Origin of the sequence: Rhizobium sp. RAF56 (genome assembly GCF_052113965.1) — a bacterium.
Lineage (GTDB): Bacteria > Pseudomonadota > Alphaproteobacteria > Rhizobiales > Rhizobiaceae > Rhizobium.
Map to the genome: position 1 here is coordinate 55,505 of NZ_JBFRDU010000018.1, position 56,647 is coordinate 112,151.

The following is a 56,647-nucleotide window of genomic DNA, read 5'->3' on the forward strand; positions in this document are numbered from 1 at the left end:
TCGGCCCGCTGTCGCTCAACGACGAGGTGGCCGTCGATCTCAGCCAGAGGGTCATCAGGGCCTCGCTTGCCGACCTCGGCGAAGGCTCCGTCGATCCGAAGCACGTGGCGCTGATCGACAAGATGGTCGACGAACTCGACCGCCGCGGCCGCAAGAACGGCAGGGGCTTCTACGACTATCCGGCAAAGCCGGCGAAAAAGTCGCTCTGGCCGGGGCTGAAGGACTTCTATCCGCAGAAGCGCGCCGAAGACGTCGACGTCACGGTCATCAAGCAGCGCCTGCTCGCGACCATCGCGCTGGAAGCCGCCCGCACCGTCGAAGAGGGCATCGTCACCGATCCGCGCGAGGCCGATGTCGGCTCCATCCTCGGTTTCGGTTTCGCACCCTACACCGGCGGCACGCTCTCCTACATCGACGGCATGGGCGTGAAGACCTTCGTGGCGCTCTGTGAAAAGTTAGCGGCAGCTTACGGAGAACGCTTCAAGCCGACCGCGCTGCTTCTCGACATGGCCGCGAAGGGCGACACCTTCTATACGCGCTTCAACCCGTACAAGGAAAGCAAGGCGGCCTAGGCGCCGCCTTCAGCGGACCGAGAGCCTCGCCTCAACGGGCGAGGATCCACTAAGACTGCTAACAAACTCTAACGGCTTGCCAGGACTGCGCCGCCATCCGCCGTCTCCCCGGACCAGATCCGGGGTCCAGCGCGCGCAAGTCCTTGCGCGCAAAAGACTCTTTCTCGCCGCCGACGCGGCGCGGCTGGATCCCGGCTCAAGGCCGGGAAGACGGAGAGAACGGACAGCGCTCGTAAAAAAGACTGTTTTGCTAGCAACCTGAATCGATCCTCGCCTTTAACGGCGAGGTTCCAATGTGTAGAGCGACAGGCCCCGCCTGCACCGTCATCAGTGCCCCGAAACGCCCTGGATCGCCGACACGCGCCAGTCGCCGCCGCGCTCGCGCAGGAAGGTCCAGAGTTCCACTGCCTCGGTCGGCTTATCGGGATTGCCCCTGACGACGGCACCTGAGGTTCGGTCGCGCATCACGTCGATGCTTTCGTAGCGCATCGCGACCGTCGCATAATCCTTGCCGTCTTCGCGCCAGGCCTCGGCCACATCGCCCTGCAACAGGCGCACGTCGCGCACGTCGTTCTTGACGCCCTGGGTGGCGTTGTCGCCGAGTTCCTCGGCGAGATAGGACATCGCCTCGGGCGTCGTCAGCCGGCGCAGCGCCGGAAAATCCTCGGCGCCATAGGCAGCCTGAACATCCGCCAGCATGGTTTGGAAGTGATCGAGATCATTCTTTTGAACGCCGATTTCATCCGCCGGGCGCGACGCGGCCGTGCCGGCCGCCTCGCCGATGCGCGGAATGGTGAAGGAGGGCATGCCGGATGCGCGCGGCGCGTTCTGGGCTGAAGCGCCCACCTGTGCCGATTGCCCGCGGCGGCCGAAGAAACGCATGGCCATCGACACGGCGCCGAACACGAGCGCGATCTGCAGCAGCATGCCGAGGAAGCCCATGCCGCCGCCAAGGCCATTGCCAAGCAGCATGCCGATGAGGCCGCCCATCATAAGGCCGCCCAACATCGAACCGCCGAAACCGCCGAACAGGCCGGGGCGCCGGGGCGTTGGAGCCGTTGGCAACGTCTGCGCGGGGTTCACGGTGTTCGGTGTCATCGTGCGCTCGATCGGCGCGGCGGTGGTCGGCGCCGTCCGCGTCGTCGGCGCTGTGGAGAACGTCCGCGTCCCGCGGCTACCGAAGCCAGCGCCCCCGCGGCGAGCCTCTGCGAAATCGACCGCCGTCAGCATGACCATGAGGCCAATTCCGACCATCGCAAGAATTCGTCCAAAACGCTGCATTCTCTTCCAATCCCGTTTTTTCGCCGCGCCGGAGCGCATACACGCCGTGATATGGAGATTGCAGGCGCTCCGTTTAAGGGCGAGCCCCAAATTTGGTTGAGGCTTTTTTCCGCCGTCGCCGCCCAAGCCATGCTTGCGCCGTCAGTCTGAAACGGCGGACCGAATAAAATTGCCGCTTGGGTGTTTATTGCGCATGTCCACGCGATGGAGGCGGATATGCTTCGCAAGACAGGCAGGATGACCACCCTTCGCCATATGGCCGTTGCCACCGGCATCGGCCTTGCCGCGCTGATGCCGATGACGTCAGCATTGGCCGCCGGCGGTGGCGGCGGCAGCAGCGGCGGTGGAAGCAGCGGCGGCGGTGGAAGTAGCGGCGGGAACGGTGGCAGCGGCGGCAGCACGCAGATGAAGACCTGCGCCAAGGGTCAGCTCTGGGATCGCTACCAGCGCAAATGCGTGAAGGCGCGCACGGAAGCTTTTCCCGATGAAGACTTGACCGACTACGCCTACGCGCTCGCCAAGTCCGATCGCTATGACGAAGCGCTCGACGTGCTCGACATGGTCAAGGACCCGAATACGCCAAAGGCGCTCAACTATCGCGGCTATGCCACGCGCCATCTCGGGCGGCTGGACGAGGGTATTTCCTACTATCTGAAGTCCGTCGATCTCGATCCGAAATATGCGCAGGTGCGCGAATATCTGGGCGAGGCCTATGTGATCAAGGGGCGGCTGGATCTCGCCAACGAGCAGCTGACCGTCATCAAGGGCCTTTGCGGCATGCAATGCGAGGAATACGAGGACCTTGCCAAGGCGATTGCCAATCCCTCCAGCCTTTAGAGCAGGGCAGCTCCAGGTTCATTCGTCTCGTTCCCTCTTCCAACCTTCACCCCCCCAAGGGAGGAAGGGGTAGCGAGCGACGGCCGCCATGTCGCCTTGACGCTTGGGCAGGGTGGCATGGCGGGCGGCAAGTACCTTTGCCGCGTCGTATCGTGTAAAATGCCAACAGAGCATCGTGCCGCGCACGGCATCATGCGCCAACAACAGGAGCCCATGATGGACCGGCTTCAGCCGATTGCAGCGTTCGTGGCGAGACTTGCCCTCGCCTGGATCTTTCTCCTTGAAGGCGTCACCAAGCTCGGCAGCTATTCGGCGACCGCCGCCTATATGCAGTCGAGCGGCGTCAGCAGCAGCCTTCTGCCGTTAGTCATCCTGACCGAACTCGGCTGTGGTCTGCTCGTGGTGCTCGGTCTCTTCACCCGCTTCGCGGCCTTCGCGCTGATGGGCTTCTGCCTGCTCACGGCATTGTTCTTCCACACCAACTTCGCCGACCTCGACCAGACGATCCATTTCAACAAGAACATCGCCATGGCCGGCGGCTTTCTGGCTCTGGTCGCCTTCGGCGGCGGTGCCTGGTCGTTGGATACGATGCACGCCGCACGGCGCCGCGAGCGGCGGCAAGCATAACATAACTTCGGAAGAGGGGCATAGGAATATTTTCTTATATAACGATTTCAATGGCTTATGAAAAATTTCATGCACTTTCGTCCCCCTCGTGAAATCCCGGCGCATAATAAGCCCGCTTCCGCCGCCGGAGTGTTTCGCGAGACGTTCGCGGGCAGGCGGGAGCCGGCGCCCTGTCTCAAACCCTAACGTGCGGCAAGGGGCAGGGAGGCGCGAGCCACGGTGCCGCCCGCAAGGGATGGCGCCGGTCAAGTCCTCCCCGGGTCCCAAGCCCGGTTTGGGTCAACCATGCAAGCAGGCGTGAATGCCTGTGCAGCGGGACGAGGCATGCGTCTCAAGGGGCCGGAAGCCCCGAAGAACGCCGAAGGCCACGCAAATGCGGAGCCACCCTAAAAAAATAAAAGTGAGGTTCCGCATTTGCGTGGGCTCTCCGCATAAACCAAAGCACGGGCGCAATTCTCGCCGCGTGAAGGGAGAAAGCTGTCCAATCATCGAAAAGCGGGAAAAATCATGAAAACCAAGACGGAATACATCGTTGTCGAAGGCAAGCGGCTGACCGAAGACGAATATTACAATCTGCCGGTCAGCGTGCGCGCCCGGAACTGGCTGAGAGCCACGCGCCCGATGGCCGACAAGCTCGGCTACTGGCGGGATTGCCGCCTGCCTGTCTGCCGCCGGGCGAAAGCCTGCCGCGGCGAAGTCCGCCCGGAGGACGACGTCGAGGAGCGCGACACCGCTTATCCGCCCTGCGCCCACGGCGACGAAGAAAGACGGCATGAGATCATTCGCACGGGGATGGAGGAGCAGCGCCGGCGCGAGGCCGCGAAAGGCAGGTGAGGCGCGCTGTTTTCACAAGAGCAAGTCCAGGAAAAGTGTGAAGCGGTTTCCCGTCCGGAATTGCGTCAAAACAGACGGACAGAGCGGGTCTGCGATTCGGGAGAAAAGCAGAAACGCGCTACTGCGCCGCGGCCCGCTTCATGATCGAGACCTGGGCGAGATAGGCGCGCAGCGCGGCCGGCCGCACCGGCTTTTGCTGCACGCCGATGCCATAGCGCTCGGCTTCGGCGCGCAGTTCCGGCGAGCGGTCGGCGGTAATCAGAAGCGCCGGCAGATCGCCACCGAAGGCCTGCCGCAGCATGCGGATGGCGTCGATGCCCGTGCCGTCGCCGAGGTGATAGTCGGCAATGACGAGATCCGGCGTCTTTGCTGTCGCGGGAACGGCCGCAAGGGCGGCGAGCGAGCCCGCCACCTCGACGTCGCAGCCCCATCCCGAAACCAGGAGCCGCATGCCTTCGAGGATCTTCGGCTCGTTGTCGATGCACAGAACGTTGAGCCCGTTGAGCGTCGGCACGGCGCGGGCCGGGCGCGCTGCCGCGGCGATCGGCGCGGTTGCCGGTTGCGAAAGATCGATCGGCATGCCGATGCGGAAATCCGAGCCGCGACCGGGCGTGGAGCGCAGTTCGACCGGATGGTCGAGCACGCGGCCGATGCGGTCGACGATCGAAAGACCGAGCCCGAGGCCGGAGGCCGTCCGCGCTCCCTCGTCGAGGCGGGCGAATTCCTTAAATACGGTGCGGAATTTCGAGGCGGGAATGCCGATGCCGGAATCCATCACCTGGATGATGACCTTGTCGCCGCGGCGGCGGGCGCCGACCAGGACCTTGCCGGTCAAGGTGTATTTGATGGCGTTGGAAACGAGGTTCTGCACCAGGCGCCTGAGAAGGTTGGCGTCGGATCTGACCTTGAGCGTCGTCGGCATGACCACGAGTTTCAGGTGTTTTTCGCGTGCAATCGGCGCGAAGTCCGTCTCGATGCGCTGCAGGAGGGCGGAAAGCGAAACGGTGGCGATATGCGGCTTCATCGCCCCGGTATCCAGCCGCGAAATGTCGAGCACGGCGCCGAGGATCGCCTCGACCGATTCGAGCGCGGAATCGATGTTGTGGACGATGGAGCTGGTGTCGCCATCGCCGAGCCGCTCCACCAGCGCCGAGGAATAGAGCCTTGCCGCATTCAGCGGCTGCAGGATGTCGTGGCCGGCGGCGGCGAAGAAGCGCGTCTTGCCGATATTGGCCTCGTCGGCGCTCGCGCGGGCCTCCGCGAGTTCGCGGTTGACGCGCGTCAGTTCGGCCGTGCGCTCGACGACGCGCTGTTCCAGGGTTTCGTTCGCCTGCTTCAGCGCCCGGTCGGCGGCAACGCGGTGCGTGATGTCGGTGAAGGTGGCGACGATGCCATTGTCCGGCATGGCGTTGGAGCGGACTTCGATAATGCGCTCGCCGCCCTCGAGCACCAGCGGGAAGGGTCTGTCGAGCGTCAGCACGTGCCGCACCGTCTGCTCCTGGTCGGCGCTAGCGACGTCGCCGCGGGCGACGAGGACCGCGACGATATCGGCAAGCGGGTAGCCGACCTGGCCCACCGTCTCGGGAAGATCGAGAATTTGCCGGAAGCGGCGGTTCCAGATCGTCAGCCGACGCTGGGAATCGAAGACTGCGATACCCTGATCCATCTGCGACAACGCCGTCTGCAGCATATCCTGATTGTATTGCAGCGCTTCGCTGGCCTGGTCGAGCAGCCAGGCGGTGTCGGAGGAGGCATCCTCCATCTTCTGCAGGATGAGCGACAGCACGAGGCGCGCGGAAGACGAGCCGATGGCGCTGCCGAGCAGCTGTTCGGAGAAGTGGATCAGCGCCATGTCGGCCGGCTGATCGTCCTCGAGCCTTCGCCCGGCGGTGCGCTCATAGGTGTTGAAGGAGCGCAGCATGCGCTCTTCGCCGAGGTAGCTCGCGATCGTCGTCTTCAGATCTCCGATGCTGACGCGGGTCTTCCAGCCTCGCGTCTTGAACTGCGACCGCGAATGCCGCTTGACGAAGATGCCGGCCTGGATGCGTTCCAGCGGCCGCGCGTTGCGCGTCAGCGAGCCGAGGACGAAGGCGGCGGTGTTGACGAGCAGGCTCAGCACCGTCGCATTGACGAGCGGGTCGGAGCGCTCGGCAAACACCTGTGCGCCAGGGAAGACGAAAGAGAGGATGGCGGAGGCGACATAGGAATAGTCGGGACCGCCGAGGCTCGGCAGGAAGAGAAGATAGGCCCAGATGACGAAGCCGGAGACGAGGCCGAGGATCGCGCCGCGCGCATTCGCCCTTCGCCAGATCAAGCCGCCGAAAAGGGCGGGGGCCATCTGGGCGATCGCGACGAAGGAAAGGAGCCCGATGGAGGCAAGGCCCGCATCGCTGTCCGTCGAGCGATAATAGGCATAGCCGAGCAGCAGCACGCCAAAGATGGCCGTGCGCCTGATAAGCAGCAGCCGCTTGGCGAAATCGTCGCGCTGGCTGCCGCTGCCCATCAGCTTCTGCCTGAGGAAGATCGGCATGACGATATCGTTGGAGACCATGATCGACAGCGCCACCGACGCGACGATCACCATGGCGGTTGCGGCCGAGAAGCCGCCGATGAAGGCGATCAGCGAGACAACCGGCATCTGGCCGCCAAGCGGCAGCGACAGCACGTAGAGGTCGGCATTGCCGTTGCCGCCGAAACTGATGAGGCCGGCGATCGCGATCGGGATGACGAACAGGTTGATCGCGATCAGATAGAGCGGGAAGAGCATGCCCGCGAGCCTGAGCTCCTTGGCCGTACGGTTCTCGACGACCGTCACGTGAAATTGCCTGGGCAGCATGATGATGGCGCAGGCCGACAGCAGCGTCAGCGTGATCCAGCGGCTCAGCGGCGTCTTGTACTGCAGCGCGGCCATCGAGGGCGCGTCCTTGACCGCTCTCGCAAAGAGGTCGGCCGGGCCGTCGAACAGGAACCAGATGACGCAGACGCCGACCGTCAGGATCGCGATCAGCTTCACCACGGATTCCATGGCGATCGCGAGAATGAGCCCGTCCTGATGCTCCGTCGCGTCGGTGTGGCGCGTGCCGAACATGGTGGCGAAGAAGGCAAGCACGACGGTGACGATCAGGGGCAGGTCGAGGAAGTAGAGATTGCCGTTGCCGATACCGTAGTCGGAAGGGTTGAGCATCGCCGAGACGCTGCCGGAGATCGACTTCAGCTGCAGCGCGATATACGGGATGGCGCCGACCAGCGAGATCAAAGCGACGATTGCCGCAACGGTCGCGTTCTTGCCGTAGCGGGCCGCCACGAAGTCGGCGACCGAGGTCAGCTTCTCGGCCTTGGCAAGCTCGATGATGCGCCGCAGAACCGGCATGCCGAGGGTGAAGACGAGGATTGGGCCGATATAGATCCCGGTGAATTCGAGACCGCGCTGGGCGGCAAGCCCGACGCCGCCGAAATAGGTCCAGGACGTGCAATAGATGGCAAGGCTGAAAGCGTAGACGACCGGACGTCCGCGATCCGGCGAGGCCCTTGCATGGCTGCGGCGGTCGCCGTAGCTTGCAACCGCAAACAGCGTCAGCAGATAGCCGAACGCGGCCGCGAATATCACCCAACCTGGCAGCATGCCTCCTCCGTCGCCGCTTCCCATCCCACTCTAGGTCAAATGACAGGCGTTGAACATCGGTGGCCGTCTTAGCCTTAAGTCAAAACCCGTATAAGCGATCACTAAGGTTGACTTTTCAGCCGTATGCAAAAAATGTAGCGAATGAAATCAAAGGCATGTTTCAATTGCAACGCAAAGGGGACTATCGATGCTCAACGAATTCAAGGCCTTTATCGCCCGCGGCAACGTGATGGACCTGGCGGTGGGCGTCATCATCGGCGGTGCCTTCGGCGGCATTGTCCAATCCATCGTCAACGATCTCATCATGCCGATCGTCGGCGCCATCACCGGTGGCGGCTTCGATTTTTCGAACTATTTCATTCCGCTGTCGTCCAAGGTGACGGCCCAGACGCTCACCGCCGCCCGCCAGCAGGGCGCCGTTCTCGCCTACGGCAATTTTATCACCGTCGTCATCAGCTTCCTGATCCTTGCCTGGATCATCTTCCTGATGGTCAAGGGCGTGAATACGCTGCGCGAGCAGCTCGAAAGGAAGGAAGAGGCGCTCGCCGACGCGGCTCCGCCCCCGGAAGATGTGAAGCTGCTCACCGAGATCCGCGACCTCCTGGCGCAGCGGCCGGCAGTTTGAGGGTGCGGCGATCGCGGCTTGGTCTTTCGTCTAATGCCCATGTCCGGAGCGGCGCTTGTTGTCGATCCACAACGACTTAACGCTTTATATCGACACGGAAAATCGGCCGGCAGGCGAACGGAATTCAGGCATGGGCGCGAACCGTATCGCTCCGGATGCGTTAGAGATGGGGCCTTGCTTACCCAAACCAATTCCGGGATCGTAGGCAAGGCAACCGCTTTGAGGGGAGCGGCGAACCGGATCGAAAGAGCTGTATTCTGAACAATCTCGGGAGGAGAGAGATATGCGAAGGAATCTGATTGCGTCATTGGCGTTTCTGCTTGCGGGTACGACCGCTGCCTTCGCCGCCGACGCGGTATCTGACGGCAAGGTCAAGATCGGCATCCTGAACGACCAGTCCGGCGTCTACGCCGATTTCGGCGGCAAATCGTCGGTCGAAGCCGCCAAGATGGCGGTCGAGGATTTCGGCGGCAAGGTGCTCGGCGTTCCCGTTGAGATTGTCGACGCCGACCACCAGAACAAGCCGGATATCGCCTCCAATATCGCACGCCAATGGTACGATACCGAGCAGGTCGACGCGATCATGGAGCTGACCACCTCGTCGGTGGCGCTCGCGGTGCAGGCAATCGCCAAGGAAAAGAAGAAGATCGACATCGTCACCGGTGCGGCGACCACGGAACTGACCGGCAAGCAATGCTCGCCCTATGGCTTCCATTGGGCCTACGACACCCATGCCCTCGCCGTCGGCACCGGCGGCGCGCTGGTCAAGCAGGGCGGCGACACCTGGTTCTTCCTCACCGCAGACTATGCCTTCGGCTATTCGCTGGAGCAGCAGACCAGCGACTTCGTCACCGCCAATGGCGGCAAGGTCGTGGGCTCGGTTCGCCATCCGCTGTCGACCAGCGATTTCTCGTCCTTCCTGCTGCAGGCGCAGTCCTCCGGCGCCAAGGTCATCGGCCTTGCCAATGCCGGCCTCGACACCGCCAACGCCATCAAGCAGGCGGCCGAATTCGGCATCAGCCAGGGCGGACAGCACCTGGCGGCATTGCTCTTCACGCTGGCCGAAGTGCACGGCCTCGGCCTCCAGGCAGCACAAGGCCTGACGCTGACCGAAGGCTACTACTGGAACCGCGACGACGAGAGCCGCAAGTTCGGCAAGCGTTTCTTCGAGCGCACCGGCAAGATGCCGAACATGATCCATGCCGGCACCTATTCCGCCGTCACGCAATATCTGAAGGCCGTGCAGAAGGCCGGAACCGACGAAACCGAGGCGGTCGCCAAGGCGTTGCACGAAATGCCAGTCGAAGACGTCTTCGCCGGCAAGGGCACGGTCGGACCGAACGGCCGCATGTTCCACGACATGTACCTCTTGCAGGTCAAGAAGCCGGAAGAGAGCAAGCAGCCGTGGGATTATTTCAACGTGCTCGCAACCATCCCCGGCAAGGAGGCCTATATCGATCCCGCCAAGAGCGGTTGCCCGCTGGTGACGCAGTAAGCCGCGGGCCGGGGCCGTGTCGGTCTCCGCTCCCCATGTCCCAAGCGAGCCGCGGGTGGTTTTGTCCGCCCGCGGTCTTCGCCGCGATTTCGGTGGCTTCACGGCCGTCAAGAACGTCGACCTCGATGTCCATCACGCCCGCGTTCACGCGCTGATCGGCCCGAACGGCGCCGGCAAGACCACCGTATTCAACCTCTTGACCAAGTTCCTGCAGCCGACGCACGGCACCATCACCCTGCTCGGAACCGACATCACCCGCACGTCGCCCGACAAGGTGGCGCGCATGGGGCTGGCGCGGTCGTTCCAGATCTCGGCGGTGTTTCCGCATATGACCGTCCTCGACAACGTGCGCGTCGCGCTGCAGCGGCCGAACGCACTTGCCCACCAGTTCTGGCTTCCCCTCAAGGCGCTCGATCGGCTCGACGCGCGGGCGGATCAGCTCCTCAGCGCGGTGGGGCTCGACAACGAGCGGCATGCGACCGCCGCGGACCTCTCCTATGGCCGCAAGCGCGTGCTGGAGATCGCAACGACGCTGGCCCTCGATCCGCAGGTGCTCCTGCTCGACGAGCCGATGGCGGGCATGGGGTTGGAGGACGTCGCCATCATATCGTCGCTGATCCGCGACCTCGCCCGCGAACGGGCCGTACTGATGGTCGAGCACAATCTCTCGGTGGTTGCCGATATCTGCCACCATGTCACCGTGCTCCAGCGCGGCGAGATTCTCGCCGCTGGCGATTATGCAACGGTCAGCCGCGATCCCCGCGTCCGTGAGGCCTACATGGGAACGGAGGAGGCGTGAGATGGCAGCCTTGCTCGACATTCAGGGCCTCAACGCCTGGTACGGCGAAAGCCACGTCCTGCACGGCGTCGACATGACGGTCGCCGAGGGAGAGACGGTCACCATCCTCGGTCGCAACGGGGTCGGCAAGACGACGACCTTGCGCACGATCGTCGGCATCATCCGCGCGAGAAAGGGTCGCATCGCCTTCGCCGGCGGCGACATGATGGCGGTACCGCTGCACAAGACGGCGCACAAGGGCATCGGCTTCGTGCCGGAAGAGCGCGGCATCTTTTCGAGCCTGAGCGTATGGGAGAACCTGATGCTGCCGCCGGTCGTTGCCGCTGGCGGCATGACGCTCGACGAGATCTTCGAGCTGTTTCCCAATCTTCACGAGCGTCGCAACAGCCCCGGTACCAAGCTTTCCGGCGGTGAGCAGCAGATGCTTGCCATGGCGCGCATCCTGCGCACCGGGGTGCGCATGCTTCTGCTCGACGAGCCGACCGAGGGGCTGGCCCCCGTAATCGTGCAGCGCATCGGCGAGGTGCTGAAGAAGCTGAAGGCGCGCGGCATGACCATTCTTCTGGTCGAGCAGAATTTCCGCTTCGCAAGCCGCATCGCCGACCGCTTCTATCTGATGGATCACGGGAAGATGGTCGCTGAATTTCCGGTCGCGGCCCTGCCGGAGCGCATGGATACGCTGCACAAGGTGCTGGGGGTATAGGACATGGCGACGATCTTCGGCATTCCCCTGCAGGCGCTTTACGGGCAGCTTTTGATCGGCCTCATCAACGGCTCCTTCTACGCGCTCCTCAGTCTCGGCCTTGCGGTGATCTTCGGTTTGCTGAGGATCATCAATTTCGCCCATGGCGCCCAGTATATGCTCGGCGCCTTCGCGGCCTATCTGCTGCTCGCCTATGGTGGCGTCGGCTATTGGCTGGCGCTCATCCTCGCTCCGCTCATCGTCGGGCTGCTCGGCGTCGTCATCGAGCGGCTGTTCCTGCGCCGGCTCTATGGCATCGATCCGCTCTATGGCCTGCTTTTCACCTTCGGCCTGGCGCTGACCATCGAAGGCACGTTCCGCTACCTCTACGGCGCGGCCGGCCAGCCCTACGCGCCGCCGGCGGCGCTGACGGGAGCGGTCAACCTCGGCTTCATGTTCTTGCCCGTCTATCGCGGATGGGTGGTGGTCATGTCGCTCATCGTCTGCATTGGCACCTGGCTGCTGATCGAGAAGACGAAACTCGGGGCCTATCTGCGCGCCGCGACGGAAAACACCGTTCTCGTCCAGGCCTTCGGCGTCAACGTGCCCGTGCTCCTGACGTTCACCTACGGCCTTGGCGTCGCACTTGCCGCCTTTGCTGGCGTGCTCGCCGCGCCGATCTACCAGGTCTCGCCGCTGATGGGCTCGAACATCATCATCGTCGTCTTCGCGGTCGTCGTCGTCGGCGGCATGGGTTCGATCATGGGGGCAATTGTCACCGGCTACCTGCTCGGCGTCGCCGAAGGCCTGACCAAGGTATTTTATCCGGAGGCCTCCAACACGGTTATCTTCGTCATCATGGCGATCGTACTGCTCATCAGGCCCGCGGGCCTCTTCGGCCGGGATGCGTGAAATGTCAGAGGTCACCGACACGATGAAATCGAAACAGAGCCACGCGTCGGTCCCCATTCAGGGAGCGTTTCTGGCGGTCGGGCTTGTGCTGCTGGTGCTCGCCCCCTTCTTCTTCTACCCGATCTTTCTGATGAAGCTGCTCTGCTTCGCGCTCTTTGCCTGCGCCTTCAATCTGCTGCTCGGCTATACCGGGCTGCTTTCTTTCGGCCACGCGACGTTCTTCGGCGGTGCCGCCTATTTCACTGCCTTCACGGTCAAGGAGTGGGGCTTCCCCCCCGAACTCGGCATCCTCTCGGGCGTTGTGGGCGCGGCTCTCCTGGGACTGGTGATGGGCTTCTTCGCGATCCGCCGCCAGGGCATCTATTTCGCGATGATCACGCTGGCGCTGGCGCAGATGTTCTACTTCTTCTGCCTGCAGGCGAAATTCACCGAAGGCGAGGACGGCATCCAGTCGGTGCCGCGCGGAAAGCTTTTTGGGCTGATCAATCTCGAAAGCTCGACAGCCATGTACTACGTGACGCTCGCCGTCTTCATCATCGGCGTTCTGGTGATCTGGCGCTTCGTCAACTCTCCCTTCGGCATGATCCTGAAATCGATCCGCGAGAACGAGGCGCGCGCAGTCTCGCTCGGCTATTCGGTCGCGCGCTACAAGCTCGGCGCATTCGTGATGTCGGCGGCGCTCGCGGGGCTTGCGGGCGGCGTAAAGGCGCTCGTCTTCCAGTTCGCGACGCTCACCGACGTCGCCTGGCAAATGTCCGGCGAAGTCATCCTGATGACCCTGCTCGGCGGCATCGGCACCCTCATCGGCCCGCTCTTCGGCGCAGGCTTCGTGGTGGCGCTCGAAAACTATCTCGCGACGTCCGAATTTCCGGTCACCATCATCACCGGCATCGTCTTCATGGTCTGCGTCCTCATCTTCCGCCGCGGCGTCGTCGGCGAATTCTATGCCTCGAAGCTCGGCCGGCTGCTGGGCTTCGAGTACCGGCGCTAGAGCAGATGAATCGCAGATCCGCTCTATCTTTTTGTTTTCACGCAGTTCCGGACGGAAACCCGTTTCACGCTTTTCCTGGGACTGCTCAAAGGCCCTGCGGCGAATTCTGAGGTAGTATGGGCCATGGATCGTTTCGACTACATCATCATCGGCGCCGGCAGTGCCGGCTGCGTGCTCGCAAACCGCCTATCCGCAGATAGAACGAACCGGGTTTTGCTGCTCGAGGCCGGCGGCAGCGACAATTATCACTGGATCCACATCCCGGTCGGCTACCTCTACTGCATCAACAACCCGCGCACGGACTGGTGCTTCACGACGGCCGCCATCCCCGGGCTCAACGGCCGGGCGCTGATCTACCCGCGCGGCAAGGTGCTGGGCGGCTGCTCCTCGATCAACGGCATGATCTATATGCGTGGCCAGGCGCGCGACTACGACCTGTGGCGCCAACTCGGCTGCGAAGGTTGGGCCTGGGACGACGTGCTGCCCGCCTTCATGCGATCGGAAGATTATTACCGCGGCGGGGACGACGCGCACGGGGCCGGCGGCGAGTGGCGGGTCGAAAAGGCGCGGGTGCGCTGGGCCGTGCTCGACGCGTTCCAGCAGGCAGCCAAGGAGGCCGGCATTCCCGAAACGCCCGACTTCAACCGTGGCGACAACGAGGGCTCCGGATATTTCGACGTCAACCAGCGCTCCGGCATCCGCTGGAACACGTCAAAAGCCTTCCTGCGCCCGGCGACGAAGCGGCCAAATCTGACGGTGCTGACCAAGGCTCAGGTCCGCCGGCTGCTGATCGAGGGGGATGCCGTGGTCGGGGTCGAGTACCAGCATGACGGCGTCGCCAAGCGCGCCGATGCCACGAAGGAAACCGTTCTGTCGGCCGGCGCGATCGGCTCGCCGCACATCCTTGAGCTTTCCGGTATCGGCCGGGGCGATGTGCTTCGCCGGGCCGGCGTCGACGTGCTGCACGAGGTGAAGGGGGTCGGGGAAAACCTGCAGGACCATCTGCAGCTGCGCATGGCTTACAAGGTCAGCGGCGTGCCGACCCTCAACGAAAAGGCGAGCAGCCTGTTCGGCAAGGCGGCGATCGGGCTTGAATATCTCGTCCGCCGTTCCGGCCCGATGGCGATGGCGCCGAGTCAGCTTGGCATATTCACCCGCTCCGGACCGGACAAGGAGACCCCGGACCTGCAATATCATGTCCAGCCGGTCTCGTTGGACAGGTTCGGCGATCCCGTTCATACCTTTCCGGCGATCACCGCAAGTGTATGCAACCTCAGGCCGGAAAGTCGCGGCACGGTGCATGTGACGAGCCCGGATTTCGCCGCGCAGCCCGCGATCGACCCAAACTATCTGTCGACGCCGCGCGACCGCGAGATTGCCGCCCGTTCGATCCGCCTGACGCGGAAGATCGTCGCGCAGCCCGCCTTCGCCCGCTTCAAGCCCGAAGAGTTCAAGCCTGGCCGCGCCTTCGAGAGCGAGGCGGACCTGGAAAAGGCGGCCGGCGATATCGGCACGACGATCTTCCATCCCGTCGGCACCTGCCGCATGGGCGGAGATCGGGAAAGCGTCGTCGACCCGCGCCTGAGGCTGAGGGCACTGAAGCGGCTCAGGATCGCCGACGCGTCGGTGATGCCGTCGATCACGTCGGGCAACACCAATTCGCCGACGATCATGATTGCCGAAAAAGCGGCGGAGATGATCCTCGCCGACAACCGTTGAAGCAATTCCGCGAAAAGTGTGAAACGGTTTTCCGTCCGGAATTGCGAGGTTCTGTGGCAAATGCCGCCCGGTTCGGGTCCAAAAAATGGATGCTCCCCTGGCGTTTCGGGTTGCGTGTTCGACGAGAGATAGTTGGCCGTGGTTCAGCTATCATGTCGGCAGGAGAAGCAGTCTAAAAGCCCGAAAAGAGCTCGGTCACTTTCTGCCTCAGTTCGTCGGGCAACCGCCCGATCACGGGGCCGATATTGTCCTTCTGCCGCTTGTCGAAAAACGAGGGAGACCACGGAAGCCCGGTCATCTTATTCGTTACTACAAGGGTTTCCAGAAACAGCCCGCATTGCTTCAAATGAACTGGATCGTCAATGATAAAACCATGTTCATCGAGCAGATCGATCTGCTTGGTGCAATACACGACTTTCACCCAGGGCATCTCCCCACCGTTTTGCACAGCAACAAAACCTGCGGCCCTTACAATGCAAGGACGGGGGTACGGACCAGGCCGGGCAGGCTTTTCGGCATGAGGATACGCACACCAAACAAAATCCCACTTCTGAGGAAGTGGGACGTTTTCAACCCGATAGGGCGGCTTGAGCTTCACGCTTTATTCGAAGCTTGATCAACCATTCACAACTCTGAATTCGCCAAGCGGGCCGTAATTTTCCTCGATAAGCGTCTGGAGTTTCTCGAAATAGTTGGGGTCGTAGTCTGGACCAACTTGATGCTTGCGCTGATACTCCAAGGAAAAGAGATCTTCATCCGGGCCACGCTCGCTCCGAACCTTGGCCACGCCGAATGCTTCGGTCGCATCACGGTACGAGCCGTACGATAGGTACGTAGCAATCTTGCGCTGGGCCATTTTGTCTCCAAAAGCCGCATCACCTAGAAGCGGAACGTTCAGTTACCAAGACGAGTTCGACACGTCCAAGCAGTACCGACATAGCAGAAAATCGCGAGATTTCGCCTCCAGTTTCGTCCTTTACCTTCCAAGAAGATGCCGATCTTGTCAATGTCTTGCTAGGATACTGCGCCCAAGCACACCTTAGCGAATTCTCGCCGGGGAAAAGATAAGTGGCGATATCCCGTTCCTGAATACCTCGACGTCCGAACCACTTTCGCGGAAGGAAATTATTGCTGCGAGGAGGCTGCGATCTACGCGGATTAAGGCTTGTGGCGCCATGGCTGAAACCCACTCCGCGCTGCATCCGTTTTTCTTATGTTATTTGCTACATAGTTCCCTCCGGGTTTGCGCAGCAACGAAATAAACAGCGAGGATGCCGATGGATGCGAAGAGAGCGATCAGCGAAACGGACGACGTCATCGTCGAACGCCGAGGTTCGGCCGGCATCGTTCGCCTCAACAGGCAAAAGGCGCTGAACAGCCTGACCTTGCAGATGGTACGGGTGATTGCGGCAGCGCTGGAAGCCTTCGCGGCGGATAGCGGCGTTGCGAGCATCGTCGTTCTCGGGGAGGGAGAGCGCGGATTTTGCGCTGGCGGCGACATCAGGGCGATCTATCGCAGCGGAAAGGAAGGGACCGACGAGGCCGCCGCCTTCTGGCGAGAGGAATTTCGCCTGAATTATGCCATCGCCACCTATCCGAAACCCTATGTCGCGCTGATGGACGGCATCACCATGGGCGGCGGCGTCGGGCTTTCGGCCCATGGCAGCCACCGTGTCGTCACCGAGCGCACGCGGCTTGCGATGCCTGAAACCGGTATCGGCTATTTTCCGGATGTCGGCGCCACCTGGCTTTTGTCGCACGCGCCGGGCGAGGCCGGAACCTATATGGGCCTCACCGCGCTGGATATCGGCGCTGCGGATGCGATCCACGCAGGCTTCGCCGACCATTGCGTGCCGTCCGAGAGACTGCCGGCGCTGGTCGATGCGGTTGCAGCGCTTCCCCCCTCGGCCACGGCACTCGACGTGCATCGGGCGATCGCGGAGATGGCGAGCGACGCCGTCGGAGGTCGCCTGGAAGCCCATCGCCCCGCCATCGATCGCGCCTTCGCGCACGATACCGTCGAGGGGATCGTCGAAGCGCTTGCCGCGGCGACGGACACCTTCTCAAGCGAGGCGCAACGCGTCATCGCCACCCGCTCGCCGACGAGCCTCAAACTGACGCTGCGGCTGCTGCGCGCCGGCGCCAAAAGCGCAAGCCTTGCCGAATGCCTCACGCGCGAATTCGGCGTCGGCCTGCAGATCCTTGCGAACCCGGATTTCTACGAGGGCGTGCGCGCGGCCGTCATCGACAAGGACCGCAATCCGAAATGGTCGCCGGCGAGCCTTGGGGAGGTCGGCGAGGCGGATATCGAGCGCTTTTTCGCGCCTGCGCCGCAGGCGTTGTTTTAGGACTACAGCGAACAGGTCGATCGAACGGGAGGAAACGTGGCCATGACACGCATCGCATTTATCGGGCTTGGCAACATGGGCGGGCCGATGGCCGCCAATCTCGTAAGGGCCGGCCATTCCCTGACCGGGTTCGATCTGTCGCACGACACGCTGAAGGCTGCTGAGGCAACGGGCGTGAAGCCGGCGAGTATCCTGAGCGAGGCGCTCGCCAACGCGGAAGTCGCGATCACCATGCTGCCGAAGGGCCAGCATGTGATTTCCGTTTGGAGCGATATTCTGCGGGCGCCGGCAAAGAACATGCTCATTATCGATTGCTCGACGGTCGATGTCGAAAGTGCCCGCCAGGCGCATGCGATGGCGAGGCAGGCGGGCTGCCTCTCCCTCGACGCGCCCGTATCCGGCGGGACCGGGGGCGCTGCCGCCGGCACGCTCACCTTCATGGCCGGCGGTTCGCCGGAGAGCTTTGCGCAGGCAAAGCCGCTCCTCGAAGCGATGGGCAAGCGCATCGTTCACTGCGGCGAGGACGGGGCGGGGCAGGCCGCGAAGATCTGCAACAACATGATCCTCGGCATTTCCATGATCGGCGTCTGCGAGGCCTTTGCGCTCGCCGAAAAACTCGGCCTTTCGCACCAGGCCCTGTTCGATGTCGCCTCCACGTCCTCCGGCCAGTGCTGGTCGCTCACCACCTATTGCCCGGTGCCGGGGCCTGTACCGGCCTCGCCCGCCAACAATGGCTACAAGCCGGGTTTTGCCGCCGCTCTGATGCTGAAGGATCTCAAGCTGGCGCAGGAGGCGGCGTCCGCGAGCGGTGCCGTGACCCCGCTCGGGGCAGAGGCAGCGCAGCTCTTTGCCCTTTTCGAAAAGCGCGGCAACGGCAACCGCGATTTCTCCGCCATCATCGAGATGTTCCGCGAGGTCATTTAGGCTCAGAAGATTTGCGCAATTCGGGAGGGAAACCGCTTCCCACTTTTCCTGGAATTTGCCTAGCGCCACATGCCGCGCATGCGCGCGCCGACGTCGACGCGGACCTGACGCGCGTGCGCGGCGGCAGCGCTTTCCGCTCTGGCAAGTGGCCAGCCGCAGACCTCGAAGAACTGCAGTAGCGTCGCCGGAATGAAGCGCGAGCGCGAGGCGTAGACGTGGCGGTCGCCCTGCGCGTTCTGCCCGTGGGTGAAGAAGCGTTGCGGCACCACGAGATCGAGGCCGTCCTTGGCGCGTGTCATGGCGACGTAGAGAAGGCGCCGCTCCTCCTCGATCTCGGCGCTGGTTCCGACGCCGAGATCGGACGGTATGCAGCCGTCGACGACATTCAGCATGAAGACCTTCGTCCACTCCTGGCCCTTGGCCGAATGAATGGTCGAAAGGATGAGATAGTCCTCGTCGAGGAGCGGCACGCCGGCCTGGTCGCTGGTGGCATCGGGCGGATCGAGGGTGAGTTCGGTGAGGAAGCGCTCACGGGAGGGATAGCCGCCGGCGATCTGTTCGAGCTGGATAAGGTCCGCCTGGCGGGTCGAGGCGTCCTCGTGCAGACGGTCGAGATGCGGCTCGTACCATTGCCGCACCAGGCCGATTTCGGCCGGCCAGCCGGCCTTGCCGGTCTTCAGTTCGCTGAGCGTGGCGACAAAGCTTTTCCAATCCTCGCCCGAGCGAGGCGGGGCCGGCAGCGTGGCGAGCGCTCCGAGCGGATTGGTCTCCTCGCCGATGGCGTCGAGAACCCGCTGCGCAGTCGAGGGGCCGATACCGGGCAAAAGCTGCATCAGCCGGAAGCCGGCGACGCGGTCGCGCGGGTTCTGGGCGAAACGCAGCGCCGCCAGCATGTCCTTGACATGGGCGCTGTCCAGGAATTTCAGCCCGCCGAATTTGACGAATGGGATGTTGCGGCGCGTCAGCTCCACCTCCAGCGCGCCGCTGTGGTGCGAGGCGCGGAACAGCACCGCCTGCTGCTTCAGCCGCGTGCCGCCCTCGCGGTTTTCCAGGATCTGGTCGGCGACGTAGCGGGCCTGGTCGGCCTCGTCGCGCACGGTCACCAGCCGCGGCCGGCTGCTGGATTGCCGTTCGGTCCAAAGGTTCTTGGTGAAGCGCTCGGAGGCAAGCTCGATGACGGCGTTTGCGGCAGCCAGGATCGGCTGGGTCGAGCGGTAGTTTCTGTCGAGCGTGACGACATTGGCGGCCGGGCTGAAGGAAGCGGGGAAATCGAGGATGTTGCGCACGGTCGCGGCGCGGAACGAGTAGATCGATTGCGCATCGTCGCCGACGACGGTGAGCCCTTGCCCGCCCGGCTTGAGCGCCATCAGGATCGAGGCCTGCAGCCGGTTGGTGTCCTGATATTCGTCGACGAGCACGTGGTCGAAGCGCCCGGCAATGTCCTCCGCGATCAGCGGCTCGTGAACCATATGGGCCCAGTAGAGCAGCAGGTCGTCGTAATCGAGCACGTTCTGCGTCTGCTTGGCCTCGACGTAGGCCGCGAAGAGTTCGCGCAGCTGCTTCTCCCAGGCAGCTACCCAGGGAAAGGCGTCGCGCAGGATAGTTTCGAGCGGCGCTTCGGAATTGACCGCGCGCGAATAGATCGCAAGGCAGGTGCCCTTGGTCGGAAAACGGCTTTCCATTTTCGAAAAACCGAGTTCGTGCCTGACGAGGTTCATCAGATCGGCGCTGTCCTCGCGATCATGGATGGTGAAGGCGGGGTCGACGCCGATCTGTTCGGCATAGTCGCGCAAGAGCCGCGCGCCGATGCCATGGAAAGTACCCGCCCAGGCGAGCGCATCGGCCATGACGGCGGCGTTCGGCCCCAGGACCTGGCCGCAGATACGCTCGACCCGGCGCGCCATCTCGGCGGCGGCCCGGCGGGAAAAGGTCATGAGCAGGATACGGCGCGGATCGGCGCCCTTGACGATCAGGTGCGCGACGCGGTGCGCCAGCGTATTGGTCTTGCCGGAGCCGGCACCAGCGATGACGAGGAGCGGCCCGGCGATGTGGCTGCCGTCGATTTCCGTGCCATGCTCGACGGCGAGGCGCTGCTGCGGATTGAGCTTTTCGAGGTAGGCGGCGTTCATCTCAACTCCTCAAGCGGCCGGATGAGGCCGCGGGCGATCCGCATCAAGGAATCACGTGGGGAACCGCCCGGGTGTTCGATAAATGTTCCGGCGAGGGCGGCCTGTCAAGACGAAGGCGGAACCCGCCCGGTTCTTTCGGGTCGGCTGAAACAACGTTGGCGAGCAACGCATTAGCCTGGGGAGGCGATCATCTCTTTCGCCGCGACATCGTTTACAACCCATCGGGTTAAGGCTAGCCTTCTCTCCCAAGCAACCGACAGCGTCGAGGACACTTCGGTATGAACGAGACGATCGCAACCGCGTTGCACCAGCCCGACGGGTTGGTCGCGTTGAAAGACGGTGGCGTGGCACTCGTGGAGGCCGAGGCCGGCGGCGGGGCACTCATCATCATCGGCGCGCAAGGGGTCCGGCACGAGATCTGCAGGGTCGAGGGGCATCCGATCGGGCTCGCAATCGATGGCGATGGCTGCTTCTGGGTCGCCGGCGGACCGGGAAACACGGTCGTGCGGCTGTCGCCCGACGGCCAGATCCTGAAGACGATCGCGGGAACGAAAGACCAGCCGTTCGTGTTGCCGAAAAACCTTGCCTTCGGCCCTGACGGGCTTCTCTATATGAGCGATTGCGGCGTCCGCCTCTCCGATCTCGTCGATGACGCCGATATCCGTCCCGACTATTACGACGCCGCCTACAACGGCCGCATCTATCAGATCGACCCGCAGGCGGGGCGGGTGCTTCGCACGCTGGCGACGGGCTTGCTGATGGCCAACGGCGTTGCCTTCGACGCCGAGGGACTGCTCTATTACAGCGAGACGCTGACCGGCACCGTGTACCGCCAGGTCATCGGCGGCAAGCCGCAAACTTTCGCGCACGTGTCGCGCTCTCAGGTGACCGGGGGCCTGAAGGGGCCAGCCGGCCTCGCCTTCAATCGCAGCGGCATGCTCTATTGCGCGAAGTATGGCGAGGGGGACATCTGTCTGATCGATCCGACGGGAAAGATCGTCGGGCACATCCCGACCAACGGTCGCCTGCCGGACGATATCGCCTTCACGCAGGATGGGAAATACGCGCTGATCGCCGAACACGAGCACGGCGCGCTGGAGAAAATCCCCGTACCAAGCCCCGGTGGCCTGCCGTTGCACACGCCGGCGCTTTAAAGCAGTTTCAGGAAAAATGTGAAACGGTTTTCCGGAACTCTAACCGGGGGTGGGGGAGGCGTGCCCGGCGAACCGGACACGCTGTCTCAAGAGTTTACTCTAGGCGGCCGGAGCCCGCTTCGACTTTTCGTCCTCGATGGCTGCTGCCTCGGCCGCATGGCTGCGGTGGCGTTGGCGCCAGTCGCCGAGGAAGAGCAGGATCGGCGCTGCGATGAAGATCGACGAGGCGCCGGCGACGAGAATGCCGAAGACCATCGGGATCGCGAAGCTCGAAACCGCGCTGCCACCCCAGATCGCCATTGGAACGAGAGCGAGGAAGGCCGTCGCATTGGTATAGAGGCTTCGCGCCAGGGTCTCGTTGATCGACTTGTCGATGATCTCGCGCAGCGGCATCGACTTGTAGAGGCGCATGTTTTCACGCATGCGGTCATAGACGACGACCTTGTCGTTCACCGAGTAGCCGACGAGCGTCAGGATGGCGGCAATCGCCGTCAGGTTGAAGTCGAGGCCGGTGATCGCGAAGAAGCCGATCGCCTTGGTGACGTCGAGCACCAGCGTGACGATGGCACCGACGGCAAACGGCCACTCGAACCGGAACCAGATGTAGAAGAGCATCGCAAAGCTGGCGATCACGACCGAGAGGATACCGGCCCAGGCAAGCTCGCCCGAGACTTTCGGGCCGATGACGTCGGTGCCTTCGACGGTGGCCCCCGGGTCGATCTTGGCGACCTCGGCCTTCAGCTTGGTCACCGCTGCCGTCTGCGCCTCTTCGCCGCCGTCCTGCCGTTGGGCACGAACGAGAATGCTGTGGTTGTCGCCGAAGGACTGCAGCGAGATTTCACCAAGGCCGAGGGTGTTCAGGCCTTCGCGGAACGTCGCGAGATCCGCTACCTCCGAGGTCTTCACCGACATCTGGATGCCGCCGCGGAAATCGACGCCGTAGTTCAGGCCCGGATGAATGAAGAGCACGACCGAAGCGATGGAAAGCAGCGCCGAAACGGTTACGCCGAAGAAGCGCGCCTTCATGAACTGGATGTGCTTGTCATAGGGGCTGAATGGGATCAGCGGCTTGATGTTCATCACCTTCAGCTTGCGGCGGCGGGTGATCTCGATCATCGCGACGCGCACGAACGCGACCGAGGTGAACATCGAGATGATCAGGCCGAGGCCCATGGTCACGGCAAAGCCGCGAACCGGTCCCGAGCCGAAATAGAACAGGATCGCGGCAGCGATCAGGGCCGTCATGTTGCCGTCGATGATGGTCGAGTAGGCGCGCTTGAAGCCGGTATCGATGGCGGCAAACGCACTCCTGCCCTTACGCGTCTCTTCGCGGATACGCTCGTTGATCAGGACGTTCGCGTCGACCGCAAGGCCGATGCCGAGAACGACACCGGCGATACCCGGCAGGGTGAGCGTTGCGCCGACGAGCGTGAGGGCCGAGAACGTCAGGATCGTGTGGATCAACAGAGCCACGTTCGCCAGGATGCCCCACGTTCCATAGAGAATGAAGATGAAGGCCGCGACGAGGATAAAGCCGACGATGCCCGAATAGATACCCATGCGGATCGCGTCGCCGCCGAGGTCGGCGCCGACGGTGCGCTCTTCGATGACGGTTAGCTTGGCAGGCAGCGCGCCTGCGCGCAGCAGGGCTGCAAGCGTCGTAGCGCTTTCGGCGCTGAAGCTGCCGGAGATCTGGCCGGAACCGCCGGTGATCGGCTCGCGGATGACAGGCGCGCTCAGCACCTTGTTGTCGAGCACGATGGCGAAGGGCTTGCCGACGTTTTCGCGGGTGATTTCGGCAAAGCGGGCAGCGCCGGCATTGTCGAAGCGGAAGGTAACGAGCGGCTCATGCGTATTCGGGTCGAAACCGACGCGCGCATCCGACAGACGGTCGCCCGAAAGCTCGACGCGGTCCTGGATCGGGAACGGCGTGCCCTTCTCGTCCTTCATGACCGTCACGCCGGCGGGCGGATTGTTGATGTCGCCGGTTTCGGCGAGCATGTGGAACGACATCTTCGCGGTCGAGCCGAGCAGTTCGCGAAGGCGCGAGGGATCCTGCGCGCCCGGCAGCTGCACGAGCACGCGGTTGCTGCCGATACGCTGGATTGTCGGCTCCGCCACGCCCACCTGGTCGACGCGCTGGCGGATGACTTCGAGGCTCTGCTGCACCGCGGCTTCGACGTTGGCATTGATGCCGGCGGGCGAGAAGGCAAGATTGATCGTGCCGCCGTTGGGCGTCACGGTCAGGTCGGACTGGCCGGCGGTCAGCCCCGTAGTGATGACGTTCGAAAGCGTCTTCAGCTCGGTAACGGCCACATCGCTCTGTGCAGGATCGGTCAGCGTGACGACGATCTGGTTCTGGGAGAGGACGACGGACTTCGTCTGGATGCTCTTGGTGCGGAGCACGCGGCGGGCGTCCTGCAGCAGCGACTGCAGCCGCTCCTTGGTCAGGTCGGCTTCATCCACCTCGAGAACGAGGTGCGAGCCGCCGCGCAGGTCGAGACCGAGGGAAACCTGGCTGTGGGGAAGCCATGTCGGCAGGCGGCTAAGTGTGGCCTGCGACAGGACGTTGGGGAGGGCAATCAGAAGGCCCAGCACGATGATCACCGAATAGGTGAACACGAGCCAACGGGAAGTGCGCATATGGATATCCTTGAATACGCTTGTGCCAGCGAAGGTCGCTGGCGGGTGTCGGTGTGAATTTTATTGAAGCCGCGCCGCGCGCAGGCTGTTCAGGCGCGAACGGGCGGCCCGCGTGCCAGATAGGCGCCGGGCGCCGGCAGTTCCGCCGCAAGCGGCTTCAGGGCATCGCCCGTGGGCAACGCCGTATAGGGAAGAATGAGCGAGGTGGGCGTCGGAACGAGCGCGTCGTTGCCGTCGTGCCAGGCGCCCTTCGGTTCGAGGTCGCGCTCGGACGAGGCCAGAACACCGCGCGCGGTGTCGCGCAGCGACAGATAAAGCGGCTGCGTGCCTTTGCCGGCCGAGAACGAATTGGTTTCCGCCGTTGCCGCCGCGCCGAAGCCGCCGCCGATCGCGAGCCCGAGATAGGCAAAGAAGGCGACGACCAGGGACGCAACGAGGCGCGGCATGGTGGGCCGTGCGCCGTTATTCGTCTCTTCGCCGTCGGCGATGCCGTATTCGGATGGGTTCACGTGTCGAAGCGACCTTTGTTGGTTGCGGCAAGCGGGTTCATTGGGCCGTCCCTATAGCAGCCTCCGGCCCCGGTTCCTAGACCGGCCGCGCCTGAGCTGGGGATTGCGGCCCAGTATAGCGGCTTTTGCCGCTTATTGCGCCCTCTCATGATGCAGTCGGGTCATCTGGTCAACCATTCCCAGGGCGATTTCGCGCTCGCCCATGATCGCCGCGTCGGCTCCATAGGCTTTCAACTCGGTGATTTCGGCGTCGGAATGGGCGCGTGCGACGATCAGCAGCGAAGGGTTGATGGCGCGCGCCTGCTGCGTCACACCGCAAGCCTCGAAGGCATTCGGGATGGCGACGGCAAGGCTGAGAGCGCCTTCCACGTTGGCGTAGGCGAGCGTGCCGGCGGAAGCCGCATTGCCATAGACCGCCTCGATGCCGCTACCGCGAAGCTCGGCGATACGGCTGTCGGTATCCTCGATGACGAGAAAGGGAGTGCCCGAAGCCTGCAGGCTTTCGGCGAGTATCTTGCCGACCCGGCCATAGCCGACGACGATGGCATGGCCCCGAAGCGAGGTCGGGCCGACCTCGGTGTCGCTCTGCGTCGGCGGAGGATAACGGCCCTCTGTTTCGGAAATCGTATTGTCGGGCTTGGCGGCCTTTTCGGCACTTTCGCCTTCGGAGGCGCGCGCGCCGAGCCGCCGATTGAGCCAGTCGCAGGCGACGAACACCAGCGGGTTGAGGATGATCGACAGAATCGCGCCGGAAAGAATGAGATCCCGGCCCTCGGGCGGCAGCAGACCGAGCTCGACGCCGAAGGCGGCGAGGATGAAGGAGAACTCGCCGATTTGAGCAAGGCTTGCCGAGATCGTCAGTGCCGTCGATAGCGGTTTGCGGAAGGCGAGCACGATGAAGAAGGCGGCGACCGACTTGCCGACGATGATGATGAAGAGGGTTGCAAGGACCGGCAGCGGGCGCTCGATCAGGATCACCGGGTTGAAGAGCATGCCGACCGAGACGAAGAACAGGACCGAGAAGGCATCCCGCAAGGGCAGGCTCTCCTCCGCCGCGCGGTGGCTAAGCTCGCTTTCGGCGAGAACCATGCCGGCGAAGAAGGCGCCGAGGGCAAGCGAAACGCCGAAGAGTTTTGCCGCACCGAATGCAACGCCAAGGGCGATCGCAAGCACGCCGAGGCTGAAAAGCTCGCGCGAGCCGCTCTGCGCGGTACGATGAAGCAGCCACGGAATGACGCGGCCGCCGAAAACCAGCATGACCGCAACGAAAAGGGCGACCTTGACGAGGGTGGCGGCAATGATGCCGCCGATGCCGAGATCGAGGCCGAGCAGATGGTTCAACGCCGTCGACAACGGTTCCGTGCCGCCGTGACCGTCGCCGCTGACGCTTGCGGCGGCCGGGATCAGAACCAGGGCCAGCACCATGGCCAGATCCTCGACGATCAGCCAGCCGACGGCGATGCGGCCGCGTTCGGTCTCGACGAGCCGCCGTTCCTGCAGCGCTTTCAGGAGCACGACGGTGGAAGCAACTGAGAGCGCGAGGCCGAAGACCAGGCTGCCGCCGATCGGCCAGCCCATCAGCGCGCCGAGCCCCCAGCCGAGCAGCGTGGCAAAGGCGATCTGAACGATCGCGCCCGGCACGGCGATGCCGCGCACCGTCAGAAGGTCTTTCAGCGAAAAGTGCAGCCCGACGCCGAACATCAGCAGGATCACGCCGATTTCCGCAAGTTCCGGCGCCAGCGTCTGGTCGGCGACGAAACCGGGCGTATGGGGACCCGACAGCACGCCCGCCAGCAGGTAGCCGACCAGCGGCGGCATTTTCAGCCGATTGGCGATGGTGCCGAGGATGAAAGCCAGCACGAGGCCCGCGACGATGGTCGTAATCAGGGGCGTGTCATGCTGCATCGTCACCTCCGGACAGTGTAAATATATGACTTTTATGGCTTATCGCGGACTATGGGCGATAGCCGGCCTTGAATCAAGGAGAGCTTGTCCTTCAGCCTGCCACTCCGGCACCGGACCCCGCAAGTCACCCGCACGCGTCAATTCGAAGCGGGTGGTGCGAGGCAATGCGGGGAGACTCGGTAGGCATAAAGCGTTCTGCCCCTCTTGTAGCCGAAGTCGGGTTGCCAGGTCTTCAGCGCTTCACTCGTGCCGTCGACGCAGGTGAAAGGCTCGGTCGCGACAAATAGGACGTTCTCGGCCGTCGTTGCGGCGGGGAAGGGAAACCTCTGCTCGTAGTAGCTCGTCGGGAAGCCACCGAGATCGCGGGCATAGATGCGCAGCGGCTTGTCCCTGAGCGTATAGAAGAGGTCGCCCAGGATGTCGCGGTCCTCGGCAACCACGATGCCGGTGGCAGCCTGCTCGGCGATCCGGGCGATATCCAGGCTGACGGCGCTGCGTCCCATGTAGCGCTTCATGACGAGTTCGCCGTTCGGCAGCTTCAGATCGGTCGCGAATACCGTGAGCAGCGGGATGACGACCGCCACGACGCCGTTGATAATCAAGGAGTTCAGAAGCCCGCGGCGCAGTCTTTTAAGCTCCAAGACCGCAAGGATGGTGCCGGCCGCATAGGCGGCGACCGCCCAGTTGGCATAGGCCTTGGCAAACAGCGCCTGCAATGTGATGAGCAGCACGACGGGGACCGAAAGCCAGATCAGCAGCTTCTCTTCCCGCGAGCATTGGCCGCGGATCATTCTGGTGACGGCGAACAGCATGGCGAGGAAGACGAGGGGGCCGACGACGCCGAACTGCGCCCCGAAAAAGGACAGCGCGCCAAGCGGATTGAACGGCGAGGCCTTGTCGTCGCCCCAATGGGCGATCGCCTGCGTATGCCGCACCGTCGCCGCGCCATGCGTCAGGTTCCACCAGAGGTTCGGGGCGATCACGATGGCGCCGACGATCGCCGCGATGAAGACGTCGCGCCATGCGACGCGCGCGGACGGCAACGTCGCCATCGCCACCAAAGCGCCCGGCAGCAGGAAGAGCACCGAATATTTTGTCATGAAGGCGAGCCCGAGGCTCAGGCCGAGTACCACCGCCTCGGCGACCGAACGTTTGGCGTTCAAACCGAAAAACGCCCACAGCGCGATGGAGATGAAGAAGATCTGCACCGTATCGGTGGAAACGAGCACCGACGACAGCGAGACGGCCGGCAGCGTCACGAAGGTCACGCCGACCCAGGGAGCGGTCTCGGCTCCGAGCAGCCGGCGCGTCGCCAGCATCAGGACAAGCCCGCTGCCGAGATGAAAGAGCGGCGCCGAAAGCCTGACCCAGAAGGTGTCGTTCGAACCGGACAGCGCGTCGAAGAGCCGGATCACCCAGGCAATCATCGGCGGCTTGGAATAATAGCCGAAATCGAGGTTCTGCCCCCAGAGCCAATACTGCGCCTCGTCGACGAACAGGTCCGTCGCGTTGAAATAGAGCATCACCACGCGCCAGAGCGTCACGGCAAACATGATGATGAGCGCGGTTTTGACGGTGAGGGTGCTTGCGCGCGTTTCAGCGAAATCGATGCTGGACATGAACGATCCTGGCGGCTGGGGTCGAATCCGGCCTTCATAAGCGAGGATCGGCCCCTGCGCCAGTCTTTGCCGGCGCGAGATCGCTGGTGCCCTAGAGAACGCGCAGCGTCGCCCGTTGGCGAGCGTCGTCGATGCGGGATAGCACGAACACCGCCGTCAGCGTCATGGAGGACGTAAGTACAGCACCCAAACCCAGAACAATCATTGCTCTATCCTGTCGGCATCAAAGCTGTTTCAACCTCCGTTGCCTATCGGCCCAAACTTGCTCGTAGCTGGACGGAACGGTGAATTGCGCGGCCAAAACGCAATGTGCGGCAAAAGCGCATGCGGCCCCCGCCAATTAACCTTCGAGCAAGGAATTAACCATAAACATGGGGCAACATACGTCGGAATGGGAAGCTGTCGCTCGTTCCCACCAGGCATGAGGCCGCACCGCACGTACCGGGTCCGATCCGGTATTATTTCATCAGATGGTTCCAGGAACAGATTTTGGTGAAAGAGCGGGTCTCTGCCCCGCCGGCCATCCAGCCGGCGACGGAAATCTCTCCTCACAATTTCATTGCCCGAGAACTGGATAAACGCGGCTTGGTCGTGGCGATTTCAGCACGACACTTCGGTGGGGACGGCATTGGCGCAAGATTCGCCATCAGATCAGGCTCGACGGGCGCAAGCAGGCAGCCTCCGCGACCGATTGCGCTTCGCCGGTCTTAATGCCGAGCAATGCGACCTCGTGCGCCGCAATCGGCCGCTGTTGCAGGACGGGCTGAAGGCCGGCCTGCGCGATCTTTTCCAGCGCTATCAGTCATTTCCCGATGCGTCGCGCCATTTCTCGAGCGAGCGCCAGGTCGAACGCCTTCATGATCTTCAGACCTCCCACTGGGACGTCTTGACGGACGCGCGCTTCGACAGCCTCTATGCCGAGCGCGTCAAGATCCTCTCGGATTCGAACGGCAAGATGGGAATCGAGCCGCGCTGGCACGTCGCCGGCCACGGCATCATGCTGGAGCATCTCCTTTCCAGCCTCGTCGAGGAGGCTCGTGGCGGTTCCATCCTGCCGGGCGCGAGGCGAAGGGCCCGCGAACTCCAGGAGTTGATGGCCGCCGTCATCCGGCTCGTGATGGTGGACGTCGAAATCGCCGTTTCGCTGCGCTTCAACGAGCAGCGCCTCAACCACCAGCGGGCGCTCGCCGAGCAGCGGGCGAGCGACCTTGCCGATGTGGGGCAGATCTTCGGCGACGTGATCCGGGCGCTTTCGGAGCGCGACCTGACCGCACGCATGCCGGCCGATGTGCCCGAAGCCTATGGCGATCTCGCGGCGATGCTGAACGCCGCCCTCGACGACATCCAGTCGCAGTTTTCCGGCCTTTCCAGCCGCGTCCAGACAGCGGAAGCTGCAACAACGATCCTTGCGCGCGACAGCCGCGCGCTCGATCAGCGCGCCGCCGACCACCGCGAGCAGCTTTCCCTTTCGTCAGGGCGCCTGGCCGAGCTTGCCGAGCAGGTGCGAACGAGCGCCGCCGACAGCCGGGTCACCGAGCGCGCCGTGGCGACGACCCGCACGGCCGCCGAGACGAGCGGCCATGTGGTCGGGCAGGCCATCAGCGCCATGGCTGATATCGAGCAGTCGGCCGAGAAGATCGGCCAGATCATCGGCGTCATCGACGAGATTGCTTTCCAGACCAACCTGCTTGCGCTCAATGCCGGCATCGAGGCCGCGCGCGCCGGCGATAGCGGCCGCGGCTTTGCGGTGGTCGCCCAGGAAGTGCGCGCGCTTGCCCAGCGCTCCGCGGACGCGGCCCGCGAGATCAAGACGCTGGTGACCGGCACCAAGGCGCAGGTCGAAGCCGGCGTGCAGATGGTCGGCCGCACGCAGGACGCGATCGGCAGCATCGTTCGCCAGGTGACCGACATCAACGACCAGATCTCCGGCATCGCCGAGGCGACCGGCGTTCAAGCCGAAAATCTGCGCTCGATCACCGTCGAACTTGGCGATGTCGGTCGGGCGGTCACGGAAACCGGCGCTCTGGCGCAACGTTCGGGAGAGGGCGCCGACGAGCTTCATACAGTCATCCTCGAACTCGGGCGGACGGTTCGCGAATTCCGCATTGCCCGCGAGCGGCAATATTCGAGCGACGCTGCTTTTGTGCGCCGGGGCGCTGTTGCCACGCCTGCGCCCGCCGTCGGCGCGGCTGACGAGGAGGACGCGTTGCCGGCATTCGACCTGCCGCTGCGGGTCGCCGGCCTTGGAGGCGAGCGGAATGCCTATTGAAAAATCTTATCGGGTGAACAGGGGCGCGCAAGCGCCCGGGACCAATGAACGAGGACGAAACTGATGCCGAGCAAGAAGGCTGAAAAGACGCTCAATCTGGCCGCGGTGCTGGATCTAAACGAAGCCTCGACACTCCGCAGCAAACTGATGGGCCTGCGCGGCAGCAATGTCGCGATCGACGCGTCCGGGGTGGAACGGCTGGGGACGCTGTGCGTCCAGGTGCTCCTTGCTGCCGCCAAGACGTGGAACGAAGACAAGCTATCCTTCACCTTCTCGAAGGTATCGGAGGCGTTTCAGAAAACGATGCAGATGATCGGTGTCGACATGGATCACCTGCTTGCCAAGGAGATCCGGCAATGAGGAAGAAAGTGCTGACCGTGGATGATTCACGGACCATTCGTAACATGCTGCTCGTAACGCTCAACAATGCGGGCTTCGAGACGGTTCAGGCTGAAGACGGCATCGAAGGGTTGGAGGTTCTCGAGGAATCGAACCCTGACGTTATCGTCACCGACATCAACATGCCGCGTCTCGACGGCTTCGGCTTCATCGAGGGCGTGCGGCGCAACGAAAAGTTCCGCGCCACCCCGATCCTGGTGCTGACGACCGAAAGCGATGCCGAAAAGAAGAACCGGGCGCGCCAGGCCGGAGCGACCGGCTGGATCGTCAAGCCCTTCGACCCTGCCAAACTTATTGATGCTATCGAGCGCGTAACTGCTTAATCAGGATTCTCCTCCTATGGATATGAACGAAATCAAAGAGATATTTTTCCAGGAGTGCGAGGAGCAACTCGCCGAACTGGAATCGGGTCTCCTGAAACTGAACGACGGCGATCGCGATCCGGAAACCGTCAATGCCGTCTTTCGGGCCGTTCATTCCATCAAGGGTGGTGCAGGCGCCTTCGGTCTCGAAGACCTCGTCGCCTTCGCCCATGTCTTCGAAACCACGCTCGACTGCGTGCGCTCCAACAAACTGGAGCCGACGGTGGACGTGCTCAAGGTGATGCTCAAATCCGCCGACGTGCTGGCGGATCTGACCAATGCCGCGCGCGACGGCGGCAGCGTCGACGAGTCGAGAAGCCGTGGTCTGGTGAAGGAACTCGAGGCGCTTGCCCATGGCGAGCTGCCGGTCGCCTCGGCAGCCAACGAGACGCCGGCGCCGAAGGTAGCAGCGCCTGCTGCCGTCAAGTCATCGCCTGCGCCGACCGACGACAGCGGCTTCCAGCCGATCCCGTTCAATTTCGAGGACGACGACCTCGGCGGCGACGACGACCTGCCGCTCTACGAAATCACCTTCAAGCCGCGCTCCGATCTCTACGCCAAGGGCAACGACGCCACCTTGCTGCTGCGCGATCTGGCGCGTCTCGGCGAAATGTCTGTCCACTGCGATACCGAGACGCTGCCCCGCCTGGAAGAACTCGACGCCGAGGCCGCCTATCTGACGTGGCGGATCTCGTTGCGCACGGACAAGGGCGAAGAGGCTATCCGCGCCGTTTTCGAATTTGCCGAATGGGATTGCGAGCTGGACGTGGCGCTTGCGGTTGCCGACGTAAGCGAGGCGGACGACGAGCGCCCGATGGTGCCTGTCGCTTTCGATCTTTCGATGCTCGACGAAGAGCCGGCGCCCGCCGCGGACCCGAAGCGCGTCAGTGACGCCGAGGCCGCCGTCTCTGCTGCCGAGATTGCAAGCAACGTTTCCCAGTTGGCCGCCGCCGCCTCCCGTGTGGAGAAGAAGGAAGCCGCCGCCGCAGCAGCGGCTGCGACCGCGGCCAATGCAGCTGCCCAGAACAACGCCGCCGGCCAGACGATCCGCGTCGATCTCGACCGCGTCGACCGGCTGATCAACCTCGTCGGCGAACTCGTCATCAATCAGGCGATGCTCTCGCAGAGCGTCGTCGAGAACGACGCCAACGGCACGTCCTCGATCAACATGGGTCTCGAAGAGCTGCAGCAGCTGACGCGCGAGATCCAGGACAGCGTCATGGCGATCCGCGCGCAGCCGGTCAAGCCGGTCTTCCAGCGCATGTCGCGCATCGTTCGCGAAATCGCCGACATGACCGGCAAGCAGATCCGCCTGATCACCGAGGGAGAGAATACCGAAGTCGACAAGACGGTCATCGACAAGCTCGCCGAGCCGCTGACTCATATGATCCGCAATGCGGTCGACCACGGCGTCGAAAGCCCGGAAAAGCGTGCCGCGGCCGGCAAGAACCCGGAAGGCACGGTCCGCCTGACGGCGAAGCACCGCTCCGGCCGTATCCTGATCGAGCTTGCCGACGACGGCGCCGGCATCAACCGCGAAAAGGTGCGGCAGAAGGCCATCGACAACGACCTGATAGCGGCCGACGCCAATCTTAGCGACGAAGAGATCGACAACCTGATCTTCCTCCCCGGCTTCTCGACCGCCGACAAGATTTCCGACATCTCCGGTCGCGGGGTCGGGATGGACGTGGTCAAGCGCTCGATCCAGGCACTTGGCGGCCGCATCAACATCGTTTCGAAGCCGGGTCACGGCTCGGTCTTCACGATGAGCCTGCCGCTGACGCTTGCCGTCCTCGACGGCATGGTGGTCACGGTCGCGGGCCAGACGCTGGTGGTGCCGCTGACGGCGATCGTCGAAACGCTTCAGCCCGAGGCTTCCGCGATCCACTCCTTCGGTGCCAACCACCGGCTGATCTCGATCCGGGACAGCTTCTGCCCGTTGGTCGATGTCGGACGCATCCTGAATTTCCGTGCCACCCAGGCAAACCCGGTCGAAGGCGTGGCGCTGCTGGTCGAATCCGAAGGCGGCGGCCAGCGTGCGCTCATGGTCGATGCGATCCAGGGACAGCGCCAGGTGGTCATCAAGAGCCTCGAGGCGAACTACACCCACGTTCCGGGGATCGCCGCCGCGACCATTCTCGGCGATGGCCGCGTCGCGCTCATCCTCGACGTCGACGCCGTGGTGGCCGCCTCGCGCGGCCAGCCGCTGAAGCCGGAAATGTCCTTGGCAGCTGTGGGGTAAGTCGATGTCGTACGCCGCTCAAAGCCTTTCGGAAGGATCGCGCAGGCTGATAGCGTTTCGCATCGGCGAGCAGGAATTCTGCGTCGATATCATGGCGGTCCGCGAGATCCGTGGCTGGACGCCGGCAACGGCCATGCCGCATGCGCCGTCCTACGTGCTCGGTATCGTCAATCTGCGCGGCGCCGTCCTGCCGATCATCGACCTGTCGGCGCGGCTCGGCATGAAGAAGGCCGAGCCGACGGCGCGGCATGTCATCATCGTTGCCCAGATCAAACGCCGAATCGTCGGCCTGCTCGTCGATGCGGTCTCCGACATTCTGACGATCACCGAAGACAACATTCAGCCGACGCCCGAGATTTCCTCCGATCTGCAGCGGCAGTTCGCGCGTGGGATTCTCGCGATCGATCGCCGCATGATCTGCGTCGTCGAACTTGAGGCGCTATTTCCGGAAGAAGAAAGCGAAGCGGCATGAGTTTGATGGGCGCGACAGACTTCCGGCAGTCGCCCGACGAGGTGCTGGCGAGCGGCGAGTATCCGCTGGCGCGGCGCGACCTCGCCGAGATCGCCGCCATGATCTATGCGGATGCGGGCATCTATCTCAACGAGACCAAGGCGTCGCTTGTCTATTCGCGGCTGTCCAAGCATATCCGCAGCCTCGGTCTGCCCGGATTTCGCGCCTATTGCGAGCTTGTGGCGTCGCCTGCCGGCGCCCACGCGCGGCGCGAGATGCTCTCGCATCTGACGACGAACTTCACCCGGTTCTTCCGCGAGAACCACCATTTCGACCATCTGCGCACGGAAGTGCTGCCGGGCCTGATCAACAGGGCCCGCAGCGGCGGACGTGTTCGTATCTGGTCGGCTGCCTGTTCCGACGGGCAGGAGCCTTACTCGATCGCGCTCACCGTGCTGTCGATGATGCCGAACGCCGCCGACTACGACTTCAAGATTCTGGCGACCGACATCGATCCGAAGATACTCGCGATCGCAAGGGCCGGTGCCTACGATGAAGCCGCGCTGGAGACCGTCTCTCCCGCCATGCGAAAACAATGGTTCCATGAGGTCGACATCCAGGGCCGCTCGAAGTTCCAGGTCGATGATCGCGTCAAGAAGCTGATCACGTTCAACGAGTTGAACCTGATGGCGCAGTGGCCGTTCAAGGGCAACTTCGATGTTATTTTCTGCCGTAACGTCGTGATCTACTTCGACGAGCCGACGCAGGTGAAGATCTGGTCGCGCTTCTCCGGCCTTTTGCCGGAAGGCGGCCATCTTTACATCGGCCATTCCGAGCGCGTCTCGGGAGAGGCTAAGAACCAGTTCGACAATACTGGCATCACGACTTACCGGTATCTCGGCCGGCACGGAGGACGCAAGGCATGAGCGCCCCCGCCCGCGTTCTCGTCGTCGACGACTCCGCGACCATGCGCGGCCTGATCACGGCGATCCTGAGCGCCGATCCGGACGTCAGCGTCGTCGGTCAGGCCGGCGACGCCATGCAGGCGCGGGCAGCGATCAAGCAGCTCAATCCCGACGTCATCACGCTCGACATCGAAATGCCCGACATGAACGGGCTGGAATTCCTCGAAAAGATCATGCGGCTTCGGCCGATGCCGGTGATCATGGTGTCGACGATGACGCATCGCGGCGCCGAGGCGACGCTTGCGGCACTGGAAATCGGCGCCTTCGACTGCGTCGGCAAGCCCGTGCCCGGCGATGCCCGCCCGTTCGGCGACCTCGCGGAGAAGGTCAAGGCGGCGGCGCGCTCCCAGCGCGGCTACGCGCGACCGGATACGAGCGCACCTGTCTCGCGGCCCTCGGTTGCCGATTTTCGGGTAGGGCGCAAGATCGTCGCCATCGGCTCGTCCACCGGCGGCGTCGAGGCGCTGATCGCGGTGCTGCAGAAGTTTCCCGCCAATTGCCCGCCGACCGTCATCACCCAGCATATGCCGTCGACCTTCACCAAGAGCTTCTCCGAGCGCCTCAACCGCCTCTGCGCGCCTGTTGTCGAGGAAGCGACGGATGGGGCGCGCCTCGAAATCGGCAAGATCTACCTGGCACCGGGCGGCGACTATCATCTGACTGTCGCTAGTGCTTCAGCGCCGCAGTGCCGGCTTGTCGACCGGCCCCCGGTCAACGGCCACCGGCCATCGGTCGATGTGCTCTTCGATTCGGTGGCGGAACTTGCCGGCCGCAACGCGATCGGTGCGATTTTGACCGGCATGGGCCGGGACGGCGCCGCGGGGCTGCTGAAAATGCGCCACGCCGGCGCGCGAACGGTCGGGCAGAACGAAAAAACCTGCGTCGTTTACGGAATGCCAAGGGTTGCGTACGAACTTGGCGCCGTCGAGCAACAACTTCCGCTGAATGCGATCGGCGAAGAATTACTGAAATTGACAGCCGCCCGAAAGGAGAGCGACTAATGTCCCTTGCGGAAAAAATCAAAGTTCTGATCGTCGACGATCAGGTCACCAGCCGTCTGCTATTGAGCGATGCTCTGACGCAGCTTGGCTTCAAGCAGATCACGGCCGCCGGCGACGGCGAGCAGGGCATGAAGATCATGTCCGAGCAGCCGCACCATCTCGTCATATCCGACTTCAACATGCCGAAGATGGACGGTCTGGGCTTCCTGCAGGCCGTGCGCACCAACCCCAACACCAAGAAGGCGGCGTTCATCATCCTGACGGCGCAAGGGGACCGCGCGCTGGTGCAGAAGGCAGCCCAGCTCGGCGCCAACAACGTGCTCGCCAAACCCTTCACCATCGAGAAGATGAAGGCGGCGATCGAGGCGGTGTTCGGAGCGTTGAAATGATCATCGACGGTGCAGCCAAACGCGTGCACATCATTCAAGGCGAGTACAAAGTCGTCAGCGACCCGGACGTGGTGCTGTCGACTATCCTCGGCTCGTGCGTGGCTGCATGCCTGCGTGATCCCGTGGCAGGCGTCGGCGGCATGAACCATTTCCTGCTGCCTGGAACGGGGAACTCGATGGCGAGTGGCGGCGACGCGACGCGCTACGGCGTTCACCTGATGGAACTTCTGATCAACGGCCTTTTCAAGAAGGGCGCGCGGCGCGAGCGCCTTGAAGCGAAGATTTTCGGCGGTGCCAAAACCATCGCGTCCTTCTCGAATGTCGGCGAACAGAATGCACACTTCGCGACAGAGTTCCTGCGGGATGAAGGCATCCGTCTCGTCGGCGCCAGCACCGGCGGCGATCACGGGCGCAAGGTCGAGTATTGGCCCGTTTCGGGGCGTGCGCGGCAGATCCCCTTAACCGGGGCGGAGACGCAAAAGACGGTCGCGCTCGAGCAGCGCCCGGTGATTGCGCCAAGGCCCGTCGAAAGTTCGATCGAGTTCTTTTAGTCGTCTTGTATTTCGAGTTTCCTGCGAGGATTTTTTATGAGTTTTGCCCCGCCGAGCCCTGGGGGCGCGGAAGAAGAAGCGCTCCCCGCCATTCTCACGCGCATCGTTTCCGAATTGCACGACGTCGCCTATCTCATCGAGCGGGTGGAGCCGCTGTTCCTCAGCATCGCCAAGACCGAGGTCCTTTCCTCCCCTGAAACAATGAAGGTGATACAGGGCATCGACCTTGCCGTGCAGAAGACACGCGGCATTGCGGAATTCATCGATACGCTGAGCGATGGCCTTCCCGATGCCTTGATGGTGGATGTAGCGACGGCGCTCAGCCTGGTGAAGCTTGCCGAAATGAAGAAGGCGTTGGCGGGCGGTACCTGTTCGAGCGAGGCGCAGCCGCTCGCCAAGGCGGCCGGCGACCTCGATTTTTTCTGATCGCGAACGCCGTTTGATGGCGCGTCTGCCGCTCTAAACGTCAGCCAGACTTACCGTTGACGAAACGCTCGCACAAGTTTCGGCTCCTATCTTCTCGCCTGGGCACAAAGCCATTTGGTCTTTGACGAATCGTGCGAGAACAGAATGAATCTGTTAAATCAACTAGTTCCGGTCTTTCAAAATCTTCAGAATCTGGGGCGCTCCCGGCTGATGATTCTGGCCGGCGTGGCAGTCATGTCGATTGCGGTCGTGCTGTTCGCGGCGCTTTACGTCAACAAGCCGGCACAGGAGACCCTGTATGTCGGGCTTGAGAGCGCGGATCTCAACCAGATCAGCATCGCGCTTGCCGAATCCAATATCAATTTCGAGGTCGGAGCCGACGGAGCAAGCATCACCGTTCCGGCGGGTATGACCGGCAAGGCGCGTCTGCTTCTGGCCGAGCGCGGTCTGCCCAACAGCGCCAATGCCGGCTACGAACTCTTCGACCATGTCGGCTCGCTCGGGCTGACCTCCTTCATGCAGGAAGTCACCAGGGTGCGCGCGCTGGAAGGTGAAATCGGCCGCACGATCACCTCCATCGCCGGGGTCCAGGCTGCCCGCGTTCACATCGTCATGCCCGACACCGGCAACTTCCGCAAAGCCGACCAGAAGCCGACGGCCTCGGTCATGATCCGTGCGAACTCGACGGCCGGCCGCAAGGCCGCACAGTCCATTCGCCACCTCGTCGCCTCGGCCGTGCCCGGCCTTGCCGTCGACGACGTCACCATTCTCGATTCCAGCGGACAGCTTCTCGCCTCCGGCGACGATCCGAGCAACAGCCAGCTCAACCGCAATCTCAGCATCGTCCAGAACGTTCAGGACGAGATCGAATCCAACATCGACAAGGCGCTCGCGCCGTTCCTCGGGATGGACAATTTCCGCTCGAGCGTGACCGCGGAACTCAATACCGACAGCCAGCAGATCCAGGAAACCACCTACGATCCCGACAGCAAGGTCGAGCGGTCGGTGCGCACGACCAAGGAAGACCAGAAATCCCAGCAGGCCCAGTCGGATACGGCGGCTACCGTCGAGCAGAACGTTCCCCAGGCGGCCCCGCAATCGGGCGGCGCGACGCCTCAGTCGAGCGATCAGTCCAACAAGAAGGAAGAGCTGACCAACTACGAGATCAACAGCAAGACGACGGCGACCGTTCGTAACAGCTACAAGGTCGAAAAGCTTTCGGTCGCTGTTGTCGTCAACAAGGGACGCCTTGCCAAGATGGTCGGCGATCCGCCGGACCAGGCCAAGGTGGATGCCTATCTCGCCGAAATGCAGAAGATCATCTCGTCGGCTGCCGGCATAAACGCGAAGCGTGGCGACGTGATCACCGTCAACGCCATGGACTTCGTCGAGGAGCAGCTGCTCGCGGATGCCACCGCTGGTCCTGGCGTCATGGACATGCTGAGCCGCAACCTTGCCGGCATCATCAACTCCGCTGCCTTCATCCTCGTCGCCTTCCTCATCGTCTGGATGGGCTTCCGTCCGCTGATCCGGTCTGTCAACGGCACGGGCTCGGCTGCAACCGCCGGCGGACTGCCGCAGACCGCGGGCCTTGATCTGCCCGACTTCGCGCCATCCGGCGACGGTGCCGGCGGCGCGCTTATGGACGGTTTCGGCGCCGACTTCGGCTTCGACAGCACCGACGACCTCCTCTCGATGGGCGACGACGACGGTGGCTTCAACCGCCGGGTCAAGGAAGGTCCGGAACGGCGCCTGGCGCGGATGGTGGAAATCAACGAGGAACGCGCCGCGAAAATCCTCAGGAAATGGGCGGTCGACAAGGCAGCCTGACGAAGGGCCCGGGATCTCGATCCCGGCCTCTTAGTTTCTAGGGGGCTTGACAGGCCTTGGGTGGCAAAACAATAAGGCTTCCATCTCCATGTTTTCTTAGTCGTTGCTGCTCCGGAAGAATCAACCTACATTAGCAAGCGTGCCGGTTTTGATTACCTAAGATATGTAATTTATAATAAAATAATTTTCTACCGCCTGAAGAATTGATAACTAACGACCGTGGCGAACTGGTATCGCTATGGATGAACTTTAGTAACGCATTTATAGACGACTGAAATCTTATAGACGACTGAAATCCTATAGACGACTGAAATCCAAGATATGGCCATTACGGGTCAGGATGCGGTCATGACGCTGCGCCGGGCGGCGCCGAAGGTTGAGTGAGGCATTGCGAATGCTACAGATAAGTTCGGTTGGGATTGAAGCGGCGATCGGCGCGACACCGGCGGTCTCGCGCGACCAGCTCCTCCACCAGCTTGCCTCCCTCACCACTCCACCGGATCTCTATTCGAGCCTGCGCGCGCTGACCCAATATGTCGGTGCCAGCCACTATCTCCTGGCGCGCTGCGACGTTTTGCAGGACAACGGGCTGGATTTCGTCCTTACCTCGGATTGGCCGTTCTATATCGTCAAGCGCTTGACTGTCGAATCGGCCGCCACCTATGCCCGCACCAGCGAGTTGGAAAAGTGCCTGCAGCTCTTCCAGCCGGGATTTGCGTTGCTGCCTGACGACCTCATCCTGCCCGACGGGACCAGCCGGCAATATTGCGCCATGACCTTCAACATCGGCCGCACGCGGCTGACGTTGATGCTGCTTTTCCGTGAAGGGTTCATCCTGTCGGCGGACAGGCTCAGGGACGTCGGTCTACTTGCCGGCTATTGTGTGAGCTTCCGCCAATACTCCGAGGGTCGCAGCGAACGCGACTTCGAACTGACCGATCGCGAGCTGGAGTGCCTATTCTGGATTGCCGAAGGCAAGACCAGCGACGAGATCGGTGTGATCCTCGGTATTTCGCGCAATACGATCAACAATTACATCACTAGCGTCATGCGTAAGACAGCAACGAAGACGCGATCCGAGGCCATTGCATTCGCGGTTAGAAATAATCTCGTCTGAGGCCGGCAAGGGAGGGAAATGTCAAGCGCTTCGAAGATGCCCCGTATTCAGCGGTTTTCCAGCCGCTCCGACCTGTTCCCTCGGCTTGTCGCCATGCAGAAGCTGGTCGATGCGCAGAACTTCGCGGTGTATCGCGTCGGCGCGGTCGGGGCGGGCAAGCAGCGGATTCTCCTGGAGCTCGACAATTTGGGAGCGCCGAGGGCTGCCGACGCCTTTGTCGATGCCTATGGCGACGCGCTGATCGAGCACCTCGACAAGTCCTTGCTACCGTTGCTCTGGAACGGGATTGACGAAAGCAGCACTGCCGAAACAGCTGACATGGTGTCCTTCACCGTCCGCCTCCGGCCAAAGGTGCTGCCCTATTCGGGGGTAGCATTTCCGGTACGGCTCGGCGCGGTCGGCAATGGCTACGTCGTCTTCACCGCCAACTATCTCGACCTGTCGAGCGGCCTGATCGTCGAGCTGCACGGCAGAAGCTGCCAGATCATGATGGATCTTCTGGCGCTCGACGAGAAGCGCTCGCCGGCGGCCGAAGCGCTGAGCGATCGCGAGATCGCCTGCCTGCAGCTGGCCGGCGACGGCCGCATCAGCGAGGAGATCGCCGAGCGGCTGAAGCTCTCGGTGCATACCGTCAACGCCTATCTCGGCTCCGCGACGATCAAGCTCGACAGCGTCAACCGCATCCAGGCGATCGCCAAGGCGATCAGGTTAGGCTTCATTATCTGACCGCCGCGCGACCCGCCGCGCAAAAGGCTGCTCCGGCGGTCTCGATCAAATCTTTGGGTATGAAGCGCGTCAGGCAGCCTGCGACGGCCGCTCGACGATATAGAGCGCCTCGCGCAGGCCGCGGGCGAGCGCCGCGGTATTCTCGTGTGGATCGGCGGAAGGCTTCTGGAAGCTGATGTGGCTGATCTCGATGCCGGCATGGTGTTCAGTCAAGAGAAGCTTTGCATAGACGGTGACGCCCTGCGGCTTGATTTCAAGGTCGAGGGTCACCTCGGCCGGTCCGCCCCATTCAAGCTTGTAGTCGCCGCCCAGTCCGAAATTGACCGTGCCCGGCAGAAAATAGAGTTCGGCCGCCGAGAGAACGAGGTCGGAAATACTGCCGTAACATTCGAAGCGCAGAAGCGAGATGAGGTCGGCTGCGTCGAGCAGGCGCAGTTCGCTTGCGACCGGACTGATGGCTTCGGCCAGGATTTGTTCGCGTTCGGCAGAGTAGGGGCATTTTTTCATTCGATTTATCTTACCCGTTTCCGATTGGCCGGCGTGGCGTAGACCCGATGAATCAGTTCCGCGACGGCCTTATAGAAGACTGATGGTATGACACTATCGACCGAGACTTGCGCAAACATGGAGCGCGCAAGCGGCGGATTCTCAAAAACCGGGATCCCGTTTTCTTCCGCTATCTCCCTGATTTTCAACGCAATCAGGTCCTGCCCCTTGGCAACGACGACGGGTGCGTCGTTTTCCTCGCGCACGTAGCGCAACGCCACCGCGAAGTGGGTCGGGTTGGCGATGACGAGGGTTGCACGCGGCACCGCCTTCATCATGCGCCGGCGGGCACGGTCGCGCGCGATCGAGCGCTGGCGGGATTTGACGATCGGGTCGCCCTGCGCCTGCTTGTACTCGTCCTTCACCTCCTGCTTGGTCATTCTCAGATTGGTGAACCAGTGATGCCGCGTCCAGAAGACATCGACGACGGCAACCGTCGCGGTTGCGAAGAGAACGATGATCGTCAGCTTCTTCATGGCGCCGGCGATCCTGGCAAACAGCGCCTGCGGATCGGAATACATCGCATCGAGCGCGCCGAAATATTCGCTGCGCATCACGAAGAAGACGACGATGCCGACGAGCACGACCTTGAAAAGCGACTTGCCGAATTCGACGAGACCGGGAACGCTGAAGACCCGGTTCCAGCCCTTCGATGGCGATATGCGTGACAGCTGCGGGCGAATGCGCTCGAGAACCATGGATGGGAGATGCTGGCCGACCGACGCGCTGATGCCGAAGACGATGAACATGACGATGGCGGGCAGCAGAAGGTAGGTGATTTCCCAACCGATCCGCGATAGCAGCGCAAGCGCGTCTGGCCCGGTTTCGAGGCTCCACTGGTCGGGTTTTTCGAAGAGATCGCGCAAGACCTCCGCCATCCTTCCCATCCGGTCAGGAAGGAAGAAGATGAGATAGACGTAGATCGCCAGCATCGTGGCGAAGAGACTGACCTCCCTGGAGATGGCGACGTTGCCCTTTTCAGCGGCATCGCTCATCTTCTTGGCTGTCGGGTTCTCTGTTTTACTGTCCTTGTCTTCGTCGGCCAAGCATGCCGCCCTTCATCAAAAACGCAAATGGCCGCGCAGGATGCACGGCCAGCCTGAAAACGTTAGCCCCGCCCCTGGCGCCGATCAACAGCGGGCAGGGGCGGGGCTGAGCTTGTCAACAGCGGCATGCAATCAGGCCGCTTCGCTTTCCGTTTCCTTGAGCTGGACCTGCCCGGAATTCGAAAGCCGGATCGCCTCCTGCGCGATTGCGCGACGTGCGATCGCGATTTCGCGCGGATTGACGCCGGCCGTGCCGGTCGCAAGATCCGATTCGATCATGCGGCGCTGGCGCGGGCTGATCGAGGCAAGAACCGTTTCGCGCATCTCCGCGGACGATCCGCGCAACGCCATCGTCAGCACGTCGGCGGAGATGTCGTTGAGCAGCATGACGCGGCCGCGCTGCGGCATGAGCATGAGGTCCTCGAAGAGGAAGATCTTCGGACGAACCTTGGCAACCGCTTCGGTGCTGAGCGTCTCGAGCGAGCTGAGGAGCGTGTCGACCTGGGGCTTGTCCAGTTCGTTCATCAGTTCGGCGACCTTCGTCGAGCCGGTGGCGTTCCGCTCGGCATCGATTTCCTCGATGAGCGCCACGACCCGGTTTTCGATGATCTGGGCGGCCTTCGGGCTGACTTCCTTGAGGTTGACCGTGCGGTTCATGATGTCCGCACGCCGCATCTCGGGAAGCTCCAGCAGCACCTTCGCACCGAACGAGGACGGCATCATCGACAGGATGTAGGCGATCGTCTGGGGATGCTCGCGCAGCAGGAACTTGGCGATGAAGACAGGATCGCCTTCGCCCAACCGGTCCCAGATGGACATTTCGTAGGCGGCGAAGGTGGCGCGGCGGCCGAGCAGGCTGTCGACCTCGTCGGGTGTCAGCCCTTCTTCCAGAATGGCCTCGATCACCCGGGCGTTGTCCATGAGACCCGCGCCTTCGGTGAAGATGTCCTCGAATTCGGCAACCAGATGGGCAAGTTCGTCGGGAGGAATGGGGCGAAGCGCCTGCGCCGAGGCGATGATCAGTTGCAGTTCACTCTGCGTGAAGTATTTCAGGAGACGGCCTGCGACCTGCTTTCCCATGGAAAGCAGGACGGCGGCGGCCTTCTCAGCCTGAGACAACGGTTTCTCGGCAAGAGCGCCGCTGAAATCGTCAAAGTCCATCATGGTCTTCCTCTTCGCCCTTCATCGGGGTCAGGCTTTTGTCGGCTTCAGCACTTCGATGAGCTTTACGCCGAAACGGGTGTCGTCATTATCGAGCACCGTGATCTCGCCGCGGGCGATCCTGCGGCCGTTCACGGTCAATTCAACGGGTTCACCGATCTTCTTGTCGAGCGCGATGATGGCGCCCTCCGTCAGACCCATCAGCCCGGAAACCTGCATGCGGCTGCTGCCGAGCACGATCTGGATGTCGATCGGAATATCCTTGATCAGATCGAGATTGGAGGTCAGCGCGCTGCCGGGGGCGGCCGCTGCGCCGAACGCGGTGTCGCTGCCGCCTGAGAAATCGCTGCCGCCGAAATCGCCGCCGCCGAAGTCGGACGACGCGCTGGCGCCGCCGAAATCACTGAAGGTCGAAAGCCCGGTGCCATCAGCGGCACCGACGCCGCCGAAGTCGCCATTGCCGAGATCAGAGCCAAAATCCGGCATACCGGCGCCGAAGTCCGAAAGATCGACGCCGGCGTCCTGCTTCAACACGCCGCGAAGGCCGTCGATGGCCTGATCCAGCTCGGCTTCGTTGCCGACGAGATCAAGGGAGTCTTCGATGCGCTTTGGGGTCTTTTTCGTAGCCATGAAATCACTATTCCAGTTGAAACTTGCCTCAAACTGCCTACGCGCCAGGAGGCGCGGCAGATCCGATCAGTTCATCAAGTGCTTGAGAAGATCGCCGTCCGAATTGATGTTGTCCTTGACGCGCACCGTGTAGTTCTCTCCGGAGCGGCCAAACTCGCAGATGTAGAGATCCTTGCTGTTGGCGCTCACCTCGACGCTGACGTCGCCGTTATCCATGAAGGGAATGACGTCGCCGACGGCGAGCCTGGAGATCGTTCCGAGCGTCTGCGGCTGCAGGCGGATCCGCGCCTCCAGCGTGACTTGAGAGCGGCGGACCTGTTCGCCGATCTGCTCGGCCCAGGCGTCGGAAGCGGCCGACACATTCGCCGGCGTCGGAGGCACGATCGTGGTCTTCAGGAAGACTTTCTGCGGCACGATCACCTTGATCTGCGAGGTGGTCTTGCCAAGCGTTACCGACATCGCGACGGCGACGGCGAATTCCTCCGGGTAGTCGAAGGCGGCCTTCGGCTTGTCTTCGATGTTGTGCGGTGCATCGAGCTTTGGCTGGAAGCCGCTCATCGGAGCGACACCGGACTTCAAAACGGTTGCCAGCTTGTCGAAAACGGTGACGGCCATGTCGAGCTCGATCACCGAAAGTTCCCGCAGCAAGGCCTCTTCGATCGTATCGGGGTGCGCGCCGAGAAGATGTTCCATCAACGTGATGACGAAGCCCGAGCCGCAGGCAAGGGTGAAATTCGCAGACCAATCGCGCAACGAACCATTGGCGACCGCGAAATGCTCGATGAGATCGCCGACCAGATCGCCAGAAAGACCGGATTCGTAGCCCGCATAGGTAACCGTCACGTCAAGGCCGGTCTCGGTCTTGATGACGTCGGGCAGGTAGGCCGCGTAAACCTGGGCGAGTGCCGCCGAACGCTTGGCGAGTGTCGCCTGGTCGCCGAGGCCACCGGTGAGTTTGGCCAATAGCACTCTGTCCATGCCCGATTTCTGTGAAGCAGGAGTATCTTTCATGGTCCTCAGGCCGCCTTGTTCTCACCACCGGGGTTCATCATTTCCTGCTCGACGGCATCGATGGAGGGCCGTTCGGTCGCAGAAATCGTCTTGCGGCCGTATTCCAGCGCCACCTGCGGCACCGAGCCGTTCATGTAGGCAAGCAGGGTCTGCTTCACGATGACGTAGAGGCGGTGCTGCTTGCTGCGCACGATCTTGATCTGTGAGCAGAGCGGGGCGCAGACGGAGTAGGAAAGCAGGATGCCGAGGAAGGTGCCGACGAGTGCCGAGCCGATCAGGTGTCCGAGCACTTCGGGAGAATCGTTGATGTGGGCCATGGCCTTGATGACGCCGAGAACCGCCGCGACGATACCGATCGCGGGGAAGGAATCGCCCATGACCGTAATGGCGTGATAGGGCTTCATCTTGTCGGTGAGGATGGTGCCGATTTCCTCGTCCATCAGCGCCTCGATCTCGTGGGAGCGGGCATTGCCGATGATGATGAGGCGGACGTAGTCGCAGATGAAGGTGGTGATTTCGCGGTTCTTCAGGACCGTCGGCGCGAGCTGAAAGATCGAGGATTCGTCCGGGTTGTCGATGTGGGCTTCGATCTCGTTGCGCGATTTCGTGCGCAGATCGCGCATCAGGGCATAGAGAACGCCGAGCACGTCCAGGTAGTGGCGTTCCTTCGGCACGGAGTGCTTGAAGGCCTCGCCGAGCGCCTTGCCGGAATCCTTCACGATCTTCATGGGATTGGCCATGATGAAGCCACCGAGACCGGCGCCGGCAATGATCACAAATTCAAAGGGTTGAAAGAGTGCATCGATATGGCCGCCCATGGCCATGAAGCTGCCTATGATGCAGCCGACGGTCACCACTAGTCCGATAATAATATTCATCGTCAGTCCACATCTGAGCGTTGTTTTTCCATTGATGACGTAAGGCCTCTATCTTGCGTGAGGCTGATGGGTGCTTCCTGCGGCCTACCTCCATCCTGAGCTTCCCCGTCCGTGTCAGCTTCGCACAAGGAAACGTCTTCATATTGCAAGCGAAGGGCATCCATGCCCGGCTAACGACATGACCGGCGCGAAACCAAATCCGCGTCTTTCGTTATTCTCCAATGTCCGGAGGGCGTTGAAAATGCAGGGTGGTATAAACGTCTCGCTGTCGTCGCAGATTGCGCTCGAGCGGCGGCTGACGACGATCGCCGACAATATGGCGAACCTGAACACGGTCGGATTCCGTGGCACGGAAGTGAAGTTCGACGAGGTGCTCAGCAGCACCGAGAACAAGCTCAACGCCAAGGTCGCCTTCGTCACGCAGGGCAACGACTATCTCTCCAGCGACAATGGCGGACTGCAGAACACCGGCAATCCGCTCGACTTCGCCGTCAAGGGCGACGCCTGGTTTGCCATGAACACGCCGGCCGGAATGGTTCTTACACGCGACGGCCGGTTCGCCATGAGCGAGACGGGTCAGCTCATTTCCACGCGAGGTTATCCAGTCCTCGACGCCGGCGGGGCGCCGATCCAGCTCAATCCGAACGGCGGAGATCCGGTCGTCGGCGCCGACGGCACCATCTTCCAGCAGGACAAGCAGGTGGGCGCGATCGGTCTCTACAGCGCCGACGTCGGCAAGGGTTACCTGCGTTACGACAACAGCGGCATCATCACGACGCAAACCCCGCAGGCGGTCGTCAACCACAGCGGCACCGGCGTCGTTCAGGGCCATGTCGAGCAATCCAACGTCAACGGGCTTCGCGAAATGACGCAGCTCATCGAGGTGAGCCGCGCCTTCGAGAGCATTGCGGCGCTGACCAGCACCAGCGAGGAGTCGCTGACCGACGCCATCAAGACGCTCGGGAGCAGTTAAGAGGTGCCGGCGATGGAAGAGGACCTGTTGGCCACGGGCGCGCTGTCTCCGAGGCTCGGCCACCTGGCCGACCTGGTGCAGCGTTACGCCGAGCCGGAAAATGCCGTTGCCCATGGCGGCCATGTCTCGACCATCGCGGCCGGCCATTATACCGTGCGCGGCCTGTCCAGGCATGTACGCCTCGGCGAATTCGTCGCCCACCGCTCGGCGACCGGCGTCCATCTCGGAGAGGTCGTCCGGGTCGAGCCCGAGCTTGCCTTCGTATGCCCGATCGAGCCGGGCGAGCCGATCGGCATCCACGACATCGTCATTCGCAAGGGCGCCTTCCGGCTCGCGCCGAACGAGGGTTGGTGCGGACGCGCCGTCAATTCGCTCGGCGAGCCGATCGACGGGCTGGGTCCTTTGCCGAGCGGCGACGTCAGCCGTCCGATCTCCAACATCGCGCCGCCGTCCATGACGCGTCAGCGGATCCAAAAGGGGTTCAGGACCGGCGTTCGCGTCATCGATATCTTCTCGCCGCTCTGCCTTGGGCAGCGCCTCGGCATCTTCGCGGGCTCCGGCGTCGGCAAGTCGACGCTTCTGTCGATGGTGGCGCGTGCGGAGGCCTTCGACAAGGTGGTGATCGCGCTGGTCGGCGAACGCGGCCGCGAGGTCCGCGAATTCATCGAGGATACGCTCGGGCCGCACATGCAGAAATCGGTTGCCGTCGTCGCCACCAGCGACGAAAGCCCGATGCTGCGCAAGATGGCGCCGCTTTCGGCCGTGACGATCGCCGAGCATTTCCGGGACAAGGGCGAAAATGTGCTCTTGATCGTCGACAGCATCACGCGCTTTGCCCATGCCATTCGCGAAGTGGCGACCGCCTCCGGCGAGCCGCCGATCGCGCGCGGCTATCCGGCCTCGGTCTTTACCGAGATGCCGCGTCTCCTGGAACGCGCCGGCCCCGGGCCGGAGGGTACCGGCACGATCACCGCGATCGTCTCGATCCTCGTCGACGGCGACAACCACAACGACCCCATCGCCGACTCGACCCGCGGCATTCTCGACGGGCATATCGTTTTGAAGCGCAGCCTCGCCGAGGAAGGGCGCTATCCGCCGATCGATCCGCTGGCCTCGATCTCGCGTCTTGCGCGCAAGGCGTGGACACCCGATCAGGAGAAACTGGTGTCGCGCCTGAAGACGCTCGTGCACCGTTTCGAAGAGACCCGCGACCTGCGCCTGATCGGCGGCTACCGCCCCGGCAGCGATCCGGATCTCGATATGGCGGTCAAGCAGGTGCCCATCATCTACGAGACCTTGAAGCAGACCCCGGGCGACCGGCCCTCCTTCGATGCCTTCACCGATCTGGCGACGGCGCTGAAGAACGGCGGGCCTAGCCAGCCCGCGGCGAGGAGAGCCTGACGTGAACGACATCGACGCAGACGAGCCGGTAGCGCCACCGAAGCGGACGGCGCGGCGCAAGGGCCTCTCCACGGATCGGACGCTCACAGGCATCGGGCTTCTGCTCGCGGGTGCTGCCGCCTTCTTCCCCTGGTACGTCTTCTTCAATCAGGAGAAGTTCGGCATCCATGTCGCAAGCGGCGAGCGCAGCCGCGACCTGCCGGACTGGCCGGCGCGCAACGTCTTCAGCGTTTCGCCGCTTGCCATGGTCAACAAGAACGATCCACAGCCGAAGGCCGTCGTTCCCGATCCGATTACCACCGCGACGGCCACCGATATCGGTCACGAGGATATCGAGGGACAACCGGCGGAAGATCAGCCATTCCCGGGTAAATCGCCGTTCAAGCTGCTGCACGTCGCCAATGGCCGGGCGTTGATCGAGGACGTCTCGGGCATGTACGTCGTGCGGGTGGGCTCGATCCTTCCCGACGACAGCAAGCTTGCATCCATCGAGCAGCGCGACGGCAAATGGGTGATCGTCACCTCGGGCGGCGCGGTTTACCAGCGACCCTGACGGTCGCGATGGACGGCAAAGCGAGCATATGCCGAGCGGGCGGCGAAAAGACCGATTTACCCGTAAGTCCCACGCAAGATTACGACCCTAGGGTCGATTTGTAAGATTGGAGATAGACCATGCAACCCATTCAGCTCTTCGCACTGGCATCTCGGCAGGCCGAGTGGCTGCAGGTGCGCCAGCAGGTTGTCACGGGCAATATCGCCAACGCCAACACGCCGAAATTCCACGCCAAGGACGTCACGCCCTTCCAGGCCGTGCTCGACAATTCAGATGTCGGGATGGCGCGGACCGACCCGGCGCATTTTTCCGGCAGCGACTTCAGCGACAACACCGACGTTCGCGTCGAGGAAGCCGCGCTGAACCAGGAAATCGGCGTTCAGGAATCGGGAAATACGGTGGCTTTGGAGCAGGAACTGTCCAAGGCCGGCGAGATCCAGCGCGAGTACGGGATGAACACCGCGCTGGTCAGTTCCTTTCATCGCATGATGTTGATGGTAGTTAAGAGGTAATGACATGGATCCCTTATCGGCCGCTTTGAAAATCGCGGGTTCAGGCCTCGAAGCGCAATCCACGCGTTTGCGCATTGTTTCCGAAAATATCGCCAACGCCCGCTCGACCGGCGACACCCCCGGCGCCGATCCTTATCGGCGCAAGACGCTCACCTTCGGCGCGCAGATGGATCGCGCCTCGGGCGCTGAACTGGTCGGCGTCAAGAAGTTGGGCGAGGATCAGGGCAAGTTCACCCAGGAATACGATCCCAACAACCCTGCCGCCGACGCTAAGGGTTACGTCAAGATGCCGAACGTCAACATGCTGGTCGAGATGGCCGACATGCGCGAGGCCAACCGCTCCTATGACGCCAACCTGCAGACGATCAAGCAGGCCCGCGATCTCATCTCCTCCACCATTGATCTTCTGAAGTCCTCCTGATGATTGACGCTATCAAGAACATATCCTCGCTTTCGATGACCCGGGGGCTTTCCGGCGTCGATTCGACGAGCTCCACCACCCCGGTCCTGGCGCCGGGCTTGACCACCTCGCAGGGCGCTGCCGGCGCCCTCATGGGCGACGAGAGCTTTGCATCCGTCATGAGCAGCATGGCGAGCGAAGCCGTCGGCAACCTGAAGCAGGCTGAAAAGGCATCCTTCGACGGTATCAAGGGCAAGGCCAACACCCGTGAAGTGGTCGACGCGGTCATGCAGGCCGACCAGTCGCTGCAAACGGTGATGGCGGTGCGCGACAAGCTCGTGTCCGCCTTCCTCGACATTACAAAAATGCAGATTTAACGAAATTTGAGGACGAAAACGTGAGAGCGCTCAACATCGCAGCGACAGGCATGAATGCCCAGCAGACCAACCTCGAAGTGATCGCGAACAACATCGCGAACATCAACACGACCGCTTTCAAGCGCGGCCGCGCCGAGTTCACGGATCTGCTCTACCAGACGGAGCGCGCCAAGGGCGTCGCCAACCGCCCGAACCAGGCAATCGTGCCGGAAGGCGCCAACATCGGTCTCGGCGTCCAGACCTCGGCGATCCGCACGATGCAGATGCAGGGCGAACTGTCGCAGACGGAAAACTCCCTCGACGTCGCCATCGTCGGCCGCGGCTGGTTGCAGGTCACCATGCCCGACGGCACCACCGCCTATACCCGCGCCGGTGCCCTGAACAAGAGCGAGACGGGCGAGATCGTGACGGTGGATGGCTACAGCGTCCAGCCCGGCATCACCATCCCGAGCAACGCCGGCGAAGTGACGATCAGCCAATCGGGCGAAGTATCCGCCATCATCGGAACCGCATCCACGCCAACGGTGCTCGGTCAGCTGCAGCTCGCCACCTTCGTGAACGATGCCGGCCTGCAGCCGCTTGGCAGCAACCTTTTCACGCAGACGCCCGCCTCCGGCGAACCCGTGGTCGGCAATCCCGAGGATACCAGCTTCGGTTACCTCAAGCAGAGCTACCTGGAATCCTCGAACGTCGATCCGGTGAAGGAAATCACCGAGTTGATATCGGCGCAGCGCGCCTACGAGATGAATTCGAAGGTCATCACCACAGCCGACGAAATGGCGTCGGTCGTCAGCAAGAACCTCAAATAGCTAGAAACAGGGGTCGAACATGACGTTTCGCCGCGCAAAAGATCTTGCAACCGCAGTGCTCGCAGCCGCCGGCGTGCTTGCCGCTCTGCAGGCGCAGGCCGAGGTGCTGGGCAAGGCAGTGGTGCCGACCGAGGTGATCTATCCCGGCGACCCCATTGGCTCGCGCCAGCTCGAAGAGGTCGATGTCACCAACCCGAACCTTGCCGGCGACTATGCCAAGTCGATAGGCGAGGTCAGCGGCCTGGTGTCCAAGCGGACGCTGCTTCCCGGCCGCACGGTCCCGCTTTCCGCCCTCAGGCAGCCTTTTGCCGTGACGCGCGGCTCCAATGCCCGCCTGATAATGAGCATCGGCGCGATGACCATCACCGCTGCCGGCACGCCGCTCGACGATGGCGCGATCGGCGAAATCGTCCGGGCGAGAAACCTGGATTCCGGCATCATCGTCAGCGGCACCGTTCTTGAAAATGGCACGATACGCGTGGTTTCCAAATGAATAGGGTAGGCCGTCTCATCGCGATCCTGATGGCGTTGCCGGGGCTGATTGCCGCGGATCCGGCGCTCGCGATGAATTCGCGCATCAAGGATATCGCTTCGCTCCAGGCCGGACGCGACAACCAATTGATCGGCTACGGCCTGATCGTCGGCTTGCAGGGTAGCGGTGACGGGCTCAGATCCTCGCCGTTCACCGAGCAGTCCATGCGCGCGATGCTGCAGAATCTCGGCATTTCCACGCAAGGCGGCCAATCGGGGGCGAAAAATACCGCAGCCGTCATGGTCACCGCCAACCTGCCGCCTTTCGCAAGCCCGGGCAGCCGCATCGACGTGACCGTCAGCTCGCTCGGCGATGCCACCTCGCTCAGAGGCGGCACGCTGATCATGACCTCGCTGACCGGTGCCGATGGGCAGATCTACGCGGTTGCCCAGGGCTCCGTCATCGTTTCCGGCTTTCAGGCGCAGGGTGCGGCGGCAAGCGTCACCGAAGGTGTGACGACGGCGGGCCGCGTGCCTGGCGGCGCCATCATCGAACGCGAGCTGCCGGCGCGCTTCAAGGATGCGGTCAACCTTGTCCTGCAACTGCGCAATCCCGATTTTTCCACCTCGATCCGCATCGCCGATACCGTCAACGCCTTTGCGCGGTCGCGTTTCGGCGCGCAGATCGCCGAGGCGAAGGATTCCCAGGAAGTCACGATCGTCAAGCCGCAGAACGCCGACCTCACGCGACTGATGGCCGACCTCGAAAACCTTCTGGTCCAGACCGATACGCCCGCGAAGGTGGTCATCAACGAGCGCACCGGCACGATCGTCATCGGCGCGGATGTTCGGGTATCGCCTGTCGCCGTCAGCTACGGCACGCTCACCGTCCAGGTCAGCGAGAACCCGCAGATCATCCAGCCCGAACCCTTCTCCAGAGGCGAGACGGCGGTGCAGGACCAGACCGACATCATGGCGCAGAAGACCGGCGGCCGGGTCGCGGTCCTCGAAGGCCCGGATCTGAGAACCCTGGTCGCCGGCCTCAACAACATCGGCGTGAAGCCGGACGGCATCATCGCCATCCTGCAGGGCATCAAATCAGCCGGCGCGCTGCAGGCGGAACTCGTGCTGCAATGAGGGGTATCGCCATGACATCGAAGGCTTTCGCGCTCTGCCGCAAACTGGCCATGCCGGCGTCGATCGCCATGCTTCTTGCGATCCCCGGCGCATTTGCCGAGGACGCGGGAACGCGCGCTGCCGATCCGACCGCCTCCCAGGACGAAATCCGCCAGTTCTGCACCAATATCGCCGATCCCGCACGCGACCAGCGCTATCTCCTGCAGAAGCAGGAGCTCGAAAGGCTGCAGGCCGACGTCAACGCGCGCATCGCCGAAATGGACAAGCGAAAGGCGGAATACGAGGACTGGCTGAAGCGCCGCGACGACTTCCTGAAGAAGGTCGATGACAATCTCGTCGACGTCTACAAGAACATGAAGCCCGATGCCGCCGCCACGAACCTCGGCTCGGACAAGGTCAGGGTCAACATCGTGGCCGCCATTCTCATGAAGCTGCCGGCGCGACAGGCGAGCCTCATTCTCTCGGAAATGGATGCCGAACGGGCCGGGATGGTGACGAATATCATGTCCAGCGCCTCCAATCCGAATACGTCGAAGACGAAGGATCCCACATGAACATGCGTCTTCCGGCCACGCTTGCGGCCGTCGTCCTTCTTGCGGGCTGCCAGTCGCAGGCGATCAGGGAGATCGGCCGGGCGCCGGCCATGAGCCCCATCGGCAGCGGACTGCAATACGCCCAGACGCCGGAAATGTCGCTCTATCCGAAGCGCCCGCGCCAGGTGGCGCAGGGCTATTCGCTCTGGAGCGATTCCCAGGCCGCCCTCTTCAAGGACGCCCGTGCGCTCAACGTCGGCGACATCCTGACGGTCAATATTCAGATCAAGGACAAGGCCAACCTCGACAACGAGACCAACCGCAGCCGGACAAATTCCAGCGGCATCAACTGGGACGGCAGCGCCTCGATCAGCGGCTGGAATCCGAGCTCGACAGCCGACCTGAAATACGGCTCCGACACCAGCACCGACGGCAAGGGCAAGCTGCAGCGTTCGGAGGAAATCAAGCTCCTCGTCGCGGCTGTCGTCACCGGCATTCTTGAGAACGGCAACCTCGTCATCAGCGGTTCCCAGGAGGTGCGCGTAAACCAGGAAATCCGCATTCTGAACGTCGCCGGTATCGTCCGGCCGCAGGATGTCGATGCCGAGAACACCATTTCCTACGAGAAGATCGCCGAAGCCCGCATCTCCTACGGCGGCCGCGGTCGCCTGACGGAAGTGCAGCAGCCGCCGCGTGGCCAGCAGGCGGTCGACCTGCTGTCGCCGCTCTGACGGCGACTTCAAAGCGAGCGACAGGCGGACGAAACCATGGCAGACGCACAGGCTGAAGACGGAACCTCGAAGAAGAAATCGCAGCTGATCCTGACGATCGCGGGTGTGGCGGTGCTGACGCTGCTCGGCGCCGGCGGCGGCTTCGTCGTCGGCAAGCTGGTCTCGCCGAAGATCGTCTCGGTCGGGGCGGATCAGAAGGCGCAACAGGAAGCCGAGGCCAAGAAGGCGGAGGCAGCCAAGAAGGGCGAGCCCGGGCTGCCGCACATTGCCACCGAAGCGAACGGCATCGTGCAACTGGAGCCGATTGTCACCAACCTTGCCTACCCCTCGGAGAACTGGCTGCGGCTCGAGGTCGCGGTGATGTTCGACGGACCGCCGGACGCCAAGCTGGCCGAGGATGTCCACCAGGATATCCTGGCCTATGTCCGCACCGTCTCGCTTCAGCAGATCGAGGGACCGCGCGGCTTTCAATATCTTCGGGATGACATTCAGGAGCGAGTTGACCTTCGGTCGGCGGGACGCGTATCGAAGGTGATGTTTAGAACCTTCGTGATTGAATGATTCGCTTCCTGATCTGTCTTGTCGCGCTGGTGGCGCTTCCTGAACTTGCGTCGGCGCAGCAGCTGCCGACGGACCTGTTGAATCAGCCGATGAGCGGCTCGGCCGCCTCGTGGATCATCCGGACCTTCGGGCTCCTTACGGTACTTTCGGTCGCCCCGGGTATCCTGATGATGGTGACGAGCTTTCCACGCTTCATCATCGCATTCTCGATCCTGCGCTCGGGCATGGGACTGGCGACGGCGCCGGCCAATATGGTGCTGCTCAGCCTGGCGCTGTTCATGACCTTCTATGTCATGGCGCCAACTTTCCAGAAGGCTTGGGACGACGGCGTGCAGCCGTTGATGTCCGACAAGATCACTGAAACGCAGGCCGTACCCCTCATTGCCGAGCCGTTCCGCACCTTCATGGCGGCGAACGCCCGCAAGAAGGACGTCCAGCTTTTCATGGATATCGCCCAGGAGCGCGGGCAGAAGGTCGTCTCCGACGACGACAAGATCGACTATCGCGTCCTCGTCCCCGCCTTCATGATTTCGGAGATCCGCCGCGGCTTCGAAATCGGCTTTCTGGTGGTGTTGCCGTTTCTCGTGATCGACCTCATCGTGTCCACCATCGTGATGGCAATGGGCATGATGATGCTGCCGCCGACGTCGATCTCGCTTCCCTTCAAGATCCTCTTCTTCGTGCTGATCGACGGCTGGAATCTGCTGGTCGGCAGCCTCGTGCGCTCGTTTCACTGATTTTTCGACCCGACCCTCCGACCTTTCGATCGGAGCGGCTCTGTCGCCGGCCGTCGGCCGCACCCGGCCCGCCTATTCGGCGGCGATGACCTGGGCGGCGAATTCGTCGGCATGGAACGGCAATGTGCGAGCGGGAAGTGCTGCTACATCCATGTGATCCGGTTCCTTGCCGAGCTTCGCCCGAGCGACCATCATCTCGTAGGCGGTTTCCAGGTGGCTGCAGAAGCGTTCCGCATCGAAGAGCGGTTTGATGTAGCGGTTTTCGTCGAGCCTTGCCTTGAAGGTGGCAACGCGGCGGGGATCTGCAGCAAGCGCCACGGCCATGTCTTCATAGGCCTGGACGTCCGGCGCGACCAGCTCGGGAATGCCGATGGCATTCAGCAGGCTTTCGCTGACGCGGGAGGCGAAGTTGGTGCCCTTGACGGTCAGCACCGGCAGGCCGCCCCAGAGCTGCTCGGACGTGGTGGTGTGGCCGTTGACCGGGAAGGTGTCGAGGCCGATATCGGCAAGCTGCTGACGGTCCATGTGGACATCGTAGTGAACGCGGCGGGTGAAGACGACCCGCTTGCGGCTGATGCCGCGCTGCTCCATCCGCGTCCACAGATTGGCTTCGGCGAACTGGCCGTTGCAGAGTAGCCAGAGAACGCTGTTCTTGGTGCGGCGCAGGATGTTGCACCATACGTCGAGCATTTCGGAGGTGATCTTGCGGTTGCCGTTGAAGGAAGCGAAGACGAAAGCGTCGTCCGGCAGCCCATGCTCGGCGCGGGTGACCGGGCGCGGCTTTGGCCGATGGAGCGGATCGTTCGGCTGGTAGCATTCCGGAAGGCGGCAGTATTTTTCGTGGAAATGCTGCTTCGATGTGTCGGGCAGCACGAAGTGGTCGCCGATGATGTAGTCGAGATCGATATTGATGGTGGTGCCCGGAAAGCCCAGCCATGCGACCTGGAGCGGGGCGGCCATGTAGTTGAGGATGCGCGCGCGGGTGTCCTTGGTGTGGCCCTTGAGGTCGACGAGAATGTCGATCTCGCGCGCACGGATCGCGCTTGCCGCCGCCTGGTCGGACATGCTGCGGATGTCGACGATCTCTCCCCAGCTGGATAAATCGAAATCGGCCTCGCGCTGCGCATCGAGCGCGGAATGGTCGAAGAGCACGATTTCGAAGCGCTCCTTGTCGTGCAGTTCGAGAATGCGCTGGAGCAGCTTCATCGTCGCGTGCCCCGGCCAG

56 protein-coding genes (2 of these 56 cut by a window edge) are annotated in these 56,647 nt (G+C 62.7%); 40 read left to right on the forward strand and 16 right to left on the reverse strand.

Annotated elements, in window-relative coordinates; all coding sequences use genetic code 11:
• Positions 1–572, forward strand: the end of a protein-coding gene (locus AB4048_RS16675) for a 3-hydroxyacyl-CoA dehydrogenase NAD-binding domain-containing protein (protein WP_442203094.1). The gene continues 1,639 nt to the left of window position 1, outside the view; only the last 572 of its 2,211 coding nucleotides appear in the window; its start codon lies off the left edge, out of view; it ends in the stop codon at positions 570–572.
• Between the two features lie 327 nt (positions 573–899).
• Here AB4048_RS16675 and AB4048_RS16680 read toward each other — a convergent pair whose 3' ends face one another.
• A complete protein-coding gene (locus AB4048_RS16680) occupies positions 900–1,853 on the reverse strand; it encodes a Tim44 domain-containing protein (RefSeq protein WP_442203095.1) in 954 nt (317 codons plus the stop codon).
• A 288-nt stretch (positions 1,854–2,141) separates the two neighbouring features.
• Between AB4048_RS16680 and AB4048_RS16685 the strand changes: the two genes are divergently transcribed.
• The 3 genes from AB4048_RS16685 to AB4048_RS16695 all read left to right on the forward strand — a co-directional run bounded on the left by AB4048_RS16685 (position 2,142) and on the right by AB4048_RS16695 (position 4,151).
• Positions 2,142–2,690 carry a tetratricopeptide repeat protein gene (locus tag AB4048_RS16685; protein ID WP_442203151.1) on the forward strand — a complete coding sequence of 183 codons (549 nt, stop codon included), beginning with the start codon at positions 2,142–2,144 and terminating at the stop codon, positions 2,688–2,690.
• A 216-nt stretch (positions 2,691–2,906) separates the two neighbouring features.
• Complete coding sequence (locus AB4048_RS16690; RefSeq protein WP_442203096.1) at positions 2,907–3,317, forward strand: DoxX family protein; 411 nt, start codon at positions 2,907–2,909, stop codon at positions 3,315–3,317.
• A 507-nt stretch (positions 3,318–3,824) separates the two neighbouring features.
• On the forward strand, positions 3,825–4,151 hold the full coding sequence (locus AB4048_RS16695) for a hypothetical protein (protein ID WP_442203097.1): 327 nt from the start codon (positions 3,825–3,827) through the stop codon (positions 4,149–4,151).
• Positions 4,152–4,269: 118 nt separating this feature from the next.
• On the opposite strand, the gene AB4048_RS16700 is transcribed toward AB4048_RS16695, so the two are convergent.
• A complete protein-coding gene (locus AB4048_RS16700; protein WP_442203098.1) occupies positions 4,270–7,773 on the reverse strand; it encodes a hybrid sensor histidine kinase/response regulator in 3,504 nt (1,167 codons plus the stop codon).
• A 187-nt stretch (positions 7,774–7,960) separates the two neighbouring features.
• Between AB4048_RS16700 and mscL the strand changes: the two genes are divergently transcribed.
• The 7 genes from mscL (at position 7,961) to AB4048_RS16735 (ending at position 14,996) form a co-directional block, all read left to right on the forward strand.
• Positions 7,961–8,398: a large conductance mechanosensitive channel protein MscL gene (gene mscL / locus AB4048_RS16705; protein WP_442203099.1), complete on the forward strand. Its 438-nt coding sequence runs from the start codon at positions 7,961–7,963 to the stop codon at positions 8,396–8,398.
• A gap of 283 nt (positions 8,399–8,681) precedes the next feature.
• Positions 8,682–9,893, forward strand: a complete 1,212-nt coding sequence (locus tag AB4048_RS16710) for an ABC transporter substrate-binding protein (RefSeq protein ID WP_442203100.1) — start codon at positions 8,682–8,684, stop codon at positions 9,891–9,893.
• 16 nt (positions 9,894–9,909) lie between these two features.
• On the forward strand, positions 9,910–10,692 hold the full coding sequence (locus tag AB4048_RS16715; protein ID WP_442203101.1) for an ABC transporter ATP-binding protein: 783 nt from the start codon (positions 9,910–9,912) through the stop codon (positions 10,690–10,692).
• A gap of 1 nt (position 10,693) precedes the next feature.
• Complete coding sequence (locus tag AB4048_RS16720; protein ID WP_442203102.1) at positions 10,694–11,395, forward strand: ABC transporter ATP-binding protein; 702 nt, start codon at positions 10,694–10,696, stop codon at positions 11,393–11,395.
• 3 nt (positions 11,396–11,398) lie between these two features.
• On the forward strand, positions 11,399–12,286 hold the full coding sequence (locus tag AB4048_RS16725) for a branched-chain amino acid ABC transporter permease (protein WP_442203103.1): 888 nt from the start codon (positions 11,399–11,401) through the stop codon (positions 12,284–12,286).
• Between the two features lie 22 nt (positions 12,287–12,308).
• Positions 12,309–13,277 (forward strand): branched-chain amino acid ABC transporter permease, encoded by a 969-nt coding sequence (locus tag AB4048_RS16730; protein ID WP_442203152.1) that lies wholly within the window; start codon positions 12,309–12,311, stop codon positions 13,275–13,277.
• A gap of 123 nt (positions 13,278–13,400) precedes the next feature.
• Positions 13,401–14,996, forward strand: coding sequence for a GMC family oxidoreductase (locus AB4048_RS16735; RefSeq protein ID WP_442203104.1), 1,596 nt, complete (start codon positions 13,401–13,403; stop codon positions 14,994–14,996).
• 172 nt (positions 14,997–15,168) lie between these two features.
• Here the strand turns inward: AB4048_RS16735 and AB4048_RS16740 are convergent, their stop codons facing one another.
• Both AB4048_RS16740 and AB4048_RS16745 read right to left on the reverse strand, forming a co-directional pair.
• Positions 15,169–15,594: a hypothetical protein gene (locus tag AB4048_RS16740; protein WP_442203105.1), complete on the reverse strand. Its 426-nt coding sequence runs from the start codon at positions 15,592–15,594 to the stop codon at positions 15,169–15,171.
• Positions 15,595–15,612: 18 nt separating this feature from the next.
• Entirely contained in the window at positions 15,613–15,852 is a 240-nt protein-coding gene (locus tag AB4048_RS16745) for a hypothetical protein (protein WP_442203106.1), read from the reverse strand.
• A gap of 421 nt (positions 15,853–16,273) precedes the next feature.
• Here AB4048_RS16745 and AB4048_RS16750 point away from each other — a divergent pair, with 421 nt between their 5' ends.
• Both AB4048_RS16750 and mmsB read left to right on the forward strand, forming a co-directional pair.
• Positions 16,274–17,344 (forward strand): enoyl-CoA hydratase/isomerase family protein, encoded by a 1,071-nt coding sequence (locus tag AB4048_RS16750; RefSeq protein ID WP_442203107.1) that lies wholly within the window; start codon positions 16,274–16,276, stop codon positions 17,342–17,344.
• A 42-nt stretch (positions 17,345–17,386) separates the two neighbouring features.
• Positions 17,387–18,268, forward strand: coding sequence for a 3-hydroxyisobutyrate dehydrogenase (gene mmsB, locus AB4048_RS16755; protein WP_442203108.1), 882 nt, complete (start codon positions 17,387–17,389; stop codon positions 18,266–18,268).
• Between the two features lie 59 nt (positions 18,269–18,327).
• Here the strand turns inward: mmsB and AB4048_RS16760 are convergent, their stop codons facing one another.
• Positions 18,328–20,397 (reverse strand): ATP-dependent helicase, encoded by a 2,070-nt coding sequence (locus AB4048_RS16760; protein WP_442203109.1) that lies wholly within the window; start codon positions 20,395–20,397, stop codon positions 18,328–18,330.
• A 278-nt stretch (positions 20,398–20,675) separates the two neighbouring features.
• On the opposite strand from AB4048_RS16760, the gene AB4048_RS16765 reads away from it, so the two are divergent.
• Positions 20,676–21,551 carry an SMP-30/gluconolactonase/LRE family protein gene (locus tag AB4048_RS16765; protein WP_442203110.1) on the forward strand — a complete coding sequence of 292 codons (876 nt, stop codon included), beginning with the start codon at positions 20,676–20,678 and terminating at the stop codon, positions 21,549–21,551.
• Positions 21,552–21,650: 99 nt separating this feature from the next.
• On the opposite strand, the gene secD is transcribed toward AB4048_RS16765, so the two are convergent.
• From secD to AB4048_RS16785, 4 genes are all read right to left on the reverse strand, one after another.
• Positions 21,651–24,194: a protein translocase subunit SecD gene (gene secD, locus AB4048_RS16770; protein WP_442203111.1), complete on the reverse strand. Its 2,544-nt coding sequence runs from the start codon at positions 24,192–24,194 to the stop codon at positions 21,651–21,653.
• Positions 24,195–24,283: 89 nt separating this feature from the next.
• On the reverse strand, positions 24,284–24,703 hold the full coding sequence (locus AB4048_RS16775; protein WP_442203112.1) for a hypothetical protein: 420 nt from the start codon (positions 24,701–24,703) through the stop codon (positions 24,284–24,286).
• A 132-nt stretch (positions 24,704–24,835) separates the two neighbouring features.
• Positions 24,836–26,608, reverse strand: coding sequence for a YbaL family putative K(+) efflux transporter (ybaL, locus tag AB4048_RS16780; RefSeq protein WP_442203113.1), 1,773 nt, complete (start codon positions 26,606–26,608; stop codon positions 24,836–24,838).
• Positions 26,609–26,745: 137 nt separating this feature from the next.
• Positions 26,746–28,227, reverse strand: coding sequence for an ArnT family glycosyltransferase (locus AB4048_RS16785; RefSeq protein ID WP_442203114.1), 1,482 nt, complete (start codon positions 28,225–28,227; stop codon positions 26,746–26,748).
• Between the two features lie 628 nt (positions 28,228–28,855).
• On the opposite strand from AB4048_RS16785, the gene AB4048_RS16790 reads away from it, so the two are divergent.
• The 13 genes from AB4048_RS16790 to visR all read left to right on the forward strand — a co-directional run bounded on the left by AB4048_RS16790 (position 28,856) and on the right by visR (position 40,955).
• Positions 28,856–30,496 (forward strand): globin-coupled sensor protein, encoded by a 1,641-nt coding sequence (locus AB4048_RS16790; RefSeq protein WP_442203115.1) that lies wholly within the window; start codon positions 28,856–28,858, stop codon positions 30,494–30,496.
• Positions 30,497–30,559: 63 nt separating this feature from the next.
• Positions 30,560–30,856, forward strand: coding sequence for an STAS domain-containing protein (locus AB4048_RS16795; protein WP_442203116.1), 297 nt, complete (start codon positions 30,560–30,562; stop codon positions 30,854–30,856).
• Positions 30,853–31,218 (forward strand): chemotaxis response regulator CheY1, encoded by a 366-nt coding sequence (gene cheY1 / locus AB4048_RS16800; RefSeq protein ID WP_442203117.1) that lies wholly within the window; start codon positions 30,853–30,855, stop codon positions 31,216–31,218. The genes AB4048_RS16795 and cheY1 overlap by 4 nt, the downstream gene beginning before the upstream one ends.
• Positions 31,219–31,234: 16 nt before the next feature.
• Positions 31,235–33,499, forward strand: a complete 2,265-nt coding sequence (locus tag AB4048_RS16805; RefSeq protein ID WP_442203118.1) for a chemotaxis protein CheA — start codon at positions 31,235–31,237, stop codon at positions 33,497–33,499.
• 4 nt (positions 33,500–33,503) lie between these two features.
• On the forward strand, positions 33,504–33,971 hold the full coding sequence (locus AB4048_RS16810) for a chemotaxis protein CheW (RefSeq protein WP_442203119.1): 468 nt from the start codon (positions 33,504–33,506) through the stop codon (positions 33,969–33,971).
• Complete coding sequence (gene cheR / locus AB4048_RS16815; protein WP_442203120.1) at positions 33,968–34,876, forward strand: protein-glutamate O-methyltransferase CheR; 909 nt, start codon at positions 33,968–33,970, stop codon at positions 34,874–34,876. The genes AB4048_RS16810 and cheR overlap by 4 nt, the downstream gene beginning before the upstream one ends.
• Complete coding sequence (gene cheB / locus AB4048_RS16820) at positions 34,873–35,916, forward strand: protein-glutamate O-methylesterase CheB (protein WP_442203121.1); 1,044 nt, start codon at positions 34,873–34,875, stop codon at positions 35,914–35,916. Before cheR ends, cheB begins: the two co-directional genes overlap by 4 nt.
• Positions 35,916–36,305: a response regulator gene (locus AB4048_RS16825; RefSeq protein ID WP_442203122.1), complete on the forward strand. Its 390-nt coding sequence runs from the start codon at positions 35,916–35,918 to the stop codon at positions 36,303–36,305. Before cheB ends, AB4048_RS16825 begins: the two co-directional genes overlap by 1 nt.
• Positions 36,302–36,856, forward strand: a complete 555-nt coding sequence (cheD, locus tag AB4048_RS16830) for a chemoreceptor glutamine deamidase CheD (RefSeq protein ID WP_442203123.1) — start codon at positions 36,302–36,304, stop codon at positions 36,854–36,856. The genes AB4048_RS16825 and cheD overlap by 4 nt, the downstream gene beginning before the upstream one ends.
• Before the next feature lie 36 nt (positions 36,857–36,892).
• Positions 36,893–37,282: a hypothetical protein gene (locus AB4048_RS16835; RefSeq protein ID WP_442203124.1), complete on the forward strand. Its 390-nt coding sequence runs from the start codon at positions 36,893–36,895 to the stop codon at positions 37,280–37,282.
• Positions 37,283–37,426: 144 nt separating this feature from the next.
• Positions 37,427–39,112 (forward strand): flagellar basal-body MS-ring/collar protein FliF, encoded by a 1,686-nt coding sequence (fliF, locus tag AB4048_RS16840; protein ID WP_442203125.1) that lies wholly within the window; start codon positions 37,427–37,429, stop codon positions 39,110–39,112.
• Positions 39,113–39,506: 394 nt separating this feature from the next.
• The gene (visN, locus tag AB4048_RS16845; RefSeq protein ID WP_442203126.1) at positions 39,507–40,229 is read left to right on the forward strand and encodes a transcriptional regulator VisN; all 723 of its coding nucleotides are present in this window, start codon (positions 39,507–39,509) and stop codon (positions 40,227–40,229) included.
• An 18-nt stretch (positions 40,230–40,247) separates the two neighbouring features.
• Entirely contained in the window at positions 40,248–40,955 is a 708-nt protein-coding gene (gene visR / locus AB4048_RS16850; protein ID WP_442203127.1) for a transcriptional regulator VisR, read from the forward strand.
• Between the two features lie 69 nt (positions 40,956–41,024).
• On the opposite strand, the gene AB4048_RS16855 is transcribed toward visR, so the two are convergent.
• From AB4048_RS16855 to motA, 6 genes are all read right to left on the reverse strand, one after another.
• Positions 41,025–41,462: a hypothetical protein gene (locus AB4048_RS16855; RefSeq protein ID WP_442203128.1), complete on the reverse strand. Its 438-nt coding sequence runs from the start codon at positions 41,460–41,462 to the stop codon at positions 41,025–41,027.
• Between the two features lie 5 nt (positions 41,463–41,467).
• On the reverse strand, positions 41,468–42,547 hold the full coding sequence (flhB, locus tag AB4048_RS16860; protein ID WP_442203129.1) for a flagellar biosynthesis protein FlhB: 1,080 nt from the start codon (positions 42,545–42,547) through the stop codon (positions 41,468–41,470).
• A gap of 132 nt (positions 42,548–42,679) precedes the next feature.
• A complete protein-coding gene (gene fliG / locus AB4048_RS16865) occupies positions 42,680–43,711 on the reverse strand; it encodes a flagellar motor switch protein FliG (RefSeq protein WP_442203130.1) in 1,032 nt (343 codons plus the stop codon).
• 27 nt (positions 43,712–43,738) lie between these two features.
• Positions 43,739–44,338: a flagellar motor switch protein FliN gene (gene fliN, locus AB4048_RS16870; RefSeq protein WP_442203131.1), complete on the reverse strand. Its 600-nt coding sequence runs from the start codon at positions 44,336–44,338 to the stop codon at positions 43,739–43,741.
• Positions 44,339–44,404: 66 nt separating this feature from the next.
• Positions 44,405–45,316, reverse strand: coding sequence for a FliM/FliN family flagellar motor switch protein (locus AB4048_RS16875; RefSeq protein ID WP_442203132.1), 912 nt, complete (start codon positions 45,314–45,316; stop codon positions 44,405–44,407).
• Between the two features lie 38 nt (positions 45,317–45,354).
• Positions 45,355–46,227, reverse strand: coding sequence for a flagellar motor stator protein MotA (motA, locus tag AB4048_RS16880; RefSeq protein WP_442203133.1), 873 nt, complete (start codon positions 46,225–46,227; stop codon positions 45,355–45,357).
• Positions 46,228–46,468: 241 nt separating this feature from the next.
• Here motA and flgF point away from each other — a divergent pair, with 241 nt between their 5' ends.
• The 13 genes from flgF to fliP all read left to right on the forward strand — a co-directional run bounded on the left by flgF (position 46,469) and on the right by fliP (position 55,422).
• Positions 46,469–47,200 (forward strand): flagellar basal-body rod protein FlgF, encoded by a 732-nt coding sequence (gene flgF, locus AB4048_RS16885; RefSeq protein ID WP_442203134.1) that lies wholly within the window; start codon positions 46,469–46,471, stop codon positions 47,198–47,200.
• Between the two features lie 12 nt (positions 47,201–47,212).
• Complete coding sequence (gene fliI / locus AB4048_RS16890; protein WP_442203135.1) at positions 47,213–48,601, forward strand: flagellar protein export ATPase FliI; 1,389 nt, start codon at positions 47,213–47,215, stop codon at positions 48,599–48,601.
• A gap of 1 nt (position 48,602) precedes the next feature.
• Positions 48,603–49,154 carry a flagellar protein gene (locus AB4048_RS16895; RefSeq protein WP_442203136.1) on the forward strand — a complete coding sequence of 184 codons (552 nt, stop codon included), beginning with the start codon at positions 48,603–48,605 and terminating at the stop codon, positions 49,152–49,154.
• A 119-nt stretch (positions 49,155–49,273) separates the two neighbouring features.
• Positions 49,274–49,666, forward strand: a complete 393-nt coding sequence (flgB, locus tag AB4048_RS16900) for a flagellar basal body rod protein FlgB (RefSeq protein WP_442203137.1) — start codon at positions 49,274–49,276, stop codon at positions 49,664–49,666.
• Positions 49,667–49,670: 4 nt separating this feature from the next.
• Complete coding sequence (flgC, locus tag AB4048_RS16905) at positions 49,671–50,087, forward strand: flagellar basal body rod protein FlgC (RefSeq protein ID WP_442203138.1); 417 nt, start codon at positions 49,671–49,673, stop codon at positions 50,085–50,087.
• Positions 50,087–50,443, forward strand: a complete 357-nt coding sequence (locus AB4048_RS16910; protein ID WP_442203139.1) for a flagellar hook-basal body complex protein FliE — start codon at positions 50,087–50,089, stop codon at positions 50,441–50,443. Before flgC ends, AB4048_RS16910 begins: the two co-directional genes overlap by 1 nt.
• Before the next feature lie 20 nt (positions 50,444–50,463).
• Complete coding sequence (gene flgG / locus AB4048_RS16915; RefSeq protein WP_442203140.1) at positions 50,464–51,252, forward strand: flagellar basal-body rod protein FlgG; 789 nt, start codon at positions 50,464–50,466, stop codon at positions 51,250–51,252.
• 19 nt (positions 51,253–51,271) lie between these two features.
• The gene (gene flgA, locus AB4048_RS16920) at positions 51,272–51,745 is read left to right on the forward strand and encodes a flagellar basal body P-ring formation chaperone FlgA (RefSeq protein ID WP_442203141.1); all 474 of its coding nucleotides are present in this window, start codon (positions 51,272–51,274) and stop codon (positions 51,743–51,745) included.
• A gap of 29 nt (positions 51,746–51,774) precedes the next feature.
• Positions 51,775–52,860 carry a flagellar basal body P-ring protein FlgI gene (locus AB4048_RS16925; protein WP_442203153.1) on the forward strand — a complete coding sequence of 362 codons (1,086 nt, stop codon included), beginning with the start codon at positions 51,775–51,777 and terminating at the stop codon, positions 52,858–52,860.
• A gap of 11 nt (positions 52,861–52,871) precedes the next feature.
• A complete protein-coding gene (locus tag AB4048_RS16930) occupies positions 52,872–53,414 on the forward strand; it encodes a MotE family protein (RefSeq protein ID WP_442203142.1) in 543 nt (180 codons plus the stop codon).
• Complete coding sequence (gene flgH, locus AB4048_RS16935) at positions 53,411–54,124, forward strand: flagellar basal body L-ring protein FlgH (RefSeq protein WP_442203143.1); 714 nt, start codon at positions 53,411–53,413, stop codon at positions 54,122–54,124. The genes AB4048_RS16930 and flgH overlap by 4 nt, the downstream gene beginning before the upstream one ends.
• A 36-nt stretch (positions 54,125–54,160) precedes the next feature.
• Positions 54,161–54,685: a flagellar basal body-associated FliL family protein gene (locus AB4048_RS16940; RefSeq protein ID WP_442203144.1), complete on the forward strand. Its 525-nt coding sequence runs from the start codon at positions 54,161–54,163 to the stop codon at positions 54,683–54,685.
• Entirely contained in the window at positions 54,682–55,422 is a 741-nt protein-coding gene (gene fliP / locus AB4048_RS16945; RefSeq protein WP_442203145.1) for a flagellar type III secretion system pore protein FliP, read from the forward strand. Before AB4048_RS16940 ends, fliP begins: the two co-directional genes overlap by 4 nt.
• 72 nt (positions 55,423–55,494) lie before the next feature.
• Here fliP and AB4048_RS16950 read toward each other — a convergent pair whose 3' ends face one another.
• A protein-coding gene (locus AB4048_RS16950; RefSeq protein WP_442203146.1) for an O-linked N-acetylglucosamine transferase, SPINDLY family protein crosses the window boundary here: on the reverse strand, positions 55,495–56,647 show its 3' portion. It continues 791 nt past the right edge of the window; only the last 1,153 of its 1,944 coding nucleotides appear in the window; the start codon falls outside the window, past its right edge — the gene reads right to left on this strand; the stop codon is at positions 55,495–55,497.

Excerpts from the sequence above, each read along its gene's own strand:
- cheD (WP_442203123.1), top strand. The coding sequence starts at position 36,302 with ATGATCATCGACGGTGCAGCCAAACGCGTGCACATCATTCAAGGCGAG.
- motA (WP_442203133.1), bottom strand. The coding sequence starts at position 46,227 with ATGAATATTATTATCGGACTAGTGGTGACCGTCGGCTGCATCATAGGC.
- secD (WP_442203111.1), bottom strand. The coding sequence starts at position 24,194 with ATGCGCACTTCCCGTTGGCTCGTGTTCACCTATTCGGTGATCATCGTG.
- ybaL (WP_442203113.1), bottom strand. The coding sequence starts at position 26,608 with ATGCAGCATGACACGCCCCTGATTACGACCATCGTCGCGGGCCTCGTG.
- flgF (WP_442203134.1), top strand. The coding sequence starts at position 46,469 with ATGCAGGGTGGTATAAACGTCTCGCTGTCGTCGCAGATTGCGCTCGAG.
- AB4048_RS16690 (WP_442203096.1), top strand. The coding sequence starts at position 2,907 with ATGGACCGGCTTCAGCCGATTGCAGCGTTCGTGGCGAGACTTGCCCTC.
- AB4048_RS16795 (WP_442203116.1), top strand. The coding sequence starts at position 30,560 with ATGCCGAGCAAGAAGGCTGAAAAGACGCTCAATCTGGCCGCGGTGCTG.
- visR (WP_442203127.1), top strand. The coding sequence starts at position 40,248 with ATGTCAAGCGCTTCGAAGATGCCCCGTATTCAGCGGTTTTCCAGCCGC.
- flgH (WP_442203143.1), top strand. The coding sequence starts at position 53,411 with ATGAACATGCGTCTTCCGGCCACGCTTGCGGCCGTCGTCCTTCTTGCG.
- flgB (WP_442203137.1), top strand. The coding sequence starts at position 49,274 with ATGCAACCCATTCAGCTCTTCGCACTGGCATCTCGGCAGGCCGAGTGG.
- AB4048_RS16725 (WP_442203103.1), top strand. The coding sequence starts at position 11,399 with ATGGCGACGATCTTCGGCATTCCCCTGCAGGCGCTTTACGGGCAGCTT.
- fliI (WP_442203135.1), top strand. The coding sequence starts at position 47,213 with ATGGAAGAGGACCTGTTGGCCACGGGCGCGCTGTCTCCGAGGCTCGGC.
- AB4048_RS16720 (WP_442203102.1), top strand. The coding sequence starts at position 10,694 with ATGGCAGCCTTGCTCGACATTCAGGGCCTCAACGCCTGGTACGGCGAA.
- flgC (WP_442203138.1), top strand. The coding sequence starts at position 49,671 with ATGGATCCCTTATCGGCCGCTTTGAAAATCGCGGGTTCAGGCCTCGAA.
- AB4048_RS16805 (WP_442203118.1), top strand. The coding sequence starts at position 31,235 with ATGGATATGAACGAAATCAAAGAGATATTTTTCCAGGAGTGCGAGGAG.
- visN (WP_442203126.1), top strand. The coding sequence starts at position 39,507 with ATGCTACAGATAAGTTCGGTTGGGATTGAAGCGGCGATCGGCGCGACA.
- AB4048_RS16760 (WP_442203109.1), bottom strand. The coding sequence starts at position 20,397 with ATGAACGCCGCCTACCTCGAAAAGCTCAATCCGCAGCAGCGCCTCGCC.
- AB4048_RS16855 (WP_442203128.1), bottom strand. The coding sequence starts at position 41,462 with ATGAAAAAATGCCCCTACTCTGCCGAACGCGAACAAATCCTGGCCGAA.
- fliG (WP_442203130.1), bottom strand. The coding sequence starts at position 43,711 with ATGATGGACTTTGACGATTTCAGCGGCGCTCTTGCCGAGAAACCGTTG.
- AB4048_RS16925 (WP_442203153.1), top strand. The coding sequence starts at position 51,775 with ATGGCGTTGCCGGGGCTGATTGCCGCGGATCCGGCGCTCGCGATGAAT.
- AB4048_RS16835 (WP_442203124.1), top strand. The coding sequence starts at position 36,893 with ATGAGTTTTGCCCCGCCGAGCCCTGGGGGCGCGGAAGAAGAAGCGCTC.
- AB4048_RS16695 (WP_442203097.1), top strand. The coding sequence starts at position 3,825 with ATGAAAACCAAGACGGAATACATCGTTGTCGAAGGCAAGCGGCTGACC.
- AB4048_RS16765 (WP_442203110.1), top strand. The coding sequence starts at position 20,676 with ATGAACGAGACGATCGCAACCGCGTTGCACCAGCCCGACGGGTTGGTC.
- mmsB (WP_442203108.1), top strand. The coding sequence starts at position 17,387 with ATGACACGCATCGCATTTATCGGGCTTGGCAACATGGGCGGGCCGATG.
- AB4048_RS16810 (WP_442203119.1), top strand. The coding sequence starts at position 33,504 with ATGTCGTACGCCGCTCAAAGCCTTTCGGAAGGATCGCGCAGGCTGATA.
- AB4048_RS16930 (WP_442203142.1), top strand. The coding sequence starts at position 52,872 with ATGACATCGAAGGCTTTCGCGCTCTGCCGCAAACTGGCCATGCCGGCG.
- AB4048_RS16910 (WP_442203139.1), top strand. The coding sequence starts at position 50,087 with ATGATTGACGCTATCAAGAACATATCCTCGCTTTCGATGACCCGGGGG.
- fliN (WP_442203131.1), bottom strand. The coding sequence starts at position 44,338 with ATGGCTACGAAAAAGACCCCAAAGCGCATCGAAGACTCCCTTGATCTC.
- cheB (WP_442203121.1), top strand. The coding sequence starts at position 34,873 with ATGAGCGCCCCCGCCCGCGTTCTCGTCGTCGACGACTCCGCGACCATG.
- AB4048_RS16700 (WP_442203098.1), bottom strand. The coding sequence starts at position 7,773 with ATGCTGCCAGGTTGGGTGATATTCGCGGCCGCGTTCGGCTATCTGCTG.
- AB4048_RS16710 (WP_442203100.1), top strand. The coding sequence starts at position 8,682 with ATGCGAAGGAATCTGATTGCGTCATTGGCGTTTCTGCTTGCGGGTACG.
- AB4048_RS16785 (WP_442203114.1), bottom strand. The coding sequence starts at position 28,227 with ATGTCCAGCATCGATTTCGCTGAAACGCGCGCAAGCACCCTCACCGTC.
- AB4048_RS16750 (WP_442203107.1), top strand. The coding sequence starts at position 16,274 with ATGGATGCGAAGAGAGCGATCAGCGAAACGGACGACGTCATCGTCGAA.
- cheY1 (WP_442203117.1), top strand. The coding sequence starts at position 30,853 with ATGAGGAAGAAAGTGCTGACCGTGGATGATTCACGGACCATTCGTAAC.
- AB4048_RS16745 (WP_442203106.1), bottom strand. The coding sequence starts at position 15,852 with ATGGCCCAGCGCAAGATTGCTACGTACCTATCGTACGGCTCGTACCGT.
- mscL (WP_442203099.1), top strand. The coding sequence starts at position 7,961 with ATGCTCAACGAATTCAAGGCCTTTATCGCCCGCGGCAACGTGATGGAC.
- AB4048_RS16730 (WP_442203152.1), top strand. The coding sequence starts at position 12,309 with ATGAAATCGAAACAGAGCCACGCGTCGGTCCCCATTCAGGGAGCGTTT.
- AB4048_RS16825 (WP_442203122.1), top strand. The coding sequence starts at position 35,916 with ATGTCCCTTGCGGAAAAAATCAAAGTTCTGATCGTCGACGATCAGGTC.
- fliF (WP_442203125.1), top strand. The coding sequence starts at position 37,427 with ATGAATCTGTTAAATCAACTAGTTCCGGTCTTTCAAAATCTTCAGAAT.
- fliP (WP_442203145.1), top strand. The coding sequence starts at position 54,682 with ATGATTCGCTTCCTGATCTGTCTTGTCGCGCTGGTGGCGCTTCCTGAA.
- AB4048_RS16940 (WP_442203144.1), top strand. The coding sequence starts at position 54,161 with ATGGCAGACGCACAGGCTGAAGACGGAACCTCGAAGAAGAAATCGCAG.
- AB4048_RS16875 (WP_442203132.1), bottom strand. The coding sequence starts at position 45,316 with ATGGACAGAGTGCTATTGGCCAAACTCACCGGTGGCCTCGGCGACCAG.
- flgA (WP_442203141.1), top strand. The coding sequence starts at position 51,272 with ATGACGTTTCGCCGCGCAAAAGATCTTGCAACCGCAGTGCTCGCAGCC.
- AB4048_RS16735 (WP_442203104.1), top strand. The coding sequence starts at position 13,401 with ATGGATCGTTTCGACTACATCATCATCGGCGCCGGCAGTGCCGGCTGC.
- cheR (WP_442203120.1), top strand. The coding sequence starts at position 33,968 with ATGAGTTTGATGGGCGCGACAGACTTCCGGCAGTCGCCCGACGAGGTG.
- AB4048_RS16680 (WP_442203095.1), bottom strand. The coding sequence starts at position 1,853 with ATGCAGCGTTTTGGACGAATTCTTGCGATGGTCGGAATTGGCCTCATG.